This is a genomic window from Amycolatopsis sp. CFH S0740 (genome assembly GCF_004522315.1).
GTDB classification, from domain to species: Bacteria; Actinomycetota; Actinomycetes; order Mycobacteriales; family Pseudonocardiaceae; genus Amycolatopsis; species Amycolatopsis nivea.
Map to the genome: position 1 here is coordinate 386,454 of NZ_SDLS01000001.1, position 55,598 is coordinate 442,051.

The following is a 55,598-nucleotide window of genomic DNA, read 5'->3' on the forward strand; positions in this document are numbered from 1 at the left end:
CCGGACGATGTGGAGATCGGCGACATCACCGTCCGGCCCGCGGTGCAGAACTGAGGGCTCAGAGGCATGGCGGCTGGTAGCCGTCGATGAGGAGTTCGCGGAAGTCGAGCGAGTTGGGGGTTTTGCCGACGAAGACCAGGCCGCGGGCTTCGGTCAGCGCGGAGGCGAACGAGTACTGCGGCTGGCCGAGTTCGGGAAGCCAGGTCCAGGAATCGGGGTCGAACGGGAAGAACTTGCGGACCAGCTGGCCGCCGGTCGAGGGGATGCGGGTGAGCCATTTGTCGCCGCCGCTCCAGTGGGAGGCGGGACGCAGCTGGACGTAGAAGTCGTCGTCGGCGCTGTAAGTCAGCCAGAATCCGGTGGAATGGCTGAGGTCGGCCTGCGCGTCGAACTGGTTGCCCAGCCAGACCACGGCGACGTGCCATTCGTTGTTCTGGAAGACGATTTTCGCCGCGTAGCCGTCGCCTTCGGGGACGAGAAGGCTTCCGGTGGGCGGGACGGTCGTGCCTTCGCCGCTGGCCAGCCATTTCTGGAGGCGGTTGATCGAGGGGGTGTTGCATTCGTCGTGCACGTGGCCGCCGCGGTGCGCGGTGTGCGCCGTGTGCGAGGCTGGCGCGCCGGGTGTGGCCTGTGCGGCGTGGGCGGCTGGTGCGGAGAGCGGGGCCAGCAGCAGTACGGAAATCGCGGCGAGGACTGTGGTTCCGGCCTTGGTCCGGCGAAGTGCGGGCATGGCCGGGAAGCTACCAGCGGGATTTCCGGCCGGTCAGGGCCGATAGTCGGCTTCTGGGCAAATGGTATGGACCTTTGCGGGAAAGGACCAGACCACTGCTGTGTGGCGGTGTTTGCGAGCGGTCAGCATGCTGCGGCCGGTGGCTGGGGCTCGGCTGCCGAATTGCGGCCGGGCTCCCATCGGCTGCCGGTAGCTGGCATCTGGTTGCCGAGTAGCGGCTGGGGCCCTTGGGCTGCCAGTAGCTCGCGCCGGGCCGCCGAATAACAGCTGGGCACCCTTCGGCTACCGCTGGCAGGCACCCAGCCGCCGAACGGCGGTTGGGTGCCCGTCGGCTGCCGCTGACTGGGGCTCGATTGCCGAAGGGTGGCCGGGCACCCATCGGCTGCCGGTAGCTGGCACCTGGCTGCCGAGTAGCGGCCGAGGCTCTTAGTCCGCCGGTGGCTGGCGCACGGCTGCCGAATCGCGGCTGGGCACCCTTCGGCTACCGATGGCTGGCACCCAGCTGTCGAACGGCGGTCGGCGCCCCTCTGGGTGCCCCTCGGGCGGCGTGGCTGCCGCCCGAGGTGTGCGTGGGGGTTCCGGCGTCAACGGTCGGTGTGCAGCTGAGCATCCTTCGGTTCGCCGCGGGCGAGCGGCACGGACGGCAACGTCGGTGAGGGCGACGGCATGCGCGGGCCGGGCTGGCCGGAATGCTCGGCTCTTGGGCATTCCGGCCAAGCTCCGGTTACGGGGGAGCAGTCGCCGAGATTGCGGGCTGCCGCGTCGCCTATCTCGCTGGCCAGCGGGCACGCGGGAGGTCAGAAGGGCGGCTCCTCAGTCACTCCGACCCCGGCGGACACTGGCGCAGCGCCCCAGGCATCCCCGCCTGGTCCGCCCGTCTCGTTGTTGTTCCGGCTGACCTTGGTGACTTTGGCGGTCGCATACCGCAGCGAAGGGCCGATCTCGTCCACTTGCAGTTCGACTACGGTGCGTTTCTCGCCTTCCTTTGTTTCGAAGGATCGCTGAACCAAACGTCCGGTGACTACGACCCTTGCTCCTCGGACGAGGCTTTCCGCGACATTTTCCGCTGCTTGCCGCCATATGCTGCACCTCAGGAACAGGGCCTCGCCGTCCTTCCATTCGCCGGATTGTCGGTCGAGGGTGCGCGGGGTCGACGCGACCGTGAAATTCGCGACTGCTGCTCCGGACGGGGTGAAGCGCAGTTCCGGGTCTGAGGTCAGGTTTCCGACCACTGTGATGACGGTTTCTCCAGCCATGATCACACTCCTTGGTTTCGGGTCGCCAAGTCCATGGCGACGGGTCTGAGGATCGGTTCCCGTCCATCGTTTGCCGGGAACAACCGTTCAGTGCTGAATAAATGCGTGTCTCGCGCGCGTCTTCCTTGGTCTTGACGGGGTAAGGCAGCACTGCAGGGCGAAGCTGCGGAAACGGGCTGGGCGAAGGGTGGCTCCGGTCATGGTGACGGCTCCTCAGGTCGGTGCGGACCCGGACCTGGGCACCGCTTCGGGAACTAGGAGACCATCCGGGTACGACAGTTTTCGGGGCTTCTCGATCACTCCATCGGGTGGGACTCTCGGCGGCAGGGAGAGGACCGGAGGGTTCCCACCGTTCGGCTGTTGTTCCGAGGGGGGCGGCCGGGCAGCATGAGCGGCATGGTCGGTGGGAAGTGGGGACGGGCGGCGGCGGTGGTCGCGGTCGTGGGGATTTCGGTGGTGGGGCAGGGGATCGCGCCTGCGGGAGCCGGGGCGAAGTCCGGTGCGGCGGTGCAGAACAGCGCGCAGCCGCCGGGGGATTGCTGTGGTGGGCCGTCATCGTGGACAACTGGGGACAAAACGGCCCTCGGGACGGCGGCGGGGACGGCCAGTCCGTTGTGGTTCACCGTCGCGGGAGGGGTCACGTCGGAGGTGTTCTATCCGCGTGCGGACGTGGCCAACATGCAGGATATGCAGTACGTGGTCACGGACGGGAAGTCCTTTGTGGACCTCGAACGCGACGCGACGGAGCATGTCGTTTCGATGCCGGACGAGAAGGCGCTCGAGTACACAGTCACGAACACCGCGAAGAGCGGGCGTTATCGCATCACCACGACGTACGTCACCGACGCTGGGCGGCCGACTCTTCTTACCCGCACGCGGTTTCAGTCGCTTGACGGTGGTCAGTATCAGGTCTACCTGCTCGCGAATCCCTCCATGGCGGGCGGTGCGGCGAATGACACGGCGGCGTGGGACGGCACTGGGCTGACGGCTAGCGGGACAGAGGAGTTGTTCGGGGCTACGACGACGGTGGCGTCGGCGTTGCGGGCATCGACCGGATTCATCGCGCACGACAACGGATATTCCGGCGCCGCGAGTGATTGCCTGGTAGACTTGCGGGCACATCGAACTCTTGCGAATCACTTCGATTCCACTGATCACGGCAATGTAGTCCAATGTGGACAGATCCCGGTCGGGCAGGACACGACGTTCTCGGTCGCGCTCGGCTACGGGAGCGACGCCCAGGGCGCGGCGGCGGCCGCGGACGGGTCGCTGGCGAGTGGATTCGGCAATCTGGAACAGGCGTATCGGCGCGGGTGGGAGGAGTATGTCGGCAGCCTGAAGGCGGCGCCGGGCAGTGTGGCGGGCGACGAGCGGCAGCGCAGGGCGTATTACGTCGCGCTGATGGCGTTGCACGCGGCGGAGGACAAGGCGCATCGCGGCGCGAGCGTCGCGGGGCTGGCCACGCCGTGGGGCGACGTCGTGAACGGCGACGTGCTCAACGACGGGTACCACCGCGTGTGGGGCCGGGACCTGTACCAGCAGGCGACCGGGCTGCTCGTGGCGGGCGACGCGGCGCAGGCGAAGCGGATGGCGCAGTTCCTGTGGTCCTCGCAGTGGATTTCCGCGCCCACCCAGGGCGACGGGACGACGTACCCGGCCGGCGCGTTTCCGCGGTACAGCCCGGTGAGCGGGGTCCAGGGGGCCACGCCGCAGCAGCTCGGCTGTTGCGAGCAGCTCGACCAGGATTCCGACGCGATCGTCCTCGCCTGGATGACCGGGCTCACCGACGCGGCCACGTACGCGCGGGTCAAGGTCACGGCGGAGCACATCCGCACGAGCGGGCCCGCGACGACCGAGCGGTGGGAGGAGCAGTACGGGCGGTCGCCGTCGTCGATCGCGGCGGAGGTGGCCGGGCTCGTGACGGCCGGGGCGATCGCGCGGGCGAACGGCGACACCGCGGCGGCGCAGCAGTGGGAGTCCACTGCGGACTCGTGGCGCGCGCAGCTCGACGGCTGGACGCGCACGACCGCCGGGTACTGGGGCGGCCACACGTATTACGAGCGGATCGACAAGGGAACCGACCCGAACGACACCGGGCAGATCTGTTTCGACGAAGGCTGCTTCTACGAGCACGACGTGGTCGACTTCGGGTTCCTCGACCTCGTCCGGCTCGGGCTTCGCGGACCGGCCGATCCCGAGGTCGCCGAGTCGCTGGCCCCGACGGCGGCGGCCCGCGACGGCAACGCGCCGATGCAGGTCACGACCCCGAACGGCGACATCTACTTCCACCGCTACCCGCACGACAACTACGGCGAGAGCACCACGGCGTGCACCGGCTGGCCGGCGAACGGGCCGCAGCGGTTCGGGCGGCTCTGGCCGGTCCTGTCCGGCGAGCGCGGCGAGTACGAGCTGGCCAACGGGCGTTCGGCGGCGGTGTACCTCAAGTCGATGGCGGACGCGGCCAACGACGGGTACTTCATTCCCGAGCAGGTGTGGGATCGCGCCGACGTCGCGTGCTTCGGGCTGGGCCGGCCGACCGGGAGCGCGGCGCCGTTGATGTGGGCGGAAGGCCAGTACCTCCGGCTCGCGCAGAACATCGACGCGGGGAAGAACCTGGAGACTCCGGAGGTGGTCCGGCAACGCTACGGCGGCTGACCCGGCCGTTCGCGACGACGGCGGCGACCAGGGCCAAGCCGAGGCCCACGCCGGTCAGCACGGTGAACGGTTCGCCGAACAACACCGTGCCCCACACCGACGTGACCGGCGCGATCAGGAACATCAGGCTGTTCACCGCGGTCATGCCAATCCGCCCGACGAGCAGCCAGTACAACCCGTACCCGCCGAAGGTCGCCAGCACGATCAACCACGCGAGGGCGAACCAGAAGTGTCCGGACGCGGGCGGCACCGCGTTCCCGGTCGCCAGCGCGAGGACGGTGAACACGACCGCCGAAGTGGCGCAATGGACGGCCAGCGCGCGCAACGGGGGAGCAGGAACGCGAGCTCGGCGTTCGAGCACGGTGGAGGCGACTAGCCCGAGCATCCCGGCGAACGGGATCAGGTACGCCCAGGCCGGGGCGTGCGAAGCGGCGTCCGACCAGCTGACCAGGACCACCCCGACGAGACCCAGTGCGAGCCCGATCCATTGCCGTCCGGTCGCCGCGACGCCGAGAAGCGGACCGGCGAGCGCGGCGGCCACGAGCGGTTGCACGCCGTCGATGAGCGCGGTGGTGCCGGTGCTGACGCCTTCGCCGATCGCCCAGTAGACGGTGAGCAGATAACCCGACTGGGACAGCAAGCCGATCAGGACATGCCTGCCCAGTTCGCGCATCGAACCGGGGCGCAGAAAAGGTGTCAGCAGCAGCGCCAGCGGCAGGAACCGCCACATCAGCACGGTCGGCACGGACGCGTCGGCCGCGCCGAGCTTCGCGCCGATGAACCCGGACGACCAGCACGCCACGAACAGGACCGCCGCTCCGACTATACCGATCTGTTTACCCATGCCGCCGGACTATACAGATCGGTATACACTGGGGCCATGGCCATCGACTGGACCCCGAAAGCGCAGGCGGTGCTGACCGCCGCGTCGGAGCTGTTCTACGAACGCGGCATCCACGCGGTCGGCGTCGACGTCATCGCGGCGAAGGCGGGCGTCACGAAGAAGACGCTCTACGACCGGTTCGGCTCGAAGGACCGGCTGGTCGTGGAGTACTTGTCCGCCCGGGACGCGCGCTGGCGGGAGTTCCTGGGCGAGTGGCTGGAGAAGGCCGGAACAACGCCGCGGGACCGGCTGGTGGCGGTGTTCGACGCGTCCGAGGCGTGGGCGAAGAAATACGGCGGCAAAGGCTGCAGCATGATCAACGCGCACGCGGAGATCAGCGATCCGGCGCATCCGGCGTACGCGGTGATGACCGAGAGCAAACGGTGGCTGCTGGGCGTCCTCGTCGAAGTGGCCGAATCGGCGCGTGTTCCGGAGCCGCGCAAGGTGGCCGAGCAGATCATGCTGCTGCACGAAGGCGCGATCGTGATGGCGGGCATGCAGGTCGGCGAGAACGTCTTCGCGCGCGCCGCGGAAACGGCGGTGGTGCTGCTGGGCTGAGCCGTCAGCGCGTCGATCGGATCTTCTCGTAATGCCGTGCGGCGCGCGCTCGGTTGCCGCAGGCGACGGAGCACCATTCGCGGCGCGGATGCGTCTTCATGAAGTAGAGCACGCAACCCGGCGCGTAACAGGCGCGCAGCTTGGCGGCATCCGGTCCGCCGAGCAGCGCGATCGATTCTCGTGCCACGCGGGCTAATCCGGTGACGACCGGCGAAGTGCCGCGCGAGGAGCTTTCCTGCAGTTTCCCGGACGTGAAGGTCAATTGGGGGACTGGCAAGTGGGTCACGAGTTCGTTGAGGTCGCCGAGTGCGGTGTCCAGGTCGACGGTGGGGGACTGCCGGTCGTCGGCGGTCACCTGCGCGGCGAGGCGGCGGACGGCATCGCGCAGCCGGCGAGCCAGCGCGAGTTCGGAGGCGGACGACTGCCGCGAACCTCGATCGAGGCCGACATCGTCGAGCCACGCGTCGAGGTCTTCGCGGGTGCGGAGGTCGTCGTGGAGCCCGCTCGTGTCGGCCCAGACGGTCGCCATCAGGCGGACCGGCACGACCTCGTCCGGCAGCATGCCCATGGCCGAGAACGTATCACGGATGGAATGGGTTGCATCCGTGAGAAGCGGCTGCTAGAACTTCTCACGGAACCTCACGGCGCAACCCGTGAGAAAGAGAGGGTGCGATGAGCCACGCGATCCGGCAGGCGTTCCACTCCGGCGAGCTCGCCGTCCAGCGGGAGGCGGGAGTCGAACGCCAGGCCGCGCGGCTGTCCCGGATGGCTGAACCGGCCGGGATTTCCGCGGGAATGGCGGGGTTTCTGGCCGAGCGGACGTTCCTGGTCCTGACCGGACGCGCCGTGGACGGACGGTTGTGGACGTCGCCGGTCACCGGCCCGCCCGGGTTCTTGGAAACCAGGTCGGCGACCACGCTCGCGATCCACCGCGCGCTGCCGGAGGGCGATCCGTTGCACGGGCTTCCGGCGGGGCAGTTGCTCGGCATGACCAGCGTCGAGTTCGCGACCCGCCGCCGGGTCCGGATCAACGGCACTCTCTCGACCGCCGCGAAAGACCACCTGATCGTGGAGGTCGAGCAGGCGTACGGCAATTGCCCGCAGTACATCCAGCAGCGGGTCCTCACGCACGACGTCGAGCCGGCGCCGGCGGCGGAACGCGCCGAGCTGAGTGCTGACGACACCCGGCTGATCCAGGAAGCGGACACGTTCTTCCTCGGCACCGTCCACCCCGTGCACGGCGCGGACGCGTCCCATCGCGGCGGCGCGCCCGGATTCGTCCGCGTCGAGGGAAATGCCGTGCGGTGGCCCGATTATCCGGGAAACAACCTCTTCAACAGTCTCGGCAACATCGCCGCGAACCCGGAAGCCGCGCTGCTCTTCTTCGACTTCGCCACCGGCCGCATCCTCCAGGTCTCCGGCGCCGCCGAGATCGAATGGGGCGAAGCGGGCCGCTCGGGCGACGACGGCTACACCGGCCGGATCGTCCGGTTCGCGGTGCAGCGCGTGGTTGGCGGCCGTCCGGTCGCCCGACAGGTCGCGCACGCGCCGTACCCGCGCAATCCTCAGCTCATCAAGTGAAAGGACCCCTGTCATGACCGAATCGCGGCCCCCGTTCCCGCCGTTCGACCTCGCTGCCGCCCTGCAGAAAGTCCAGGCCGCCGAGGACGCGTGGAACACGCGGGACCCGGAGAAGGTCTCGCTCGCGTACACGCCGGATTCCGTGTGGCGCAACCGCGACGCGCACGTGGTCGGCCGTGCCGCGATCGTCGAGTTCCTGACCGCGAAGTGGGAGCGCGAGCGGGATTACGCGCTGCGCAAGGGACTGTGGGGCTTCCGCGAGAACCGCATCGCGGTCCGGTTCCAGTACGAGAGCCGCGACGCGGACGGGCAATGGTGGCGCAGCTACGGCAACGAGTTGTGGGAGTTCGCCGAGAACGGCCTCATGAGCAGGCGCGAGGCGTCGATCAACGACCGGCGGATCGAGGAGTCCGAGCGGCGGATCTTCGGGCCGCGGCCGGAAGCCGAGCGCGGGGTCGACTTCCCGTTGTGGTGAAGGAAAAGAACCCGGCCGTCCTTCCGGTGGGTATCGGAAGGACGGCCGGGCCGGTGCCGCGTTCGCGGGGATGGGGGAACGCGGGCTCCGCTCAGGCGCCGGTGCGCGCCTGCCGTTTGCGGGACACGAGCCGCCAGCCGACCGCGAGCACCACGACGATCGCCGGGATCGAGTAGAACGCGATCTTCTCGGCTCCGTCGGAGAATCCCATCAGCACCACGACCAGCACGAGGAATCCGAGCGTGGCCCAGCCGGTGTAGGGCGCGCCGGGCATGCGGTAGCTCGGCCGCTCCAGTTCGCCGCGCAACGCCGCCTGGCGCATCCGCATCTGGGAGAACACCAGGGTCGCCCAGGTCGCGACGACGCCGAGGGAGGCGATCGCGGTGGCGATGTCGAACGCCTTCGAGGGCACGATGTAGTTCAGCACCACGCCGAGCACGTAGGCCACCGACGTGAAGAGAATCCCGCCGTAGGGCACGTGCCGGGAGTTCATCTTGCCGACGAACTTCGGCGCTTCGCCCTCGTCGGCGAGCGCGCGGAGGATGCGGCCGGTGGAGTACAGGCCCGAGTTGCACGAGGAGAGCGCGGCGGTGAGGACGACGGCGTTCATCACGTCGCCGATGCCGCCGATGCCCAGGCGCGAGAACACCGTGACGAACGGGCTTTCGCCGCCGTTGTAGAACGGCCACGGCATCAGCATCGCCAGCAGCAGCACCGAACCGACGTAGAAGACGCCGATCCGCCACACGACGCCGTTGATCGCCTTGGGCAGCACCTTGCGCGCGTCCTTGGTCTCGCCGGCCGCGATGCCGACGACCTCGATCGCGGAGTAGGCGAACACGACCGCCTGCAGCGTCATCAGCGCGATGCCGACGCCCGCCGGGAAGAACCCGCCGTGGTCGGTGAGGTTGTGCACGCCGGCGGTGGTGCCGCCGATGTTCGCGCCGGTGAACACGAGCCCGAGCGCGGTCACCAGGAACACGATGATCGCGAGGACCTTGACGACGGAGAACCAGAACTCCAGTTCCCCGAACAGCTTCACGCTCAGCAGGTTGACCGCCATGAGCACGCCGAGCGCGACGAGCGCGGTGATCCACTGCGGGACGTCCGGCAGCCACTTGTGCACGTAGATCGCGACCGCGGTGATCTCCGCGATCCCGGTCATCGCCCAGTTCAGCCAGTACATCCAGCCGGAGACGAACCCGGCCCACGGGCCGATGAACTCGCGGGCGTAGGTCACGAAACTGCCGGAGCTGGGCCGGTGCATGACGAGTTCGCCGAGCGCCCGCATCACGAAGTAGGCCGCGATGCCGCACAGCGCGTAGGAAAGGACCAGCGACGGTCCCGCTTCGTGGAGCCGCCCGCCCGCGCCGAGGAAGAGCCCGACCCCGATCGCCCCGCCGATCGCGATCATCTGCACCTGGCGGTTGCCCAGTGCTTTCGTGTAGTTGTCGCCCTCTTTGGCGACCACTGTGGATTCCATGGTTGCGTGACGCTAGCGGTAGCGGACCGCGTGACGCAGCACACCTAGGCTGGACTTAAGGTGTGCTCCAGATCACCGTGGAGGAACCGGGCAAACCGGGCAGGACCCGTTTGACTTCCGGAAATCCCGCTGGAGCTGCGCGGATGTCCACGGTGGACGGTCCGGCGGGAGACTTTCGGGTAACCCGGGGCGTCCTCGAGGGTATTCGGGCCGGAAAGCGCGCGGCAGTCGCTCGAACGGGCGACGACGGGGCGCGGCGGCTGCTCCACAGTGGACAGAAGCCCCGGTTGCTCCTGGGCCCGGGAGCCCCGAGACCGGCCTCACATGCGACGACGCGGCGGCGCCGGGCCGCTTCACGGCGGAGATACGCCGGAACACTAAACTCCGCGCCGTGCCGACCCCAGATTCCGACGCCGCCGCAAGCGGGCAAGCCGGCCATCGTTGGCTCATCATCGGGCTCGGGCTCGTCTGCGCGCTGACCGCGGTGCTGTTCACCGTCGCACCGGTGAACACTGAGACAACGACATACCGCTGGGACGGCGCGCAGGACACCGCGCTGCCGTTGTACCCGTACCACCCGGCCAGACTCGACGCGACTGTCCGATGCGCCGAGCCGAACGGGCTGCTGTTCGCGACCACTCCGCCGAAAGGCAAGCAGGGCGCGGAGCCTCTCGCGGGCGGGCTGGAGATCCGGGCGGTCGACGGCACGGTCCGAGCAGAACTCGGTGGCACAGAACTGTTTCACCGCCCCGCCGGTGCCGATTGCCAGTTGACGGTGCACGCGGACGGCGAAGGCACCACTGTCGGCACCGCCAAGACGACGGGCCGTCCGAACGTCGCCGGGCTGTACACCGAGCACCCCGGCGCGGTGTCCGCGCAGATCGAACCCGACACCCGGTGGGTCAGCACGCCAAGCGCGGCGAAGATCGCGCTCGGCGTGGTGTCGCTGCTCGCGCTGCTCGGCATGATCGTGCTGCTGATCCGGCGCGACCGGAGCGCCGCCCGCCGGGTCCGGCTGCTTCCCCGGCGGGCGTGGGTGCCGCGGCCGGCGGACCTCGTCGTGACCGGCGTGCTCGGAGTCTGGTCCGTCGTCGGCGCGCTCACCGTGGACGACGGATACATCTCGACGATGCTGCGCGCTCGCGAGACGAGCGGGTTCACCGGCAATTACTTCCGCTGGTTCAACGCGCCGGAAGCGCCGTGGGGCTGGTACTACGAGCTGTACGCGCTTCTCGGCCGCGTCACGCCGGCCATGGTGTGGATGCGGCTGCCGTCGGTGCTGCTGGGGCTGGCGTCCTGGTTCCTGATCGATCGCGTGGTGCTGCCGCGGCTGGTGAACCGGCCGACGAGGTGGACCCGCTGGGCGACCGCGGCCCTTTTCCTGGCCTGGTACGTGGCCTTCGACGTCGGGCTGCGGCCGGAGCCGTGGATCGTGTTCGGCTCGCTGGCGGTGTTCGCGCTGGTCGAGCGCGCCGTGGCGACCAGTGCGGTGACACCGGTCGCGATCGGGCTGGTGGTCGCCGGCGCCACCGCGACGACGAACCCGCTCGGGATCGCGGCGTTCCTGCCGTTCATCGCCGGGGTGCGTCCTCTTTTCCGCTTGGTGCGCAGGCGCGGCGACCTGCGCGTGCTCGGCGCGGTCGCGGTGGTGGTCGGCGCCGGTGCCAGCGCGCTCCTGACCGCGTTCTACGACCAGCCGCTGACCGCCGTGCTGGAGTCGACCGCTGTCCGGCAGAAGATCGGGCCGGATCTGCCGTGGCAGAGCGAAATCAACCGGTACGTCACGTTGCTCGATCCGTCGGTGGTCGAGGGTGCGCTGAACCGCCGGGTGCCGGTGCTGCTGATGCTTCTGGCGATGGCCCTGCTGGCTGTGCTGCTGATCTGGCGCCGCGCCCCGGGACTGGCTGTCGGGCCTGCCCGCCGCATGGCTGTCATCAGTGTCCTGTGCCTGGTCGTGCTCGCGTTCACGCCGACGAAGTGGACGCACCATTTCGGTGCGCTGGCCGGATTCGGCACGGTGATGATCGCGATGCTGGTGCACACCGTCGCACGCGGAGCGCTGTCCTCGGTGTGGGCACGGGCGACGGCGCTGGGCCTGGTCGCGGTGACGACCTGGCTGGCCTGGTCCGCGCCGAACTGGTGGTGGATGCAGTCCGACTACGACGTCCGGTGGGGCGACACCGTCCCCACTGTGAAGGGAGTGCGGCTGGCGGATCTGGCCCTCTGGGCTGGGCTGGCGGTCGCGCTCGCCGGTGTGGTCGCCGGTGCTTGGCAGACCGCGAAACGCCGGGACGGAGCGAGCCGGGCACCGCGCTGGCTGCCGAGGTCGAGCTGGGTGATCGTCGCGGTGGCGGCCGCGACGGTGGCGGTCGAAGTGGTCGGGCAGGCGCAAGCGGTGAAGGTGCGCTGGGGCACCTACTCCGTCGGCCGGTCGAATCTGGCTTCGCTGGGCCTCGCCGCCAGTGCCGGCAAGGCCGGGAACTCGTGCGGCGTCGAGGATTGGCTGGACGTCGAGCCGGACATCGGCGCGGGCGTGCTCAAAGCGTCCTCTCCGGCCTCGGCGGAAGGGTTCGCGACGAACACCGGGTTCCCGCCGGACACCGCGCCGCCGGCCCCGTTCGGCAGCGACCCGGAGCACCCGGCATGGAGTTCGCACGGGTCGCCCTCGCGCACTGGCACGCTCGTCAGCGGGTGGTACGACCTGCCTGCCGACGTCGGGTCGCCGGATTCGCCGCCAGTGGTGATTTCCCGCGCCGCGCACGGGAAAGCGCAGGTTTCGGTGGAGTTCGCGAAGGCGGACGGGACCGTGCTGGCGACGATGAAGGCCAAAGAGGACAACAGCGGGAAGTGGCTCGACGCGCGCTTCGATCCCCGCTGGCAGGCCCCGGGGGCGCAACGGGTCCGGGTCGTCGCGCGGGACGAGGACCCGAGTGCGGCGGGCTGGGTCGCGGTCACCGCGCCCCGGATTCCGCGCCTGACGCCGCTGACGAACGTCATCCCCGTCGGCGAGCCGGTGACATTGGACTGGACCAACGCGTTCGTCCTGCCGTGCCGCACCCCGGCCTCGCTGGCGGACGGCATCGTGCAGCCGGTCCGCTACCGGTTCGCGCCCGGCCAGGACGCGCAGTCGCTGGTCGGCGTTTCCTACGCCGCGGACGCCGGGGGCCCGTACGTGCCGTTGTACGCCGACGCCAAGGCGACCGAAGTGCCGACGTACCTTCGCGGCGACAAAGTGCGGGAGCCGGTCGCGGTGTTCCGGTACGACTACCCGGTACCGATGCGGGGACTGTCCGTCGAACACGGCACCCGCTCGACATCCGGGCTGGCGAAGCAGACTGCCGTGCTCGACGCGACGCGCGGCGGAAGCGGGTAGACCCGCGGCCTGAAGACGGCCGGAGCACCGCGATTCCGGAGCCGGGGACGGGCGGGACGCGGGCGCCCGCGGGCCCGCCCCGCCGTCGATCGACTTCTGCCGGGCCGGTCCCGGGATCGCGGGGTCGGTGTCGTATTCTCGGCGGCGGCGGGAAGGCAGCACGTCGAAATCGAAGGCATATCGGAAGTTCCGTCTTCGATGCGCGACCGGCGGCCCCAGTCTTCAGTACAGATGCAGTTCCCAGTGGAATCCAACGAGTTCTTCACGAGATTGGGTGGTCTTCGCCGTGAGTCTGCTTTTGTACCCGCTGGCGGGGCTGGCCGTTCTCGCCGTGCCGGGGCTTCTGGTGCAACTCGCCGCCGGCGTCCGGGACAAACTGTGGCTCGCCGCGCTGACCGCGCCGGTCAGCATCGGCGTCTACGGCCTGGCCGGGCTGGCGTCCGGCATTCCCGGGCTGTCCTTCGGGATTCCGCTCGCGCTCGCGGTGACCCTGCTGCTGTCCGCGATCGTCTTCGGCATCGCGTGGCTGCGCCGCGGCCGCACCGAGCCCGCGCCGGTCGAGGAGCCGGACACCTCGCTGCTGCCCGCGCTGACCGGCCGGTGGCTGCTGGCGGCCAAGCTGGGCGCCGCGGTGCTGGTGCTGGGCGGCATCGCGCTCGCCTTGCAGCAATGGCACGGCGGCCTCGGCTCCTGGGACACGTACCCGCAGGAACACGACACGATCATCCACATGGTGCTGGTGGCCTACATCAGCGACACCGGCCGGGCCGCGCCGTGGGACCTCCTGCCGATCGACGTGCTCACCGGGCAGCCGGTGTCGTTCTACCCGTCCGGGCTGCCGCTGCCCGCGGCGCTCTCGGGCCAGCTGACCGGCGGGCCGATCACCGGCTTCAACGTGATGAACGCCCTGATCACCGGGCCGGTGTTCGTGCTCGGCTCGGCGGCGCTCGCGGCCGCGGCGTTCCGCAGGCTGCGCGCCGGATCGGGCTGGACCGCCCTCGCCGGCGGGGTCGCCGCGCTGGTCGCGGCCGGGCTCTACCGGCCGGGCGTGCAGCTCCTGCACGACGGCGGGATCGCGCCGAACGCGGCCGCGATGAGCATGGCTCCCGGCGTGATCGCGGCGCTGATCTCGGTGGGCGGGCTCCGCGGATGGGGACCGGGCTCGCGCTGGCTGCGGGCGTTCGTGCTGGGCCTCGGGGTGGCCGGGGTGTTCTCGGTCCACCCGAGCGTGGCCGCCACCGTCGGCCTCAGCGTCGTGGTGTTCTGGATCGTCGAGGCGTTCACGAAGCGGGGCCGGGAAATCCTGCGCGGGCAGTGGCCGGTCCTGCTGGCGGCGGGACTGGTGGCCGCGCTCGCCTCGGCGACCACGCTGCTGGGCTCGGCGAGCCAGGCCACGCGCACCGGGACCTGGTCGCCGGACATCCCGCCGGGCCGGTTCGGCGATGCGCTGTCGACCAACCTCAAGCTCACCTACGGCGGCTATTTCGATCCGCACGGCATCTTCTCCCAGCTCAGCGCGGGTGTGCTCGCGCTGGCCGGGGTGCTGGTCGTCGTGGTGCTCCGCCGCGCGTGGGGCGTCGCCGCGATGTGGCTGGCCTGGCTGGCGATCGTCGTCGATTTCAAGGTGCACCCGTGGTCGGGCATCGGCTCGATGGTCGGATCGCCGTTCTACAAATCGTATGTGCGCATTCAGTCGCACATTTCCCTGTTCATTCCGGTGCTGGCGGCTATCGCGGTCGTATTCGTGGCGGTCGGAATCATTCGCTTGGCGGGGATGCCGAAGAACGCGGCGGCGTTCAGTCGCGTCCGCCGGTTCGCCGGTCCGGTTTCCGCCGCGTTGCTCGCGGTCATGATGGCCGGATATGTCGTCTACGCCGCGGTGCCCTACGAACACCGCAACGCCGAGGTGATCGCGAGCCGCTACGCGAAGCCGGAGTTCACCCGGGTCAACGACGACGACAAGCGGGCGGCGAAGTTCGTCGAGGAGCACATCAAGCCCGGCGAACGGCTGATGAACAGCGCCAACGACGGCTCGACCTACGCCTACGTCGAGGACCGGGTGCCGGTGGTCAACGTGGTCACGCTCGGCTCGGCCCTCGAGCCGGTGACCTACGAGCTGCTGCGTTCGTTCCGCGACTATCCGACCGACCCGAACATCCGGAAAACCGTGTTGTCGCTCAACATCGGCTACGTCTACGTGGACAGCACAGCGCCGACCATGGGCGCGGGACCCGGTTCGCCGAACAGCTGGTACACCGCGCCGACGTTCGAGCTGGCTCCGGGCCTGCAGAACCTGGACGGCCTTCCCGGCCTCTCGGTGGCGTTCCGGTCGGGCACGGTCACGGTGTACAAACTGGATCGCTCCGTGCTGGCTGCGTTGCCGAATTGACCGATCCGGCGGCGAACTGCCGGTTGCGCGGCGGGCAGGCGTTTCACCCTCGTGCCGTTCGGCCGCTGACGCGCAGGGCCGTTTCCGGATACGGTCAGTGGCATGGCTAAGGGCGAGGCCGTCGAGCTCGAGGTGGGGGACCGGACGGTCCGGGTGTCCAACCCGGACCGGGTCTACTTCCCGGCGCGCGGCGAGACGAAGCTCGATCTCGTCCGCTACTACCTGTCGGTCGGCGACGGGATCGTGCGCGCGCTGCGGGAACGGCCGTGCATGCTGCACCGGTTCCCGTCCGGGGTGGCCGGCGAGAAGGTGCACCAGAAGCGGGTGCCGAACGGTGCGCCGCCGTGGCTGGAGACGGTGCGGGTGCAGTTCCCGCGGTACCACCGGCACGCCGACGAGCTGTGCGTGACCGAGCTGGCGCACGTCGCGTGGGCGGTGCAGATGTCCACTGTGGAGTTCCATCCGTGGAATTCCCGCCGCGCGGACACCGAGCGGCCCGACGAATGGCGGATCGACCTCGACCCGATGCCGGACTGCGGATTCGACACGGTCCGCCGGGTCGCGCACGTCGCCGAGGAGATCCTCGCCGAACTGGACATCCGCGGCTGGCCCAAGACGTCCGGCGGCAGCGGGATGCACATCTACGTGCGGATCGAACCGCGCTGGGGGTTCGCCGACGTCCGCCGGGCCGCGCTGGCGTTCGCGCGCGAGGTCGAGCGGCGGGCTCCGGACGAGGTCACCACCACCTGGTGGCGCAAGGACCGCGACCCGAAGAAGCTGTTCGTGGACTACAACCAGAACGCCCGGGACCACACGATCGCCAGCGCCTATTCGGTGCGCGGGGTGCCCGAGGCGCTGGTGTCGACGCCGATTCGCTGGGACGAGGTCGACGACGTCGACCCGCACGACTGCACGATCGCGACCGTGCCCGCGCGGTTCGCCGAACTCGGCGACCTGCACGCGGGGATCGACGACGTGGCGTACTCGCTCGAGCCGTTGCTGGAGTGGGCCGACCGGGACGGGTTGGAGGCAGAGGACTCCTGAGCGAAGTCAATCGGGCGCCTGGCGTCATGGGGGAGCCTCCGCCTCGTCTCCCCGGGGACGGAGCGGAGGAGAGCACGATGGACGGTGCTGAGCAGAACGATCCGCTTGCCGTGCTTTACCGGCTGCACCACCAGCTGCGCGTGCTGTCGCCGGTGCTCACTGTCGCGCCCGGACGGCCGGAAACGAACGCCATGCTCGACGGGCTCGCCGAGACGGTTTCCGAGGCGGCTGGCCTGCTCGCGACGGCGGAACCGGGCGCGCTGGCCGCGTTGCGGCAGGGGTTCGAGCATGCCCGGGCCGGGCGGGGGAATGAGGCGACGTCGGAGCTGATCACGGCGTACGGGCGGTTGTCGGTGTTGTTGCGGAAGGACGCGCCGCGGCGGGACGCGGCGGATGAGCCGACGGTGCGGTGGCGTTCGAGGTTTTGACCCGGGTGGCGTGAGGCGTGTCTGGTTGGCGGGTGAGAGTCGGCTGAGCTCGGGGGAATGAGGCGACGTCGGGGCTGATCACGGCATGCTGCGGATGAGCCGACGGTGCGGTGGCGTTCGAGGTTTTGACCCGGGTGCCGTGAGGCGTGCCAGGATGGCGGGCGTAAGCCGGCTGAGCCCGGGCGGTGCGGCAGCGGGAGGAACCACGTGGCCGAGCAGATCCTCGTCACCGGCGGAAGCGGACAACTGGGCCGGGTGGTCGTGGAACGGCTCCGGGCCGCGGAGGTTCCGGTGCGGGCGTTGAGCCGGCGGCGGCGGTCCGGCGAAGGGGTCCAGTGGACGGCCGGCGACCTGCGCACCGGGCGGGGGATCGACGTCGCGGTCGCCGGGGTCGGCACGGTGATTCACTGCGCGACGGACTACCGCCGGGAAGTCGAGACGGTCCGCACGCTCGTCGAAGCCGCGCGGTGGAGCGGGCAGACGCCGCATCTGGTGTACGTCTCGATCGTCGGCGTCGACCAGATCCCGCTCGGCTACTACCAGGCGAAACTCGCCGCCGAGAAGCTGATCGCGGGTTCCGGGATGCCGCACACGATCCTGCGGGCGACGCAGTTCCACTCGCTGGTGCGGACGATCCTCGCCGGCGCCGCGCGGCTGCCGGTGGTACCGGTGCCGAAGTTCCGCTTCCAGCCGGTCGACGTACGCGACGTTGCGGCCCGGCTGCTGGAATTGGCGCAGGGCGAGCCGCGGGGGCGGGTCGCGGACTTCGGCGGGCCGGAGGTGCGGACGACGGCCGATCTGGCGCGTGCCCTGCTCGCCGCGTCCGGGAAGGACAAACGGCTCGTTCCGGTGCCGGCGCCGGGACGGGTCGCCCGGGGTTACGCGGACGGCGCGAACCTGGTGCCGGAGCACGCGGACGGCGTGGTCACCTTCGAGCAGTATCTGGCGGAGCAGGGCAAGCCGACCGCGTTCCGGTACCGCTAGGCGGCTCGGCGGCGGACGGTGCGCTCCAGGATGCCGAGGGTCGCCTTCAGGGCGGATTCGGGGACGACCGGGAAGGTCAGGCGCTCCTTCCACTCCTCGCTGAGTTCGGACCAGTCGTAGTAGGACGTGACGCGGGTGCCGTCCTCGGCGGGTTCCAGCCGGTAGCCGTAGATGTGCCGGACGTGCGGGCGGAGGCTGCCTTCGACGGTCCAGGCGATCTCCTGGTCCGGGACCAGTTTCGTGATGACGACCTCGACGTCGTACTTGCCCAGCGGACGGTCGCCGAGCGCTTCGCGGTCCATGTGGACGACGAACCGGTCGCCGGCCTGGGTCACCGGTTCGCCTTCGGCGTCCATGAGCATTCCGGACGCGTCGATGTCGACGTGGCCCTGCGGATCGGTGAGGACCGCGAAGACGGCGCTGGCGGGGGCGGGGATGAGCCGGGAGACCTCGAGACGTTCGTTCATATCATCGACCATAGCAGAAATAATCGATGATTATGCCAAGGGTGGGGTCAGCTCTGGACGAAGAAGTGCCAGCCGACCCACCACCACGCCAGCACGAGCGCGATCCGGGTGGACCGTTTGCGCATCAGCGCGGCGAGGACGCGGGTCAGCGGCGGGATTTTCTTCGGGAACAGGTGGCTGCCCAGCCACAGCAGCAGGGCGGCGGCCACGATCGCGCCGAAGCCGATTTCGGTGATCAGCCTGCTGCTCATGCCGTCCTCCTCGCGGTGGCGGCGGCGCGCAGCATCGCCAGCCCGGCGGCGACCCAGACGCCGATCGCGAGCGCCTGCACGACCCGGTTGTCGAGCATCGGGTCGACGAGGTCGCTCATCGTGGGATGCGTGAGGGAGAGCCCGCCCGCGGCCTGTTCGTAGACGAAGGAAACGAGCTCCCAGAGGCACCAGGAGATCGCCAGCGCGACCCACAGCCAGCCGCGGCGCGGGACCGGTTGCGCGGGGAGCGAGGGGTCCCGCCACTCCACGACGAGTGCGCCGATGCCGATCGCGGTGACGGCCAGGAACATCGGCACGGTGTGGCGGCCGAAGGCCAGGGCGACGAGGGCGGCGGCGGCGATCAGCGAGGCGCCGGGCAGGCGGGTGGCGGGGAGCAGGGCGTCGGCGGGGGTGCTGTGGCGTTCGGTGAAGAGCAGCAGGATCGCGGCGGCGAAGAAGATCACGCCGTCGGCGGGGGCGCCGCGGATCCAGTGGGCGAAGGAGGCGATGAGGAGGGCTGCGATCGGGAGATCGACGGCCAGGCGGGGTGCCGGGTAGTCCGCCGCGTGCCGTTCGGGAGAGCTCAAGCGACCCACCCCATTCCGTGCCGGTTCTGCTTGAGAGACAACGCGAAAGTGGGTCCGCGGCTTCCCGGTCGGGGGATTTTTTCGAGCGGCTGAGTCAGATCCGCCGGGCCTCCGCATGGCTGACCGGGGGTTCGGCGGGAATGTCGTGCAGGACAGTCGCGAGGATCTCCGCTCCGCGCACCACCCGCGGGCCCGGGCGGTTGAAATAGGACGGGCCGTCGAGGAGCCAGACCCGGTCGTTCCGGACCGCGGGCAGGTCGGTCCAGCCGGGCAGCGAGGTGAGGACGTCCAGCTCCGACTCGGTCCGGTCCGGGGAGAAGCCGCAAGGGAGGACGAGCAGGACGTCCGGACGGGCGGCGACCACGGCGTCCCACGGCATCGGTTTCGTGTGCTCGCCCGGTTCCGCGAGCAGCGGGGTGCCGCCTGCCGCGGAGATTTGTTCGGGCACCCAATGACCGGCTGGCCAGAGCGGGTCGAGCCACTCCAGCGCGACCACGCGCGGCCGGGGAAGTCCTGCGACGTGGCGGCGGATTGTGGCGAGTCGTGAGCGGAGTTCGGCGACGCGGGCGGCGGCCACCTCCGGGACGCCCAGGGCGTCGCCGAGGGTGGTCAGGCAGTCGAGGACCTCGTCCAGGGTGCGCGGTTCCAGGCTGAGCACGCGCGGTCCGGCGTCGAGCATCCGCACTGCCGCGGCGACGCGGGTGTAGGACACCGCGCAGACCTCGCACAGGTCTTGCGTGAGCACGAGGTCGGGCGCGAGGGCGGCCAATTGGCTGACGTCGACCGAGTAGAGCGACGAACCCTGGTGGCTCGCGCCGACGGCGGTGGAGATTTCGCGGCTGGTCAGCGTGTCGGAGTCGAGGTCCGCGGCGGTCACCACCGGCACCGACGCGACCTCGGCGGGCCAGTCGCATTCGTGCGTGCGGCCGACGAGGTCGCCCGCCTTGCCGAGCGTGGCGACGAGGTCGGTGGCGGCGGGCAGCAGGGAGACGATCCGCATCTCCCCACGGTAGGTCAGGCGGCCTCGTGCAGCGCCGCCAGAAGCGACGACGCCCGGTGGTCGACGTCCTCGGCCTGGAGTTCGTTCGTCACGAACGAGAACGACAGACCCCGGGCCGGCCACGCGCCGTGGCGGCCGCCGCCGGCTCCGGAGTGGCCGAAAGCGGCGGGGTCGGCGTCGGCGGGGCCGTAGGTGCCGATCGGGTCGGCCAGCTCGAAGCCGAGGCCGAAGCGCAGCGGGCGGTCGTTGATCGCGTCGATCCCCTCGGACCAGGTGCGGGCGGCCCGGGCGAGGACGTCGGCGGGGACGAGTCCGCCCGAGCGCAGCAGGTCGTAGAGGCGGGCCATCGCGGTCGCGGTGCCGACCGCGCCGCCCGCCGCCAGCGTCGCGCCGCGGTACTCCGGCGAGTTCATCGAGTCGCCCGAATCGAGCAGGCCGCGGTACATCCGTTCGACGATCCGGCGGCGTTCCTCGTCCTGGAGGAAGGTGCTGATCCGGTACCCGGGCGCGCGCCGAAGTGTGGCGACCGGGACGCTCGGCGGGGTGCCGAGCCGCAGGTCGAGGCCGTGCGGCTCGGCGAGGAGGTCGCGGACGAGGACACCCAGGTCCGCTCCGGTGACGCGCCGGGCCAGTTCGGTGGCGAGGTAGCCGTAGGTGAGCGCGTGGTACGCGACCTTCGTCCCGGGAGTCCACAATGGACGCTGGCTGGCGAGGGCTTCGGCGTTCGCCGCGTTGTCCAGCATCGGCAGGTCCGGCTCGACGTAGGGCAGACCGACGGTGTGCGAGAGGACCTGCGAGACCGGCACGTCCTCCTTGCCTGCCGCGGCGAACTCCGGCCAGTAGCGGGCGACGCGTTCGTCCGGGTCGAGCTTCCCCTGCGCGGTCAGCATCGCCAGGACGGTCGCGACCACGCCTTTGGTGCCGCTGAACAACACGGCGCGGGTGTCCTCGGTCCACGGCACGCCGTCCGCGGCCGAGCCGCCCCACAGTTCCACCACCGGGGCACCGTCGCGGAACACGCTGAACGCGGCTCCGCCAGTGGTCGCCTCGATGAGGTCGCCGAACGCTTCCCGCACGCCCTCGTACCCGGGTTTTACCGCACCGTTGACAGTCATTCGGCTCCTCACAGCCTCGGCGTCGTAGCGAGAAGTTCGCTGGTGTACTCGTGCGACGGGGAGTTCAGCACCGTCTCGACGGTGCCTTCCTCGACGATCTCGCCGCCGCGCAGGACCGCGATCCGGTCCGCCACCTCCGGGGCCAGGGCGATGTTGTGCGTCACGAACAGCATCGCCATGCCGAGTTCCCGGCGCAGTTCGCCGAGCAGTTCGACGATGGTGGCCTGCACGGAGACGTCCAGCGCGGACGTGACCTCGTCGCACACCAGGACGTCCGGCGTGGTCACCAGCGCGCGGGCGATCGCGGCGCGCTGCCGTTCGCCGCCGCTGAGCTGGTCCGGCAACCGGTTCGCGAGGTCTTGTCGCAAACGGACCCGATCCAGCGTCTCGGCGACGCGTTTCCGGCGCTCGGTGCGGGAGAGAGACGTCAAGCGCACCAACGGAACCTCGATCGACTGCGCGATCGTCTTGCGCGGGTTCAGCGACGAGAACGGGCTTTGGAAGACGTACTGGATCCGCCGCAGTTCGTCGGTGCTGCGCTGCCGGGCCGCCGGAGCCAGCGGAGTGCCTTCGAGCGCGACGGTGCCGGTGAAACCGCGATTGAGCCCGGCGATGCACTGCGACAGCGTCGTTTTCCCGGAACCGGACTCGCCGAGCAGCATCACGCTTTCCCCGCGCGTCACGGCGAGGTCGATGCCGCGCAACACCTTCTGCTGCCCGTAGGACACCTGGATGTCGCGCGCGGCCAGCACCGCGTCGTCCGGCGGGGGAGCGGTGGCGGGCTCCGCATCGAGGTCGGGCACCGCAGCGAGAAGCCGCTTCGTGTACGCGTGCTTCGGCCGTCGCAAGACGTCGTCAGCGACGCCGCATTCGACGAGATCTCCTTGGTACATCACGGCGACCCGGTCCGCGAGCTGCGCCACGACGGCGAGATCGTGCGTGATGTAGAGCGCCGCGACGCCGTGCTCGGACGTCAGCTGCCGGACCGTTTCCAGCACCAGCGCCTGCGTCTTCACATCCAGGCCGGTGGTGGGCTCGTCCAGCACCACGACGCTCGGGCGGCACGCGAACGCCATCGCGATGCCGACCCGCTGCTGCTGCCCGCCGGACAGCTGATGCGGGTATCGCCGCTGGTAGGCCTCGTCGGACGGCAACCCGACCTCGGCGAGCACCTCGGCCACGCGCTCGTCGACGGACCCGGCGTAGCCGTGCGTTTCCAGCACCTCGGCGATCTGCCGGCCGACGCGCAGCGCCGGGTTGAGCGACAGCGCCGGGTCCTGCGGGATGTACGCGACCGCGCTGCCCCGCAACTGGCGGCGCGCGGCGTCGTCGAGCGTCAGGACGTCGACCGGTTCGCCGTCGCGCGGGTGCAGCAGCACCTGGCCGCCGCCGGCCATCAGCCCGCGGCGGAAATGGCCGAGCGCGGCCAATCCGGCGGTCGTCTTGCCGGAGCCGGATTCCCCGACGAGCGCGAGGACCTCGCCGGGCGCGATCTCGTAGGACACCGAATGCAGCACCGGCCGGCCCGCCGTCGTGCGCACGGCCAGTCCGGTCACTTCCAGAGCGGTCGTCATGCTCGTGCCTCCCGGGTCCGCCCGGCCGCGGCCGAGGCGAGCGAGTCGGCGACGAGGTTCGTGCCGACGGCCAGCACCGCGATCGCGGCGACCGGGAGCAGCACGCCCCACGGCTGCACGACGAGCGCGATCCGGTTCTCGTTGATCATCAGGCCCCAGTCCGCGGCGGGCGGCTGGATGCCGAGCCCGAGGAACGACAGCGAGGCGATGTAGCCGATCGAATAGGTCAGCCGCAGGCCCAGCTCCACCATCAGCGGGCCGGTGATGTTCGGCAGGATCTCGCGCAGCAGGATCCGGCTGCGCGGGACGGCGTACATCTCGGCGGCGCGGATGTAGTCGTGGTTGCGCACCGAAACCGTCGCCTGCCGGGCGACCCGCGCGGTCCGCGGCGCGTGCGTCAACCCGATGACCAGCACGAGCAGCCAGCCTTTCGGGCCGATCACCGCGATCGCCAGCAGCGCGATGACCAGCTGCGGGAACGACAGCAGCACGTCGTTGCCGCGCATCAGCAGGCTGTCCAGCCAGCCGCCGCCGTACCCGGCGATCATGCCGAGCAGCGCGCCGAGCACGATGCCGAGCGCCGTGGCGAGGACCGCGTACAGCAGCAGAGTGGTGCCGCCCGCTAGGAAGCGGGTCAGCACGTCGCGCCCGAGACCGTCGGTGCCCATCAGACCGTCCGGTTTGAACGGTTTCCCGGCGAAGTCCGTGGTGGTGTGCCCGGTGATGACCGGCCCGAGCCACGGTCCGAGCAGCGCCACCAGAATGACGACTCCGGCCAGTACGGTGCCGACCTTGGCCTGCGGGAACGCCCAAGCGGTGCGGATCAGCCCGGCCGCGCGCGGCGGCGTCTCCGGAACCGCGGGCACCACCTGTTCTTCTTCGACCGCGGTCATCGCACTGCCTCCGTCCGGAGCTTGGGATCGGCGAGGATGCCGATCACGTCGGCCAGCAGGTTCACCACGATGTAGACCGTCGCGATCAACAGCGTCACCGCCTGGACGACGGCGACGTCGCGCTTGCCGACCGCGTCGATCAGCGCCTGGCCGATGCCGGGGTAGCGGAAGAGGAATTCGACCACCACGACGCCGCCGGCCAGCCACGCGAGCTGGATCGCGACGACCTGCGCGACCGGCCCGACCGCGTGCGGCAGGGCGTGCCGCAGCAACACCGTCCGCTCGCGCATTCCCTTGAGCCGCGCCATTTCCACGTAACCGGAATCGAGCACTTCGCTCATCGTCGCGCGCATCATCCGCGTGATGTACGGCGTCACGACGAGCACGAGCGTGAGCACCGGCAACACGAGCTGACTCGGTTGCGCCCATACCGCTTCGCCTGGTGGCGTGAGGGTGACGGAAGGCAGGACGCGGAACACCGTCGTCGCGAACAGGACGATGAGCGCCACGCCGATCACGAACTCCGGCAGCGCGGCGATCACCAGGCTGATGCCGGACACGACCTGGTCGCTGGCGCGGCCGCGGCGCATCGCGGTCCAGGTGCCGAACGCGAGCCCGAGCGGGGTGGCGATCACCGCGGCGAGCACGAGCAGCACGAGCGAGGCCGACACCCGGTCCGCCAGCAGCGTCGTGACCGGGCCCTGGGTCGAGGTCGACGTGCCGAGGTCGCCGGTGAACAGGCCGCCCAGCCACGAGAGATAGCGCTGCCAGACCGGTTCGTCGAGGTGCAGCTGGTGCTGCAGCGCGGCGATCCGCTCCGGGGTCGCCTGCTGGCCGAGGATGGCCCGCGCCGGGTCGCCCGGCAGCAGCAGCGTCGCGACGAACACGAGCAGGGTGACCAGCCACAGCACCACGAGGCTCACGAGCAGCCGTTTGAGGATCAGCCGGGTCATGCCGCGCCTCCTTCCGCCGTGCCGAGCCAGACCTGGCGGAACTGGTAGCCCGACAGCGAGATCCCGGTCCGGTCCGGCACGAATCCGGCCACATAGGACTGGTAGGCGTCGACCTGGTCGACGAACCCCCACACGATCAGCCCGCCGCGTTCGTACTCGATCCGCTGCGCCCGGTGCAGCAGCTCCGTGCGCGCCTTCGGGTCCACCGTGGCGCTCGCCCGCGTGACGAGATCGGTGAATTCCGGGTCGTTCCAATGGGTTTCGTTGTACGGCGCTTTCGGCAGTGCGCCGGACGCGACCTGCGGCAGGTAGTTGCGCGTGTACCAGAAGTCCTGCGCGAAATCCCAGGACAGGTAGTTCTCGCCGTAGAACGTGGTGGTGTCGATCTTCCGGATCCGCACGTTCACGCCGGCCGCCTTGGCCTGCTGCTGGAACACCTGCGCGGCCTCGACCGCGCCGGCCTGGATCGGCGCGGTGACCAGTTCGATGTCGAGATTCGGCTTGCCCGCCTCGGCGAGCAGCCGTTTCGCCTCGGCGATGTTCTGCTTCCGCTGCGGCAGCTGCCGGTTGTACGCCGGGTCGAAGGGCGCGTACAGGTCGTTGCCGACCCGGCCCTGCCCGCTGAGCACTTGGTTGATCATCTGCTCACGGTCGACCACCAGGCGCAGCGCCTGGCGCACCCGGACGTCGTCGAACGGCGGCCGGTCGACGCGCATGGTGAACGGCAGCCAGGTCCCGGTTTCCGAGCGCAGCACCTGGATCCGCGGATCGCTGCGGAGCACGTCCACGAGCGCGACCGGGACCTGGTCGATCGCGTCCACCTGGGACGAGAGGAGGGCGTTGATCCGGGCGTCGTCGTCGGCGAAGTTGATGAGCGAGAGCCGGTCCAGGTACGGCTGGCCCGGCCGCCAGTAATGCTCGTTGCGCACGAAGGTGCTCTGCAGCCCGGCGGTGAACGTGTCGGCTTTGAACGGGCCGGTGCCGATCGGGCGTTTGACGTCGAAATCGGCCGGGACGATGCCGAGGCTGTACTGCCCGAGCAGGTCGTCGAAGCCGGAATTCGGGGACGTGAGGCGGAATTCGACGGTCCGGTCGCCGGTGGCGACGACCTCGCCGAGCATGGTCAGCCCGGCCGCGCCGCTCTTCGGGTCCTTCGGGTCGGTGATCCGGCGGAAGGTCGCGACGACGTCGGCCGGGGTCACCGGGCGGCCGTCGTGGAAGCGGATGCCCGACCGCAGCACGGCGGTCCAGGTGCGCGCGTCCGGCGAGGGCTTCAGCGATTCGGCGACCAGCATCTGGAGCCGGTAGTCGTGATCGCGCAGCAGGAGCGGTTCGTAGAGGTTGAGCACCCGGGCGATGTCCGGGTTCGTGGCGGGGATGTGCGGGTCGAGGGTGTCCGACGCGCCTCCGCCGGTGACTCCGACGCGGAGGGTGCCGCCTCGTTTGGGCGGTCCGGAGGGCACTGCCGCGGCGACGGTGGAGCCGCAGGCGGCCAGCAGGGGTGCGGTGCCGGCGAGCGCGGCGCCGGCGAGCGCGGTCGTGAGGAATCGGCGACGGGAAACGTTGGTCGGTTTACATCGGGCTTCCATGGGTGACTTTCGAGCGGGTGCCGTGCGCGGCGACGCCGGTGAGAACCGGCGTCGCCGCGCACGACACGGTGGGGGAGGGGATCAGGCGATGGCGCGTCCCGCGTAGTCCGGGACCGGGGCGAGATGCGTGTCGAGCGCGGTGGCGATTTCGGCGGGGAACGGCGTCGCGCGGCCCCCGGAAACGTGCAGGCACAACAGCTCTTCGGTCGCGACGAGTTCGCCGCCGACCCGCATTTCGTGGCACAGCCGCACCTTTTTCGCGCCGACTGACAGCACGGAGGTGCTCACCTCGAGTTCGGCGTCCGCGCCGACTTCGCGCAGATACCGGACGTGCGCCTCCACGGTGTACAGCGACGCCCCGGTTCTCTCGCGGTAGCCGGGGCCGAGGCCGACGATGTCCATCAGCGCGGTGGTCGCGTCGCCGAAGACGAGCACGTAATAGGGCTCGGAGAGGTGGCCGTTGTAGTCGATCCACTCTGGACGGACCCGGTCGCGGTACTCAGCCACGACGGGCCTGCCCGACTGCGCGCTGGATCGCGATGACGGCCCGGTCGCGTTCGGCGATCAGGTCGGCGATGGTCCGCCCGTCCGCCTCGTCGTCGCAGCCGGCGACCACGGCGTCGCGCAGGTCCTTGGTGAGTTCGGGCGCTTCGAGTCGGGTCCACGGCGACTTCAGCGACGGTCCGAAGTGGTCCAGCATGTGCGCCATGCCGCCCTCGCCGCCCGCCAGGTGGAAGGTCAGCATCGGGCCCTGGATCGGCCAGCGCAGGCCCGGTCCGTCGGTGATCGCGAGGTCGATCTGCTCGACCGTCGCCTCGCCGTTCGCGACCATGTGCAGAGCCTCGCGCCACAGCGCTTCCTGGAGCCGGTTCGCGATGAAGCCGGGCACCTCGCGGTCCATCGTGATCACGGACTTGCCGACGCGCCGGTAGAACTCGGCGGCCTGCTCGACCGCCCACGGCGCGCTGAGCTTCCCGCCCGCGACCTCGACCAGCGGGATCAGGTACGGCGGGTTGAACGGATGCCCGACCACCAGCCGTTCCGGCGTCTTCGCGGCGACCTGCATTTCGGTCATGCCGTAGCCGGAGGTGGAGGAGGCGATCACGACGTCCGGCGCGGTGACGGCGTCGATGTCGGCGAGCAGTTTCTGTTTCAGCGCAAGGTCTTCCGGTGCGCTTTCCTGCACGAAGCCCACGCCGTCGACGGCTTCCGCGAGCGTCGTGGTGACGGTGAGGCGGTCACGGCTCGCGCCTGGCTTGAGGCCCAGTTCGGTGAGCGCGGGCCACGCGGCGTTGACGAGCCGTTCGAGCTTCTCCGCGGCGTCGGGTGCCGGGTCCCAGGCCCGGACGTCGAAGCCCTGCGCGAGGAAATGCGCGACCCAGCCGCCGCCGATGACCCCGGCTCCGATGCACGCGACAGTGTCCACAGTGGTCTCAGGCATGCACGCGCTCCTTCAGCCCCAGGATTTCGCGCGCCCGGTCCGGGGTGGCGATGTCCGCGCCGAGCTTCTGCACGATGTCCACCGCGCGTTCGACGAGCTGGCCGTTGGTGGCCTTGACGCCCCGCGCCAGGTAGAGGTTGTCCTCCAGCCCGACCCGGACGTGCCCGCCGAGCAGCACCGACTGCGCGACCCACGGCATCTGGTCGCGGCCGATGGCGAACGACGCCCATTGCGCGCCTTCCGGCAGCAGGTGCACCATCGCCTGCAGCAGCCCGGGGTCCGGCGGCGCGCCGTACGGGATGCCCATGCAGAGCTGGAAGAGCGGCGGCGGGTCGATGAGGCCTTCTTCGACCATTTTCGTGGCGAACCAGAGGTTGCCGGTGTCGAAGATCTCCAGTTCGGGCTTCACACCCAGCTCCTGGATGCGCTTCGCGCCGGTGCGCAGCATGTCCGGAGTGGACACATAAAGCTGGTTGCCCTCGCCGAAGTTCAGCGAACCGCAGTCGAGCGTGCAGATGTCCGGCAGCAGTTCCTCGACGTGCGGGAGCCGGTCGTGCGCGTTGACCAGGTCGGTGCCGTCGACCGGCTTGAGCGGGTCCTCGGCGTCGATGACCAGATCGCCGCCCATGCCCGCGGTGAGGTTGACGACGACGTCCACTCCGGACTCTTTGACCAGCCGGACCGCCTCGCGGTACAGCGCGACATCCCGCGACGGCGCCCCGGTTTCGGGTTCGCGCACGTGGATGTGCACCACGGCCGCGCCGGCGTTGGCGGCCTCGATGGCGCTCTCGGCGATCTGCGCCGGGCTGACCGGGACGTGCGGGCTCCGGCGGGTGGTGTCCCCCGCGCCGGTGAGCGCGCAGGTGACGATGACCTCGTGGTTCATCAGGCTCCTTGGACGATCGAGCGGTCGATGAAGTCGTTCAGGTGCGCGCGCATCGCGCCCACCGTGCTGCCGGGACGCCCGGTCAGCACCTGGATGCCGAGGCCGTCGATCAGCGCGGTGAGCTGGGCGGTGGCGGCCTCGGGGTCGGCCAGGCGGAACACGCCCTGCTCCTGGCCGGTGCGGATGGTCATGAGAATGGTCTGGTACCAGCGGTCGTAGGAGTCGGTGTAGAGCGAACGCAGCCGCGGGTCGAGCGCGACCTCGTTCCAGACCTGCAGCCACACCGACCATTCGGCGCGCAGCAGGCCCTCGGTCGGCAGCTGCAGCTCGACGAGCTTGAGCAGCCGGTCGTGCGCGCCGGGCACCGCGTGCAGCTCGGCGACCTGCCGGTCGAAGGCGAGCTTCACGTTGCGCCGCAACGCTTCGTCGAGGACTTCGGTTTTGGTGGGGAAGTGGTAGTGGATGGCCGCGGTGCTGGTGCCGCATGCTTGCGCGATGTCGGCGATGCGGACGCGGTGGTAGCCGCGTTCGGCGATGAGCTGCCAGGCGGTTTCCAGGATCCGCCGCCTTGGTTCGGAGTGCGCCGGGTCGTCGGGCTCGCTCGCGGTTCCCGCCGCCGGGGCTGGGACGGCGGTGACGGTTTTGGCGTCGTCGCTGCCGTTGAGCAGCCAGTTCACGGTGACGCCGGAGTATTCGGCGACGCGGACGAGTTCGTGCGGGGAGAAGCGGCGGGCGCCGTTGAGGGCCTTGGAGAGCTTGGTCTGGTCCAGGCCGATGGCGGCGGCGAACTCGCGCTGGGGGACGGGCATGGACTGGATCAGCTGGCGGACCCGTTCTCTCAGCTGGTCTGTTTCGTCCATGGGCCGTGACGGTAATGGGGGGTTGCGAAAATCGCAACTCTTGGGGGGTTGTTGGTGTAGCGGTTCTCAGACCCTGTTGTGTGCCAAGGAGTTGCGATCTTGGGTTGACTGGCGGATCAGTCGGTTCGGCTCGTCGCCTGGCGGCGACATTGCCTGCCTTGGTTGCGTGGGGCACCCCGAAGCTTGATTGTGCTGACGGTTCGGGGGTGCTTGTCAAGGCGGGAAAGATGCCTTGACAAGCACCCCCGAACCGCAGGGAGGCTTCGTATCGGGGTGCGGGGGGAGGGGCTGGGTGCCTCGCTCGTTGGGTGCACCGGTTGCGGTTTGCGTGGGGTGGGGGCATCCCGGTCGGCGGCGGTGGCCGTCGGAGGGTCGTGAGGGGAACCCTGAGGGAATCAGGCGCTGTGAGGGTGGCCCTCACGTACGTCGTGGGGCGCCGCGCCCGGGGAGGGAGTCCAGTCGGCGGGACGGGGGCGTCTTCGCGTGGCGGATGATAGGAATGGCCGGTGACCCAACCGAACTTGATCGACGCCGCCGCGGACGAGGCTGTCACGCTCACCAGCGAGCTGATCCGCATCGACACCACCAATACCGGCGACCCCGAAACCCTCGTGGGCGAGCGGGTCGCGGCCGAGTACGTCGCGGAGAAGCTGACTGACGCCGGGTACGAGATCACCTACGTCGAGTCCGGCGGCAAGGACCGGCACAACGTCGTCGTGCGGCTGCCGGGGGCCGACCCCAGCCGCGGGGCGTTGCTGATTCACGGGCATCTCGACGTCGTCCCCGCGGACCCGGCCGAGTGGTCGGTGCATCCGTTCTCCGGTGCGGTCCAGGACGGGTACGTGTGGGGGCGCGGCGCGGTCGACATGAAGGACATGGTCGGCATGACGCTGGCCCTCGCGCGGCACTACAAGATCAACAATATCGTGCCCCCTCGCGACCTCGTGTTCCTGTTCGTCGCGGACGAGGAGGCGGGCGGCAAGTACGGGGCGCAGTGGCTGGTGGAGAACCGGCCCGAGCTGTTCGAGGGCGTCACCGAGGCGATCAGCGAGGTCGGCGGGTTCTCGATCACGTTGAAGGACAACGTCCGCGCGTACGTGATCGAGACGGCCGAGAAGGGCATCCGCTGGATGAAGCTGCGCGTGCGCGGCACGGCGGGCCACGGGTCGATGATTCATCGCGACAACGCGGTCACCAAGCTGTCCGAAGCCGTCGCGAAGCTGGGGCAGCACCAGTTTCCGTTGGTGCTGACCGATTCCGTGCGCGAGTTCCTCGCCGGGGTCACCGAGATCACCGGATGGGACTTCCCCGAGGACGACATCGAGGGCGCGGTCGCCAAGCTGGGCAACATCTCCCGGATGATCGGCGCGACCCTGCGCGACACCGCGAACCCGACGATGCTCACCGCGGGCTACAAGTCGAACGTGATTCCTTCGGTGGCCGAGGCGGCGGTCGACTGCCGGATCCTGCCGGGCCGGCTCGAGGCGTTCGACCGGGAGCTGGACGAGCTGCTCGGGCCGGACATCGAGAAGGAGTGGATGGAGCTGCCGCCGGTCGAGACGACGTTCGACGGCGCGCTCGTCGACGCGATGACCGCCGCGGTGCTCGCCGAGGACCCGGGCGCGCGGACCCTGCCGTACATGCTCTCCGGCGGCACCGACGCGAAGTCCTTCCAGCAGCTCGGCATCCGCAACTTCGGCTTCGCGCCGCTGAAACTGCCCGCCGACCTGGACTTCTCCGGGCTCTTCCACGGCGTGGACGAACGCGTCCCGGTCGACGCGCTGAAGTTCGGCGTCCGCGTGCTGGACCGGTTCCTCCGCTCCTCCTGATGTCCGGGTTCCGGCTCGCCGACGGCACGCCCCTGCACCTCGTGCGCAGGGGCGATCCGGCGGCGGCCGTGACCGTCGTGCTGCTGCACGGCTACGCGCTCGACCAGCGCAGCTGGGGCCGGATCGCCCCGGTGCTGCCGGACGCGGTCGAGCATCCGCTCGCGGTGGTCAGCTACGACCACCGCGGGCACGGCGAATCCGGCCGGGCCGCGCGCGGCACCGCGACGATGGGCCGGCTCGCCGACGACCTCGCCGAGGTGATCGAGCAAGCCGTCCCGCACGGGCGGGTTGTGCTCGTCGGCCACGACATGGGCGGGCTCGCGGTCATGTCGCTGACCCAGCGGCATCCGGAGCTGTTCGCCGAGCGTGCCGGCGGGCTGGTGCTGCTGTCGACGTCGTCCGGGCGGCTGGCCACCGAGGCGTCGGCCGCCTGGCCCAACGCGCTCGGCAAGCTCGCGCAGGACCTCGAAATGGTGCTCGGCGCGAAGCTGTACGGCGTGTTCCGCGAGCACACCAGCCGCGCGGTGAGCGCCGGGCTGCGCTGGTGGCTGTTCGGCGACGATCCCGACCCGGACCTGGTCGAGCTGACCGTGAAGATGATCCGCGGCAACTGGCCGCACACGGTCGCGCAGTTCCGGCCCGCGCTCGACGCCTACGCACGCGAAGCGGCGTTGTCGTTGGCCGGCGACCTGCCGGTGACGGCGATCGTGGGGGAGCGGGACCGGATCGTCGCGCCCGCCGACGTCGAGCAGTTCGTGCGCGGGCTGGCCCAGGGGTACGCCGTGGTGTTGCCCGGCGTCGGGCACGTCGTGCCGCTGGAGGCCGCGGCGCAGGTGGTGCCGCGGATCGCCTCGGTGGTGCACGAGGTCTACCGACAACAAAACCTGTCTTGACAACCTGACTCTTCAGCCGCGACGATGGACCGCATGTTTCCCGTTGCGGTGATCGAGGACGCGGCCGCGGCCGAGGTGTCGCTGGACCCGGTCCGGGCGCGGCTGCTGGCCGAACTGGCGCAGCCCGCCTCGGCGACGATGCTGGCCGCCCGCGTCGACCTGCCGAGGCAGAAGGTCAACTACCACCTGCGCGCGCTGGAAAAGCACGGTCTCGTGGAACTGGTCGAGGAGCGGCGCAAGGGCAACGTCACGGAACGGATGATGCGGGCGACCGCGGCGTCGTACGTCATCTCGCCGTCCGCGCTCGCGGCCGTGCAGCCCGATCCGGCGCAGTCGCCGGACCGGCTCTCCGCGCGCTGGCTGCTGGCGGTCGCCGGACGGCTCGTGCGCGACGTCGGGATCCTGATCACCGGTGCGGCGAAAGCGAAGAAACGCGTCGCCACCTTCGCGCTCGACGGCGAGGTCCGGTTCGCTTCGGCAGCCGACCGGGCGGCGTTCGCGGAGGAGCTGGCGACGGCGGTGACCACGCTGGTCGGGAAGTACCACGACGAGAAAGCCGAGAACGGCCGCGCGCACCGGGTGGTGCTGGCGGTGCACCCGAGCGTGCCGATGGGGGAGGAAACCGAGCATGGGTAAGGAATTCCGGGAGATCGACGTCGCCGAGGTCCCGGCCGAACCGGAACAGGTCTGGGCGGCGATCGCGACCGGCCCGGGCATCGACTCGTGGTTCATGGGCCGCAACGAGGTCGAAGGCGGGGTCGGCGGCGCGGTGCGCGGGGCGTTCGCGGCCTACGAACCGACGCACGCGATCACCGCCTGGGACCCGCCGAACCGGCTGGCCTACGGCGGCGAGCCGGATCCGGACGGACGGCGGATCGCTTACGAATTCCTCGTCGAGGGCCGGGAGGGCGGCAGTTCGGTGATCCGGTGTGTCACGAGCGGCTTCCTGCCGGGCGACGACTGGGCCGACGAGTTCGAGGCCATGCAGGCGGGCGGCGCGCTGTTCTTCCGCAACCTGGTGGAGTTCGTGCAGCACTTCCCGGGCCGGACAGCGAAACCGGTCACCGCCTTCGGGACGACGGCTGTCGGGGACTGGCCCGCATTGTGGGCTGCGCTGGCGAAGGAAGTGGGCGTCGGGCAGCTGACTGTCGGCGCGAAAGTCCGGCTGGCCGGTTCGGGTGGCGTGGTGTACGCGGTGAACGAGCAGACCGTCGGGATTCGTACCGCAGAAGGTCTTTTCTGCTTCATGCAAGGCTTCCGCGGACCGCTGGTGGCGACGCACCACATCGTCGCGCCGGACGTCGACGTGGCGGCGGAGGAAGCCAAGTGGACGGAGTGGATGGCCGCGCTCGGCTGAGCCTTGTCGAAAACCGGGGCGGCCCGTTCGTCATCCGGTCGAGAGCGTTTTCCGACCAGGAGGAGAAACCGTGCAGTACGCGATGCTGATCTGCGGCGACGACCGCGAATGGGCCGCCTTGTCCCCGGCGGACGAGGAAGACCAGATGAAGCAGATCTATGCGTGGTTCGAGCGCTGGCAGCCGTCCGGCAAGGTCGGGAACGGCGTCGAACTGCAGCCGCGGGAGACGGCGAGGACGATCCGGGCCGGGGCGAACGGGAAACCGGTGGTCACCGACGGGCCGTACGTGGAGCTGAAGGAGATCGTCGGCTCGGTGATTGTGCTGGAGTGTGCCGGCATCGACGAGGCGGTCGAGGTCGCGGCGAGCTGGCCGCTGGGACCGGGCGTGAGCGCGGTGGAGGTTCGGCCGGTGATGAGCCGCGAAGAAGAGTGAGCCTCACTCGCCCGCGTAGCTGCTGAAGGTCCAGACCTGGCCTTCGGGGTCGGCGCACGAGTACTCGCGCACCCCGGCCGGGGAATCGTGCACCGGGTTGAGGATTCGCGCGCCGGCGGCCTCGGCCCGGGCCTGGTGGTCGTCGAGCGTGCTGTCCGGCACCCAGACGCACAACGCGTGGCTGGTGCCGCCCAGCGCGAGCGGGCTGTGCATGCCGTACTGGTCGCCCTCGTGGTCCCGGCTGAGGAAGATCAGGCTCGCGCCCGCGCGGACCTGGGCATGCTGGACGCCGTTCCCTGCCTCGACCACGAAATGCGACTCGAATCCGAAGGCCTCGACGAGGAATGCGATCGCGGCTTCCGGATCGGCGTAGGTGAGGTTGGGGTACACGGTCTGCAGCGGAGTGTCGACCATGTGCGTCAGACTAGCCTGCCAAATCGGCTGCGCGCCGCGCCATCAGCTCGCGCTCGGCCGGGTTCGAGGCCAGTTCCAGCGCCCGCTTCGCCGACGTCAGCGCCTCGTCCGGCCGGTCGAGCGCGGCGAGCAGATCGGCGCGGGCAGCGTGCCACAGGTGGTAGCTGGACAGCTGGGCTTCGAGCGCGTCGACCTCGCCGAGCGCCGGAGCCGGGCCGATGGCGTATCGCGTGGCGACCGCCCGGTTCAGCAGGACGACGGGCGACGGGTCCAGTGCGTAAAGCCGGTCGTACATCGCTCGGGTGCCCACCCAGTCGGTCTCCGCGAAACTCCTTGCGACAGCGTGCATCGCGGCGATGCCAGCCCGGGTTTGATAAGGCCCGGGCCGGCCAAGCCGCACCGCCTCGCGCAACCGCAGCACCGCACGCTGAATCGCCGAACCGTCCCACAGCCGTCGATCCTGCTGCTCCAGCACCACAATCCGCCCCTGTGCGTCGAACCGCGCCGCGACGCGCGCGTGCTGCAGCTCCAGCAACGCGGCCAGCCCGGCGGCTTCCGGTTCGCGAGGCAGCGAGTCGGCGAGCTGCCGGGCCAGTTCGACGCCCTCGCGCGCCAATTCCTGCCGCTGCGCCGAATCTCCGCTGGAGAGATAACCCTCGTTGAACACCAAATAGATCACTGCGAGTACCGCGGGCAGCCGGTCGGCGTACTCGTGCGGCCGCGGTGGTTCGAATCCGATGCCGCGTTCCCGCAACAGCCGTTTGGCTCGCGAAAGCCGTTGCGCCATCGTCGGCACCGGCACCAGAAACGCGGCGGCGATCTCGGCGGTGGTCAGCCCGCCCACGGCGTACAGCGTCAGCGCGACCTGGGCCGGTTCCGGCAAATCCGGGTGGCAACAAGCGAAAATCATCGCCAGCCGGTCGTCGACGCGCGGCTCCGGAGGCGGTTCCGCCGCTGCCCGGACGGCCTTCTCCTGGCCGACCGCGTCCCGGCGAAGCCGGTCGATCGCCTTGCGCCACCCGGTAGTGACGAGCCATCCGGTGGGACTGGACGGCACCCCTTCGCCGGGCCAGCGCTTGAGTGCCTCGGCGATCGCTTCCGACAGCGCTTCCTCAGCGCGATCGAAGTCGCCGAGCCGACGGCTGAGCGCACCCAGCATGCTGGCGGCGTCGGTGCGCCAGAGGCGCTCGGTCAGCTCGGCGACGTCGTTCACGAGGGTTCAGGCGCGGACGTACCGCAGCAGGGCGACGCCGCTCTCGAAGGTCCGGCTGTCCGCCATCCGGTAGTTGTCCACGGAGAACCCGGCGTCGAACAGCGGTGCGCCGGAGCCGATGACCACCGGGTACAGCTTCAGGTGCAACTCGTCCACTTCGTCGCGCAGCGCTCCGGCCAGCGCGCCTCCGCCGACGAGCCAGATGTCCTTGCCGTCTTCCTTCTTCAGCTCGCGGATCTTCTCCGCCGGGTCGGTGTTGACCACCTGCACGGCCGGGCCGGGCGCCTCGGTCATCGTGCGGGAGAAGACGTAGTGCCGCAGGTGCGTGTACGCGTCCGGAACGCCGAGGTCGACGCCCATCTGATAGGAAACCCGGCCTTCGACCACCGTGTCGAAATGCCGGTGCGGGACGTCCTCGATGCCGAGCACGGACCGGAGGTGCGTCGGCGCCATTTCCGGATACTCGTGCAGCAGCGGCTCGGCGTGGTCGCCCTCGAACTGGAAGACCGAGCCGGTCGGGTCCTCCCGGGTCGGAGCCGCGATGAAGCCGTCGAGCGTGGACGCGACCAGATAGACCAACTTGCGCATAACGGACAGTCAAGCAGGTCAGGTCGCGAGCCCCGTCGAGTGGTCGGCCGCGGTGCGCTTGCGCCGCAACCAGATGCGGCGCGTCCCGTCGGCGTACAGCCGGACCGTGCGCAGTTCCCAGCCCGCGAACTCCGCGTGGATGGAGAGCTGGATCATCGCCGCGCGCCGGGACACCGCCGGGGGGAGGCGCAGGCGGCGATACTCCCAATCCCCTTCGACCACCGCCTCGTCGACTGTCGTCATGGCTGGATCACCTGGGTCCCTTCTCCGGCGGCCGAGCCGACGAACACGCGGCCGCTCTGGTCGTCGACGCCCACCGTGTCCGGCTGGCGCACGGTCGGGAATCGGTACTTCTCGACGGGCTCTCCGCCGCGGACGTCGTAGCCGACGACCTCGTTGCGGGCGGTCAGGGTGACCCACGCCAGGCTGCGCTTCGCGTCGTAGGCGAGGCCGTACGCGCCACCGGGCACCGGGTAGCGCTGGCGGAGGATCAGGGGGTTGGTCGAGAACGCGAGCAGCGCGCCCGCGCGGGCGTCGGTGACCAGGACGCGGCCGTAGGAGTCGGCGACCGCGTTGGCCGCGCCGTCGCCCGCGCGCAGGCCTTCGTCCATGGTCCCGGCCTGCACGTCCACGCTGAACACAGCGGTGCGCAGCCGGTCGAGGACGACGACGCCGTTGCCGGTGTCGACCACGTCGTCGGCGCTGTAGAGCTGACCGGTGATGGTCTTCGCGACCGAGCCGTTCGCCAGCACCTCGACGGCCTTGCGGTCGCGGACCGCGACGAGCGTGTCCGGCCCGTCGGCGACCCCGGCGGCCGGCTGCCCGGCGACCTTCTCGGCGGTCACCTGCCCGCTCGACAGCGCGACGCGGGCGAGCACGCCCTTGCCCGGGATCCCCGCGAGCGCCTGGCCCCCGGACACGCTGAGCGATTCCGCCGGACCGGGCAGCGCGACGGTCTTCTTCGGCGCGCCGAGCGAGGCGAGATCGTAAAGCCGCAGCTCAGCGGGCTGCTTGAGGGCGACGACGAGGGTGTGGCTCTGCTGGTCGGCCGCGATCGCGGACACCACCGGCATCGGCAGCACCTGCCCGGCGGGCGGCCCTGCGCGGGCGGGGGAGACGGCGGGTTTCGCGGCCGTCGGATTGGCCACGACCTGCAGGTTGTCCTTCGGCTGCTCCGAGGACGAGCAGGCGGACAGCGCGAGCGCACCGGCCAGCGGGATCGCGATCCGCGACGCGGCGGTGAGCCGACGCACCTTGAAACCTCCACCAAAGCTCCGGCGAACGGGTCCCTCCAGCATCCTCCAGGAACGCCGACGCGTCACGCCCGTGTCACCGACCCGACACCTGCGGCTCACCGGGTGCCCCGTTCCGGATAGCCGAATTCGATGTCGCTGACGTCGTCCAGCGCGCTCCGGATCGCAGGCGGGAGCGTGAGCTCCTCGGCGGCCAGCGACCCGGTGAGCTGGCCGGTGTCGCGCGCGCCGACGACCGGCGCGGCCACTCCGGGCCGGTCCCGGACCCAGGCCAGCGCCACCGCGAGGGGCGACGTGCCGAGCCCTTCGGCGGCGGTCACGACCGCCTGCACGATCCGCGCAGCGCGTTCGGTGCGGTGGTGCTCGACGTATCCGGCGTACTCGGCGGACGCGCCGCGCGAGTCGGCGGGCGTGCCGGTGCGGTACTTCCCGGTGAGGACGCCGCGGCCGAGCGGAGCCCACGGCAGCACGCCGATCCCGTGGTGCGTCGCGGCCGGGACGACTTCGCGCTCGATGCCGCGTTCCAGCAGCGAGTACTCGAACTGCCCGGACACGAGCGGCACCGCGGCGAGCGAGGCGGCGGTGGCGAGCTGCCAGCCCGCGTAGTTGGAGACGCCGACGTAGCGGACCTTGCCGCTCGTCACCGCGTAATCGAGCGCGGAGAGCGTTTCCTCGATCGGCACGCAGGAATCCCACGCGTGCAGCTGCCACAGGTCGATGTGGTCGGTGCGCAGCCGCTGCAGCGACCCTTCGAGCGCGGACAGCAGCGCGCCGCGCGAAGCGCCGCCGCCGAACGGGCCGTCGGTGCGGCGGGCGACAGTCTTGGTGGCCAGCACGACGTCCTCGCGCGGCACCAGGTCCGACAGCAGTTCGCCGAGCATCCGCTCGGCCTCGCCGCCGGCGTAGAGGTCGGCGGTGTCCACGAGCGTGCCGCCCGCGTCCACGAACGCGACCAGCTGGCTGGCCGCCTCGTCCGGATCGGTGTCGCCGCCCCACGTCATGGTGCCGAGGGCCATCCGCGATATCCGCAGTCCCGACCGGCCGAGCTGTCGCTTTTCCACGACCGCCGAGCCTAGTGGGCGCGCCCGCCCGCACCCGACCAAGGTGACCTCGTGTCGCACCGGCATTCCGCTTCCCGGGACGGAGGACGGCGTTGCCGGCGCGGGCTTCACGGACCGGCCTCGAGTCCCCGCCCGCGCACCGGCGCCCTCGCGGGAGTCCTCAGGAACCACCCGATAGGTTCCCGACCGTGCGAATCGGACTGCGCCCCGTGCGGGCGGGCGAACCGGCGGGAGCGGCCTGATGGGATGGTTCGAGGCCCTGGTCCTGGGGCTGGTGCAGGGGCTCACCGAGTTCCTGCCGATCTCCTCGAGCGCGCACGTGCGGATCGTCGCCGCGCTGGCGGGCTGGGGCGATCCGGGCGCGGCGTTCACCGCGGTCACCCAGATCGGCACCGAGCTCGCGGTGATCCTCTACTTCGGGCCGAAGATCGGCCGGATCCTGCGCGCCTGGTTCTTCTCGCTCTACCGCCCGGACTGGCGGCGCGACCCGGACGCTCGGCTGGGCTGGCTGATCATCGTCGGGTCGCTGCCGATCGTCGTGCTCGGCCTGCTGCTGCAGGACGAGATCGACCGGGCGTTCCGCGACCTGCGGATCACCGCGACGACGCTCATCGTGTTCGGCCTGATCCTGCTGTTCGCCGACCGGACCGCGAAGCAGCAGCGGACGCTGGACCACCTGAACGTGCCGCACGGCCTGGCGTACGGCTTCGCGCAGGCGCTCGCGCTGATCCCGGGCGTCTCGCGCTCCGGCGGCACGACGAGCGCCGGCCTGCTGATGGGCTACACCCGCTCGGAAGCCGCGGAGTACTCGTTCCTGCTCGCGGTGCCCGCGGTGTTCGGCTCGGGGCTGTACAAGCTGACCGACATCGGCAAGAACGGCGAGAACGCGCAGTGGGGGCCGACGATCCTGGCCACGCTGGTCGCCTTCGGCGTCGGCTACCTGGTGATCGCGTGGCTGATGGCCTACATCAAGAAGCGCAGCTTCGTGCCCTTCGTGATCTACCGCGTCGTGCTCGGCGTGGTGCTGTTCGGGCTGGTCTTCGGCGGCGTGCTCGACCCGAACGCGGGACCCGCGGGCGGCTGAACCGGAGGATCACCGGTTAGGGTGGCGTCGTGAGTACGGTCATCTTGCTGCGGCACGGGAAGTCCACGGCCAACGGCTCGGGCGTCCTCGCCGGGCGCACGCCGAAGGTCGGGCTGGACGACACCGGCCGGGCGCAGGCTGATGCCCTCGTCGAGCGTTTCGCCGGGGTGCCGGTCGCCGAACTGGTCGTGTCGCCGATGCTGCGCTGCAAGCAGACCGTCGCGCCGCTGGCCGCCGCGCAGGGCCTGACGAAGGTCGTCGAGCCGCAGCTGTCCGAAGTGGACTACGGCGAGTGGACCGGCCGGGAACTCAAGAACCTCGTCAAGGAACCGTTGTGGCGCGTGGTGCAGGCGCACCCGTCGGCGGCGGTGTTCCCGGGCGGGGAGGGGCTCGCCGAGATGCAGGCGCGCGCGGTGGCCGCGATCCGCGCGCACGACGCCCGGATCACCGCCGAGCACGGCGACCACGCGGTGTGGGTGGTGTGCAGCCACGGCGACGTGATCAAGTCGATCCTGGCCGACGCGCTCGGCCAGCACCTCGACGCGTTCCAGCGGATCGTCGTGGACCCGGCCGCGGTGTCGGTCGTGCGCTACACCGAAACGCGGCCGTTCGTGCTCCGGGTGAACGAGCACGGCGGCGACCTGGCCGGGATCGTGCCGCCGCCGCCGAAGAAGAAGCGCGGCCGCGGCAAGAAGGCTTCGAGCGACGCCGTCGTGGGCGGAAGCACGGGCCGCTGACGATCGACAGTCCTTCCGTCGGATGCCGGACCCCGTAGGGTGGGCGGCACCACGTGGAGAACCCTGTGGAGAACCAGGAGCGCAAACCCGAATGATTTCCCCGGACAACCCGTTCGCCGTCCCCAGCGATCTGCCCTACGAGCTGCCGCCGTTCGACCGGATCGCCGACGAGCACTACCGGCCCGCCTTCGAGGCCGGGCTCGCCGAGCACGCGGCCGACGTGGAGCGGATCGCCGACGACCCGGCCGAGCCGACCTTCGAGAACACGATCGCGGCGCTGGAGCGAGCGGGCGCGCTGCTGACCCGGGTGTCCGGCACGTTCTTCAACATCTCGAGCTCGAACGCGACCGAAGAGGTCCAGGAGATCCAGGCCGAGCTGGCTCCGAAGCTGGCCGCGCACGAGGACGCGATCCACCTGAACCCGCGGCTGTTCGCCCGCATCGACGCGCTGTACCAGAAGCGTGCGGAGCTGGGCTTGAACGCGGAGGAGCTGCGGCTGCTGGAGCGCCGGTACACCGACTTCAGCCGCGCGGGCGCCGGGCTGCCCGAGGAGGACCAGGCGAAGCTGCGCGCGCTGAACGAGCAGCTTTCGACGCTGCAGACCCGTTTTTCGCAGAACCTGCTGCGGGACACCAACGATCTCGCGGTCGTGCTCGACGACGCCGCGGAGCTGGCCGGGCTCGGCGAAAGCGCGATCGCGGCGGCGGCGCAGACGGCGGCCGAACGCGGTCTCGAGGGCAAGTACGTGCTGACCCTGACGCTGCCCACCGCGCAGGCGGCCGTGGCGTCGCTGGAAAACCGCGCGGTGCGCGAGCGCGTCTTCACCGCTTCGGTGTCGCGGGGCAATCGCGGCAACGAGTACGACAACAACGCCATCGTCGAGGAGATCACCCGGCTGCGGGCCGAGCGGGCCGCGCTGCTGGGCTACCCGAACCACGCGGCGTACGTGATCGCGGACGAGACGGCCAAGACCGTCGAGGCGGCGGGCGGGCTGCTGGAGCGGCTCGCGCCGGTGGCGGTCGCGAACGCGCGCACCGAAGCCGCGGAACTGCAGAAGCTGCTGGAAGCCGACGTGCCGGGCGCGACGCTGCAGCCGTGGGACTGGGCGTTCTACGCGTCGAAGGTGGAGCGCGAGCGGTTCCAGCTGGACACCGCGGCGCTGCGGCCGTACTTCGAGCTGGACCGGGTGCTGCACGACGGCGTGTTCGTGGCCGCGAACCGGTTGTACGGCCTGACTTTCACCGAGCGGAACGACCTGCCGAAGTACCACCCGCAGGTGCGGATCTTCGAGGTCTTCGACGCCGACGGCAGCGGGCTCGGCCTGTTCCTGATGGACTACTACACCCGCGACTCCAAGCGCGGCGGCGCGTGGATGAACAACTTCGTGGACCAGTCGCGGCTGCTCGGGCGGCGCACGGTCGTGGTCAACGTGCTGAACGTGACCAAGCCCCGCGAGGGGGAGCCGACCCTGCTCTCGCTCGACGAGGTGCGCACCGCGTTCCACGAGTTCGGGCACGCGCTGCACTCGCTGCTGTCCGGCGTCGAGTTCCCGACGTTCACCGGCACCAACGTGCCGCGCGACTTCGTCGAGTACCCGTCGCAGGTCAACGAGATGTGGATGCTGTGGCCGGAAATCCTGGCCAACTACGCCAAGCACCACGAGACGGGGGAGCCGCTTCCCGCCGGGCAGGTCGAACTGCTGGAGGCCGCGCAGCAGTACGGCGAAGGCTTCCGCACGACCGAGTACCTCGCCGCGGCGCTGCTCGACCTCGCGTGGCACAAGCTCGGCCCGGACGACCGGGTGGAGGACGTGCAGCGGTTCGAGGCCGCGGCGCTGGAAAAGGCGGGCGTGGCACTGGAAAGCGTGCCGCCGCGCTACCGGACGACGTACTTCAACCACGTGTTCTCCGGCGGCTACAGCGCCGGGTACTACTCCTACATCTGGAGCGAGGTGCTCGACGCGGACACCGTCGAGTGGTTCACCGAGAACGGCGGCCTCAAACGGGAGAACGGCGACCACTTCCGGTCGACCCTGCTGGGCCTCGGCGGCAGCGTCGACCCGATGGAGGCCTTCGCGACCTTCCGCGGCCGCGCACCGGAGATCGAGCCGCTGCTGAAGCGCCGAGGGCTGGCGGGCGCGTAAGCTGGGTGTATAACGACCTATACGGCGGGGCTGGGGAGACCGGCCCCGCCGTTGGCGTTTCGGGGGAGAGGTTCAGCCGACGGCGATGTTCGGCAACCACAGCGCGAGCAGCACGGCGAATGTGACGACACCCGCGCCGATGGCGATCGGCGAGGAGTGCCGGATCGGCCAGGTGCGCGGCCCGACTCCCACGAGGAATGCGATTCCCCCGGCGATCAGCGCCGGGGGAAAGACGGCATCTGCCCAGGTGTCGGCGTGCGTCGCGCCGCTCAGGGTGATCATCGTGACCAGGACGGCCATCGCCACGCCGAAAGCGGACGCGACGGTCCCGGCGATGATCCGCGGCCGGTTCGTCGGCTGCCCCGGCGGCCCAGGCACCGGATCGACCGGCTGCTGAACGGTCTCCACCCGGGTTTCGCGCCGCGGCGAGGCCGCTTCCGCCGCCAGTTCCCGGGCTTCGGCGAAGGACGGGCGGCGGGCGGGGTCTTTCTCCAGCAGGCGGGTGATCAGCTCGGCCAGCGGACCCGCGCGCCGGGGCGGCGGGGGCTGGTGGAACAGGATCGCGGCCATCGTCGCCTTGGCGGTGTCCCGGGCGAACGGGGAGACACCCTCGACGGCGTGGTACAGCGTCGCACCCAGGGAGAACAGGTCGCTGACGGCGCCGTTGCCGCGGTCTTCGAGCCGTTCCGGGGCGGTGTATTCGACCGAGCCGATGAACATCCCGGTCGAGGTCAGCTGGGTGTCGGCGTCGTGGGCGGCGATCCCGAAATCGGTGAGCAGCACCTCGCCGCGTTCGGTCAGCAGCACGTTGGCGGGCTTGACGTCGCGGTGCGCGATGTCCGCGTCGTGGGCGGCGGCGAGCGCCTCGATCAGCGCCGCCGCGACGGGGGCCGCTTGTGCGGGGGAGAGCGACCCGGCGGCGATGCGGTCGGCCAGCGACTGGCCCTCGACCAGGCGCATCACGATCCACGGCACCCCGTCCTCGGCCACGACGTCGTGGACGGCCACGATGTGCGGGTGGTCGCGGAGCCGGGCGGCGTGCCGGGCCTCGCGCTCGGCCCGCTTGAGGCGGCCGGCCCGCTCCGCCTCGCTCGACGACGGCGGCAGCCGCAGCTCCTTCACCGCGACGGCCACGCCGAGGGTTTCGTCCCTGGCCCGCCACACCCGGCCGAAACCGCCGGACCCGAGTTCGCTGATCAGGCGGTAACGGCCGCCGATCACCGCGTCCGGTCGCCCCTCGGCCATGCCCACCGTCCTTCTCCTTGCGCCGTTCGCGGCCACGCCAGCGTAGAGAAGGCAGGCGCGTTCCGGGGGCGAACGGCCGTTTCTCGGCAGCCGAGCGCGCTGACCTGCGCCGAAGCTGAACCCGGCTCATCGCGCAACCGGCTCTTCGTCGGATCGGCGCAATCCGGGAGCCGACTGTCAGTGGATCCGACGAAGCCGCGGAGGGGGTGCATGACCACACAATGCGGCGTCGCCGAATCAAGGAGGATCCGACGGTGAGCATTCCGAGTTCCGCCCCGGTCGTGAAGCGGACCGAACGGACCACGTTGGCGCTGCTGGTCGGCGTCTTCATCATCGACTACATCGACCGCGTCATGATCGCGGTCGCGCTGCCGCTGATCGGCGCGGAGTTCGGGCTGTCCAAGACCACGCAGGGGCTGGTCGTGTCCGCGTTCGCGATCGCGTATCTGGTCGGGCAGATGCCGGGCGGGCTGCTCGCGGACCGCGTGGGTGCGCGGCCCTTGCTGGTGATCTCGCTGGTGGCCTGGTCGGTGTTCACCGCCGCCACCGGGTTCGCTCCCGGGCTGGTCGTGCTGCTGGTGCTGCGCGCGGCGTTCGGGTTCGCGCAGGCGTTGTTCCCCGGGGCGGCGTTCAAGGCGCTGGCCGAACGCACGACGCAGGAAGGCCGCAGCCGCGGCGCGGGACTGCTGCTCGCGTCCAACTCGGTCGGTGCCGGGCTCGGGCCGCTGCTGGTCGCGCCGCTCGTGGTCGCCGCGGGCTGGCGGCACACGTTCTGGATCGTCGCGGTGGCCGGGCTGATCGTCGGCCTGGCGCTGTGGCGGCTGCTGCCTCCGCCGCTGCCGCGCGAGCTGACCGAACCCGAGGCGCGCGTCGCCCCGGTGAAGGTGCCGGTGTCGCAGGTGCTGCGGAACCGGCTGGTGATCCGCTGCGCGGCGATGTTCGCCTGCTTCAACATGCTCGCCTACGGCATGATCACCTGGGTTCCGTCGTACCTGGTCGAGACCAAGGGGCTTTCGCTGGTCGCCGCGGGGATCTCGGCGGCGATCCCGCAGCTGGTGAGCGCGGCGGCGGTGCTGATCGGCGGCTGGCTGATGAGCCGGTACTTCGACCGCCGGCCGCGCTGGCTCGTGGTGCCCGCGCTCGTCGCCGCGGCCGGGGTGCTCGTCGCGATGCTGCTGTCGGATTCGGCGACCGGGTTCACCGTGCTGCAGACCGTCGCGATGTTCATCAGCGGCCTCGCCTCGATCGGCATCGTCGGGCTGCCGCTGCGGGTGCTGCCGCGCGACCTGGTCGGCGCGGGGATGGGCCTGGTCAACACCGGCGGCCAGCTCGCCGGCGTGCTCGCGCCGCTGGTGATGGGCTGGCTCGCGGACCGGTTCGGGTTCGCCGCGGCGTTCGGCTTCCTGGCGGTGTCGACGCTGGCCGCGGCGGCGATTTCGCTGACCACCCGCTCGACCCAGCTCTCGCTCGGCGCGCCGGTCCCGGCGAAGGAGCAGGTGGGCTGAGGCGGGTCTCGTGAATGCTCATGCCGGTGAGAACCGGCATGAGCACTCACGAGCGCTGGCCGGGCTGCGGGCGCACCGGACCACTGACCTCGGGTGGCGCCCGACGATCCGACCCGGCCGTTCGGCCGCATTAGTGGTCTAGACCTTGACGGGTGACTGGTCCAGTCCAATTCTGAGAAGGTTCCGGCCGTGCGCCGCCGCCGCACGGCCCCTTTTTCGGCACTGGAGCCCGCATGCGACGAAGAAGTCACTTGTCACGATTGTCCGCTGTCCTGGCCGCCGCGGCGGCTCCGCTCGGAGTGCTGGTCGCCACCGCGGCGCCCGCGCACGCCGCGACCCCGTTGCCGAACCACGTGTTCGCGCCCTACTTCGAGTCCTGGAACGGCCAGAGCCCGGCCGCGATGGCCCAGGAAGCGGGCGTCAAGCACCTGACGATGGCGTTCCTGCAGACCGCGTCCTCGGGTTCGTGCACCGTCCTCTGGAACGGCGACGCCAGCATGCCGGTGTCGGACTCGACGTTCGGCGCGGACTTCCGCACCATCCGCTCGCGCGGCGGGGACGTCATCCCGTCGTTCGGCGGCTACACCGCGGACCACAACGCCACCGAGATCGCCGACAGCTGCACGAACGTCGACCAGATCGCGGCCGCGTACGAATCGCTGATCACCACCTACGACGTGCCGCGCCTGGACATGGACATCGAGGACAACTCGCTGACCAACTCCGCGGGCATCGACCGCCGGAACAAGGCGATCAAGAAGGTCCAGGACTGGGCCGCGGCCAACGGGCGCCAGCTCCAGATCTCCTACACGCTGCCGACCACCACGAGCGGTCTCACCAGCGCGCTGGACGTGCTGCGGAACGCGGTGTCCAACGGGGCCAAGGTCGACGTGGTCAACCTGATGACTTTCGACTACTACGACAACGCCACGCACAACATGGCGCAGGACACCCAGACGGCGGCGGCCGGGTTGGTCTCGCAGCTGGCGTCGCTGTATCCGGGCAAGACGCAGGAACAGCTGTGGGGGATGGTCGGCATCACCGAGATGCCGGGCATCGACGACTTCGGCGCCGCGGAAACGTTCACCACGGCCGACGCGGTCACCGTCTACAACTGGGCGGTGTCCAAGGGCATCGACATGCTGTCGTTCTGGGCGCTGCAGCGCGACAACGGCACCTGCCCCGGCACCGGCGCACAGGACACCTGCTCCGGCATCCCGCAGGACAAGTGGTACTTCAGCCACACGTTCGCCCCCTTCACCGGCGGAACTCCGGTGCCGGGCAACGACTTCTCGGTGACGGCGAGCCCAGCCTCGGCTTCGGTCGACCCGGGCGGTTCGGCCACCGGCAAGGTGGCCACCGCGGTGACTTCCGGTACAGCGCAACAGGTTTCGCTTTCGGTGAGCGGCGCGCCCGGCGGCGTGACCGCGTCGGTCAGCCCGACGACAGTCAAGGCGGGGGAGAGCGCGAACCTGTCGATCACCACGACCGCCGCGACTCAGCCGGGCGTCTACCCGCTGACGATCACGGGCTCGGTCGCGGGCGGCGGCAGCCACACCGCGACGTACACGTTGACGGTCAACGGAACCAGCCCGACCGGCAGCGTCGTCAACGGCAACTTCGAAACGGGAGCGCTCAGCCCGTGGAGCGGCGGGACGGTCGTGTCCTCGCCGGTGCACTCCGGCAGCCACGCACTGCAGGTGTCGCCGACGGCGTCGACCACCGGGGAAGCGACGCAGAACCTGACGCTCGCGCCGAACCACGCGTACACCCTGACCGCGTGGGTCCAGGGCGGCTACGCCTACGCCGGCGTCCGCGGGGGAGCGACGGCCAGCTCGTGGACCGCCAACTCCAGCTGGACCAAGCTGACCATCCCGTTCACGACCGGCTCGTCCGGCGCGGTGACGTTGTACGTCCACGGCTGGTACGGCCAGAGCGCGATCTACGCGGACGACATCTCCGTCGCCTGATTAGTGTATAACGACCTATACGGCCGGGCGCTGAGCGAAAAAATCCGCTCAGCGCCCGGCTTGCGTTTCAAGAAAAAAACGCTCAGGAAAGGGCCGAGATCAATCCGCGGTACAGCCGGTACATCGGCTTCGGGGTGTAGTCGTCGGTGAGGACGCCGAAGTTGTCGAACGGGCTGGGGGAGCCGGTGACGTCGTCGCGCAGGGCGAACATCTCGTAGCTGGCGACGTTTTCCGTGACCCGATCGTGGTTGACCGCCAGGATTTCCGTGGTCAGCGCGCGGGCCTGGTCGGCTGGCGTGCGCTGGGCGGTGTGGGTCGCCCAGCCGTTCTCCGACACGCGGATCGGCACGTCGCGGCCGAGGCCGGCGATGGGCATCTCCTGGGTGCGGACGGTGTGCAGGGTCTGGTGGACGAACCCGGCCAGGTCGGGCACCGGCGGGATGCCCGGCAGCCCGGCGTCCGGGTAGAGGTCGACGCCGACGAAGCCGACCGAGCGGCTGAACTCCGCTCCGCCCAGATGGGCGAGGTGCTGCCAGAACTGCGTGAACGGCTGGGTGTAGGCGACCTCGTCGAACCCGATCTGCAGCCGGTCGAACCCATCCCGGTCCGCGGCCTTCTTGCCGGTGATGACGCCCTGGACGAGCGCGGTGTCGCCGTTCGGCTGGGGCACCACGTTCTGCTCGAGGGTGACCGAGATGGTGTCGGCGATCGGACCGTAGCGGTGCACCGTCTTGTCCACACAGGACTGCCATTCCGGCATGCTCTCGCCGGAGTAGCTGAGCACGACGTCGAGGCGGCGGCCCGGGGCGAGGTACTGCATTTCGTCGTCGGGGAAGGCGCTGCCGCAGCCGAGGTAATCGCGGAGCAGGAACGGCCGGTGCCCGGATTGCAGCTGTGCCAACGCTTTCCGCACCTCGGCCGGATTGTCGGGTTTGCCGGTGGTGGACCCGCCGCCCGCGTAACCGCCCGGGTAGATGCCGAAGGTCAGCGGCATCGGCGCGGCGTCGGCGACGGCCGGGACGAGCATGGCGAGTCCGGCGGTGAGAGCGGCGGCTGCGAGCCGGAGTTTCTTCATGGCGCTGAGTATTGGGGTTCTCCGCGCGCGAACCCGATGACGGATGTCATCTTCCGGCCGGGACACTCGTCAGCAGTGTGGGGAAAGGGTCCAGGGGCGGGCGGATTTGTTCGGCGGGTGACGCGCCGGGGCCGAGCAGGACCGGTTCGTCGCTGCCGAGTGCGGCGTCGAAGACAGCGGGATCCCATCTGCCCCACGCGATCGACACCGCGGGCAGCCTGTGCGCGCGCCGGTGGGTGGCGAGGGCGTCGAGGAACCGGTTAGCGGCGGCGTAGCTCGCGCCGGATTCGCCGAAGGTTCCGGCTAGGGACGAGAAGAGCACGAACGCCGACAGCGGCAGGTGTTTGGTCGCTTCGTGGAGGACCCAGGCGGAATCGGCTTTGGCGCGCAGGACCGGGTCGGGGCATTCGGGGGTTCGCACGGCCGCGAAGGGGTCGTCGAAGACCGCGGCGCAGTGGATGACGGCGGTCAGCGGCGGATTGCAGGACGCGATGAGGCTTTCGACCTGACCCGGGTCGGCGGCGTCGATGGCGGCGATGCGGACGTCCGCGTCGAGATCGGTCGGGCGGCGTTCGGCGGCGGGGCCGCTGCGGCTCGCCAGGACGAGGCGCCGGACGCCGTGCTCGGCGACGAGGTGCTCGGCCAGCAAGGTGCCGATCCGGCCGGTGCCGCCGGTGACGAGGACGGTGCCGGACGGGTCGATCGGCCGGGCGGCGGAAGGCGTGGCGGGTGTGACCCGGAAGACGTGCGGGACGCCGTCGCGGATGGCGAGCCGGGGTTCGGTGCTGCCGCCGACGAGGTCGAGGATCTGGGCGGCGGGGGTCGGCCGGTCGACGTCGACGGCGGTGACCTTGACGGCGTTGAGGAGGCCCCAGGCGGCGGCGCTCACGAGATCGGGATCCGGTCCGGTGGCGTTGGTCGTGACGACGAGCCGATCCTCGCGGGGGCGCAGGGCGTCCAGCGTGAGGGAGTGGATGTCGTTGCTCGCGGGGATTTCGAGGATTTCCGCTTCGCCGGGCCGCGCTGGGACGGGGACCCAGCGGGGGCGATACAGCAGGGTTTCGGCGGGCAGGTCTACTCGTCGCGCGCCGCTCCCGGCGAAGACCTCGGTCCAGGCGACGGGGATGCCCGCGGTGTGCAGCCGGGCGAGTTCGGCGAACAACTCGCGGACGGAGGGTGGCGTGAGGTCCAGGACAAGGCTGGTGTCGTCCCAGGGCCTTCTGGTTACGCGGGCGACGGCTTCCGGGCGGAGACTCCAGGAGTCCAGCAGACAGCACAGTGCGGCCTGGAAAGCGAAGAGCCAGTCCTGGTAATCGCCCAACATCGTGTCGAAGGTGTCGGCGAAGAGCGGAAACCGTTGCGAGAACTCGGTTTCTCGGCCCGGGGCGAGTTTGCTGCCGCGGGAGACGAAAGTCAGCCGGGGACGCTCCAGCACGGGCTCGCCGGGCGTCTGGCCGCTCGCGACCGCTTCGAGAGCGGTGCGGTCGCCGGCTGGAATGTGGACGCGGAGCGCGCGCGGGGTCCGGGTCGCGAGGGAGTAGGCGAGGTCGAGGTCGGATTCCGTGCTGTCGAGGAGGCCCGCGGCGAGGGCGCGCAGGGCAACGCCGTCGCTCGCGCTGAGCAGCCAGGGCGGCGTGGGGAAGTCCGTGCGGGCAACGGGTTCGGGCATGGGAGTCTCTTCCGGAAGGACCTGCGCGGATCGGGGAGTGCGGAAAGCGGGCCGTTGGCGGGCGCTCGCTGCGGACTGGTCTGTCGCTCGTCGTCGAGAATCAGGAATGAGCCGGAATCGGCTGCGATTTCCGCGGCGGCGACACCGGGCCCGGTGCGCGCGGTCCGCCCGGAAAACGGCGGCCGGACCGCGTCGGCTCTGTGTCCTGGCACTCCTCGACATATACCGCGCTCAGGCCGGGCCGGGCGGCAGGCTTCCCGTTTGGTCCCCGTTCCGTGCACTCGGTACCTCCGCCGCTGCTCGGCGGGCAACGATTTCCGCGACCCTCGCGCACGTTTCGTCCGGGTCGAGGTGTTCGGTGTCCAGCACTGTGCACTGTGGACGGAGCGGAAGATACTCCGCGACGTGGTCGTGGATGCGGTCGAGCGCGCCCGGACCGCCCAGCTCGGCCATCGCTTCGGTGGCCGCGTGCGCGCCGCGCGCGGCGAACCGGGCCTTCGCCTGCGGCCGGGGCGCGGCGAGCACGATCTCGACGTACTCGCCGCCGGCCGCGCGGGCCGCCTCCTCGAACCGCTCGGCCTGCTCGACGCGGGCCACCAGCTGCGGCATGACGACGTCGTGCCCGGCCCGCAGATGCGTTTCCGCCATGGCGAGCGCGAGCCGGCGCGCGGCGGGAAGCGTGTCCCGGAACGCGGTCCGCCAGCCGCCGATCATCATGGCCACCTGGTCGGCGTCGAGATCGAGCACTCCCGGGTGGAGGTCGGCGTAGCGCCGCGCGACGGTGGATTTCCCGATGCCGGACGGGCCGTTGAGGTGGATCAGCCGGGCCATCCACCCGACCCTAGCGGTCGAGCGGCTGCCAGCGGCCGTCGCGGACGTGCCCGAAGACGACGTCGGCGAAATGGTTTCCGAAGCCGATCGTGCCGGGCTCGGCCAGTTCCGCGACGAGCTTCCGACGGTGGCTCGCGGCCTCGACCGGATCGTGGTCGTAGACGCAGGACCAGTCCGGGTTTTTGATCTGGATCGGCGAATGGACGGCGTCGCCGAAAGCGATCAGCCGTTGCCCGCCGTCGGTGATGACGTACTCGGCGTGTCCCGGCGTGTGCCCGGCGGCGAAGCGCACCTGGACGCCGGGAAACACTTCCTGTCCGTCCGAGATCGTCCGGACCTGCGGTGCCATCGCGTCGCTCTCGCGCTGTGCCCACTCTGGTTCCGTAACCAGATATTCGGCGTACGCGAACGCGGGTCGCAGCGCCCAGCCGATGTGGTCGGAGTGCAAGTGCGTGAGCGCCACTGCCTCGACGTCTTCCGGTTTGCGCCCGAGCGCGGCCAGGTTGTCGAGCAGGGCGCCGCCGTACAGCACGCCGTTCGGCGCGCCTGGCTCAGCAGGCACCGTTTGCGGCCCGAAACCGGCGTCGATCAGCAGCGCCCGGCCATCGCGTTCCACCAGCAGTCCGCCGATGCTCGCGACGAGGTAGCCGTCGTCGTCCAGGTACTCCGGGTGCGCGGACCAGGTCTCGGCGGTGCTGTCGGGCAGCCATAGCCGCGGGTTCCCTTGCACCGCCCCGTCCGGCACGTAGGACACCTTCGTCTCGCCCAAGTGGATTGTGCGGCTCTGCGCGGGCCTGCGCAGTCGGTCGTCGAGCACGGTCTTGTTCCCTTCCCTCGGTCTTCTCCGACCATAAGCATCAAGCTAGAAACATTCAAGCTCTAATTATTCTGGCTTGATGGAGTTGCTAGGATGGGCTCATGACGGAATCCCGGGCGGTCGCCGAACGCGAGCTGTGCGGTCTGGTGAACGGGCTGGCGCAGCAGATCGCCGACCACGTCCGCGAGCGCGCGGTGACGCTGGGGCTGACCGCCCCGCAGGCCACCGCGCTGCGCGAGCTGACCGGCCCGATGACGATGCGCGAACTGGCCGAGCGGATGAGCTGCGAACCGTCGAACGCCACGTTCGTCGTGGACAAGCTGGAAAAACAGGGGCTGATCGAGCGGCGCGCGCATCCGACCGACCGGCGCGCCAGGCATCTCGTCCTCACCGAGGACGGCACGGCGCTGCGCGAGCGGCTGCTCGAACTGCTCACCCGGGATTCGCCGCTGGCCGGGCTCAGTCCGCAGGAGCAGCGGGTGCTGCAGGGTCTGCTGGAGCAGGCGATCGTGCCGGGCGCAGGCCGTCGAGGATGATGCGGAGGTTCCGCCGCCACTGGTCGTCGCCCGGGACGAGGCCGATCGTGTGGTCCGGCGGGATCGCGGTGGCGAGCGCGAACGGGACGTCCCGCCAGTCGACGTCGGCGCGGAGGGTGCCGGCCTGTTGCGCCCGCTCGACCAGCTGTCGCACCGCCCGCTGCAGCCGGGTGATCCGTTCCTCCAGGTCGAGGCGTTCGCCGCGGCCGGAGAGGGCGTCGTGCAGTCCGCAGCTGGCCGCGCGGAGTTGGATGTAGGTTTCGGCGAATTCGGCGAATCCCTGCCACGGATCGGGGGAGTCGAGCACGCACGCGGCGCGGTCGGTCATCTCGTCGATGGTGTCGGTGAGGATGGCGGCCAGGAGCGCGTCCAACGACGGCACGCGCCGGTACAGCGTGCCGAGGCCGACGCCTGCGCGCTGTGCGATGTCGCGGGTCGTGACCGCGAGTCCTAGCTCGTCGAGCGCTTCGCGGGTCGCTGCCACCAACCGCTCGACGTTGCGCTGTGCGTCGGCGCGCGGTCGGCCTTGGGCGAGCAGCGCTGCGACGGCGGAGTCCGGCATTCCCGCAGTCTAAACCAAGCGGGTCACTCTGTTCCGCTTCTGGTAGCTTGGCGGAAACGGAACAACGTGACCCGTTTAGTGGAGGTGGGGACTTGACCAAGCCGATCGGCGTCGGAATCCTCGGAGCGAACCCGGATCGGGGCTGGGCCGCGCGGGCGCACATTCCCGCCATCGCTGCGTCGCCCAGCTTCTCGCTTGCCGCCGTCGCCACCACGCGCACCAGCAGCGCGGAAGAGGCGCGCGCCCGGTTCGGTGCGCGGCATGCCTTTACTGACGCCCGGAGTCTCGCCGAGCACCCTGACGTCGACTTGGTTGTCGTGACGGTGAAGGTGCCCGCGCACGTTGAGTTGGTGACGGCTGCGCTCGAGGCAGGCAAGCACGTCTACTGCGAGTGGCCGTTGACGACGACCGCAGACGAAGCCGCCGCGCTGGCTGCGGCGGGGGAGCGGGCCGGAGTGCACACGGCGGTGGGCCTGCAAGCGCGGTTCTCGCCGACTGTCCGCCGGGCTCGCGAGATGCTCGGGGAGATCGGCGAGGTGATGTCCGCGACCGTCTACAGTTCGCGCGGCAAGGGAAACACTCACGACGTTCCCGGTTGGACGGCTTACACCTACGACCGCCGCAGCGGTGCCGGGCTGGTCGAAGTCCTCGGCGGGCACACGCTCGATCTGGTGCAGTACCTGCTCGGGCCGATCCGCGAGTTGACCGCCCGGACCGCGATCCGGAACGGCTCGCATCGCGTCGCCGAAACGGGGGAGCCGATCGACGTCACGGCACCGGATCACTTCCTCGCGCACGCCGAACTCGACGGCGGGGCAGTGGTGTCCGTCCACCTGCACGACGGGGAAGCGGCGATGCCCCGGACGCGGATCGAGATCGCGGGCACCGAAGGAAATCTCGCGCTGACATCCGCGCCGGAGACCGACCCGTGGGCCGCGCAGCTGCAGATCGGTGGGCTGGAACTGCGATTGTCCCGCCCCGGCAGTCCGGAATGGACGGTGGTTCCGGTGCGCGATCCCAGCGAGTTGCCAGTCCAGGCGGCGAACGTAGGCCGGGTCTACGACCACCTGGCCGAGGACCTCCGCGACGGGACGCACACGGTGCCCGACGTCGCCACCGCCCGCCGACTCCACGAACTCCTTTCAACTGTATAACGACCTATACGGCGGGCGATCGAAAAAACAGCCACAGCGCGAGACGCAAGTGCATCTCGCACGTCCAAAACCACCGCACAGGACGCGAAAACGAACGATGGCCGCCCTGAAAACCGGGGCGGCCATCGCGGAAAACGAACCTCAGATCAGGCCCAGCTTGCGGACCGCGTCGCGCTCCTCGGCCAGTTCGGCCACGGAGGCGTCGATGCGCGGGCGGGAGAACTCGTCGATCTCCAGGCCCTGCACGATCTCGTACTTGCCGTCCTTCGCGGTGACCGGGAAGGAGGAGATGAGGCCCTCCGGGACGCCGTAGGAGCCGTCGGAGACGACGCCGGCCGAGGTCCAGTCGCCCTCGGGGGTGCCGTTGACCCAGGTGTAGACGTGGTCGATCGCGGCCGACGCGGCGGAGGCGGCCGAGGAGAGGCCGCGGGCCTCGATGATCGCGGCGCCGCGCTTGGCGACGGTCGGGATGAAGGTGTCGGCGAGCCACGCCTCGTCGTTGACGGTCTCGGCGACGTTCTTGCCGTTGACCTCGGCGTGCTGCACCGACGGGTACTGGGTGGCCGAGTGGTTGCCCCAGATCGCGACCTTCTTCAGGTCGGTCACGGCCACGTTCAGCTTCTTGGCCAGCTGGGCCAGCGCGCGGTTGTGGTCGAGGCGGGTCATCGCGGTGAAGCGCTCGGCGGGCACGTCGGGGGCGTGCGACTGGGCGATGAGCGCGTTGGTGTTGGCCGGGTTGCCGACCACGAGCACCTTGATGTCGTCGGCCGCGCCCGCGTTGATCGCCTCGCCCTGGGGCTTGAAGATGCCGCCGTTGGCCTCGAGCAGGTCGCCGCGCTCCATGCCCTTGCTGCGCGGGCGGGCGCCGACCAGGAGGCCGATGTTCGCGCCGGAGAAGGCCTGCTTCGGGTCGTCGAAGATGTCGATGCCGGCGAGCAGCGGGAACGCGCCGTCGTCCAGTTCCATCGCGGTGCCCTCAGCCGCCTTGACCGCCTGGGGGATCTCCAGGAGCCGCAGCTTCACCGGGGTGTCGGCGCCGAGCAGCTGACCGGACGCGATGCGGAACAGCAGCGCGTAGCCGATCTGGCCGGCCGCACCGGTGACGGTGACGTTGACAGGGGCTTGGGTCATTGCGCTTCTCCAGCTTGAGACGACTTTGGCTAGTACCGAGGATGCTAGCCCTACCGGCGGGCGTCGTCCGGGTGCGTCCAGTCACGGTAGCCAGGATCACGTTCGCGTCCCGGACGATCCGCCTTAAGTCGTGGGGCGAAGGGCGTAACTCGAGATCACGATCGAGTTGCGGGCGCGCGCGGTCGCGGCGGGCGTGCGGGCGCCGAGGTTCGGGTCGGACGGCGACGGCCGGGGCGGTCCGCCGAATCGCCCCGGGAAGCGCGGGTCGGCGAGGTAGCGGGCGCGGCGCGTGAACTGTCCTGATTGCCCCGGTTTCCGCGGTCTTTTTCGCCGGATTGTCCGGACCTGCCGGGCCAGCAGGTGCTGTGTCGTTTATTTTTGAATCATTTTTGTTGATTCGTCAATTGTCCATAATAGCTTTTGTCAACGGCTTGTGAACACGTTGCTGTGCACAGCTAAGCAATGGCGTTGCTCCATTCAGTGGGACTAGCCGCACAGTTGTTGCGCTACCCTGTCGAAACCCCCACCCACCCGGAAGTAATGGGAAGGAACCCATGCTTGCCACGATGGCCGCTGCTCTTTTGGCGCTTTCTTCGACAATTGCCCCGCAGTCTTGGCCGCAGAATCCGCCGCCGGACAAAAT

General features: G+C 70.3%; 53 protein-coding genes and 1 pseudogene (2 of these 54 cut by a window edge). 23 read left to right on the forward strand and 31 right to left on the reverse strand.

All coding sequences use genetic code 11. The annotated features are described in order from the left end of the window. Nucleotides 1-54: the final stretch of an SDR family oxidoreductase gene (locus EIZ45_RS01885; RefSeq protein ID WP_134661542.1), read on the forward strand. Its footprint begins 687 nt before the window's first position; only the last 54 of its 741 coding nucleotides appear in the window; the start codon falls outside the window, past its left edge; it ends in the stop codon at nt 52-54. Between the two features lie 4 nt (nt 55-58). Here the strand turns inward: EIZ45_RS01885 and EIZ45_RS01890 are convergent, their stop codons facing one another. Both EIZ45_RS01890 and EIZ45_RS01895 read right to left on the reverse strand, forming a co-directional pair. After that, the gene (locus EIZ45_RS01890; protein ID WP_037805877.1) at nt 59-730 is read right to left on the reverse strand and encodes a hypothetical protein; all 672 of its coding nucleotides are present in this window, start codon (nt 728-730) and stop codon (nt 59-61) included. A gap of 797 nt (nt 731-1,527) precedes the next feature. Beyond that, nucleotides 1,528-1,986 carry a single-stranded DNA-binding protein gene (locus EIZ45_RS01895; RefSeq protein WP_134661541.1) on the reverse strand — a complete coding sequence of 153 codons (459 nt, stop codon included), beginning with the start codon at nt 1,984-1,986 and terminating at the stop codon, nt 1,528-1,530. Between the two features lie 396 nt (nt 1,987-2,382). Between EIZ45_RS01895 and EIZ45_RS01900 the strand changes: the two genes are divergently transcribed. Next, a complete protein-coding gene (locus tag EIZ45_RS01900; protein WP_167756316.1) occupies nt 2,383-4,641 on the forward strand; it encodes a glycoside hydrolase family 15 protein in 2,259 nt (752 codons plus the stop codon). Between the two features lie 22 nt (nt 4,642-4,663). On the opposite strand, the pseudogene EIZ45_RS46405 reads toward EIZ45_RS01900, so the two are convergent. Beyond that, a pseudogene (locus EIZ45_RS46405) lies at nt 4,664-5,485 on the reverse strand (DMT family transporter); the annotation flags it as partial. Between the two features lie 36 nt (nt 5,486-5,521). Between EIZ45_RS46405 and EIZ45_RS01910 the strand changes: the two are divergent. Further along, the gene (locus EIZ45_RS01910; protein WP_134661539.1) at nt 5,522-6,082 is read left to right on the forward strand and encodes a TetR/AcrR family transcriptional regulator; all 561 of its coding nucleotides are present in this window, start codon (nt 5,522-5,524) and stop codon (nt 6,080-6,082) included. Nucleotides 6,083-6,086: 4 nt separating this feature from the next. Here the strand turns inward: EIZ45_RS01910 and EIZ45_RS01915 are convergent, their stop codons facing one another. Further along, complete coding sequence (locus EIZ45_RS01915; protein WP_134661538.1) at nt 6,087-6,650, reverse strand: ABATE domain-containing protein; 564 nt, start codon at nt 6,648-6,650, stop codon at nt 6,087-6,089. Between the two features lie 104 nt (nt 6,651-6,754). Here EIZ45_RS01915 and EIZ45_RS01920 point away from each other — a divergent pair, with 104 nt between their 5' ends. Continuing rightward, nucleotides 6,755-7,663: a pyridoxamine 5'-phosphate oxidase family protein gene (locus EIZ45_RS01920; RefSeq protein ID WP_134661537.1), complete on the forward strand. Its 909-nt coding sequence runs from the start codon at nt 6,755-6,757 to the stop codon at nt 7,661-7,663. A 13-nt stretch (nt 7,664-7,676) separates the two neighbouring features. Then, on the forward strand, nt 7,677-8,138 hold the full coding sequence (locus EIZ45_RS01925; RefSeq protein ID WP_134661536.1) for a nuclear transport factor 2 family protein: 462 nt from the start codon (nt 7,677-7,679) through the stop codon (nt 8,136-8,138). A gap of 91 nt (nt 8,139-8,229) precedes the next feature. Here EIZ45_RS01925 and EIZ45_RS01930 read toward each other — a convergent pair whose 3' ends face one another. Next, on the reverse strand, nt 8,230-9,621 hold the full coding sequence (locus EIZ45_RS01930; protein WP_134661535.1) for an amino acid permease: 1,392 nt from the start codon (nt 9,619-9,621) through the stop codon (nt 8,230-8,232). A gap of 391 nt (nt 9,622-10,012) precedes the next feature. On the opposite strand from EIZ45_RS01930, the gene EIZ45_RS01935 reads away from it, so the two are divergent. The 5 genes from EIZ45_RS01935 (at nt 10,013) to EIZ45_RS01955 (ending at nt 17,839) form a co-directional block, all read left to right on the forward strand. After that, the gene (locus EIZ45_RS01935) at nt 10,013-12,994 is read left to right on the forward strand and encodes an arabinosyltransferase domain-containing protein (protein ID WP_134661534.1); all 2,982 of its coding nucleotides are present in this window, start codon (nt 10,013-10,015) and stop codon (nt 12,992-12,994) included. A 286-nt stretch (nt 12,995-13,280) separates the two neighbouring features. Then, the gene (locus tag EIZ45_RS01940) at nt 13,281-15,383 is read left to right on the forward strand and encodes a DUF6541 family protein (protein WP_134661533.1); all 2,103 of its coding nucleotides are present in this window, start codon (nt 13,281-13,283) and stop codon (nt 15,381-15,383) included. A 102-nt stretch (nt 15,384-15,485) separates the two neighbouring features. Continuing rightward, on the forward strand, nt 15,486-16,427 hold the full coding sequence (gene ligD, locus EIZ45_RS01945) for a non-homologous end-joining DNA ligase (RefSeq protein WP_134661532.1): 942 nt from the start codon (nt 15,486-15,488) through the stop codon (nt 16,425-16,427). A gap of 77 nt (nt 16,428-16,504) precedes the next feature. Further along, complete coding sequence (locus EIZ45_RS01950) at nt 16,505-16,855, forward strand: hypothetical protein (protein WP_238606003.1); 351 nt, start codon at nt 16,505-16,507, stop codon at nt 16,853-16,855. A gap of 207 nt (nt 16,856-17,062) precedes the next feature. Next, the gene (locus tag EIZ45_RS01955; protein ID WP_134661530.1) at nt 17,063-17,839 is read left to right on the forward strand and encodes an SDR family oxidoreductase; all 777 of its coding nucleotides are present in this window, start codon (nt 17,063-17,065) and stop codon (nt 17,837-17,839) included. Here the strand turns inward: EIZ45_RS01955 and EIZ45_RS01960 are convergent. The 13 genes from EIZ45_RS01960 to EIZ45_RS02020 all read right to left on the reverse strand — a co-directional run bounded on the left by EIZ45_RS01960 (nt 17,836) and on the right by EIZ45_RS02020 (nt 29,455). Then, nucleotides 17,836-18,306 carry an SRPBCC family protein gene (locus EIZ45_RS01960; protein ID WP_134661529.1) on the reverse strand — a complete coding sequence of 157 codons (471 nt, stop codon included), beginning with the start codon at nt 18,304-18,306 and terminating at the stop codon, nt 17,836-17,838. The genes EIZ45_RS01955 and EIZ45_RS01960 overlap by 4 nt on opposite strands. Before the next feature lie 47 nt (nt 18,307-18,353). After that, nucleotides 18,354-18,557, reverse strand: a complete 204-nt coding sequence (locus tag EIZ45_RS01965) for a DUF6186 family protein (protein WP_134661528.1) — start codon at nt 18,555-18,557, stop codon at nt 18,354-18,356. Continuing rightward, nucleotides 18,554-19,144 (reverse strand): hypothetical protein, encoded by a 591-nt coding sequence (locus tag EIZ45_RS01970; protein ID WP_134661527.1) that lies wholly within the window; start codon nt 19,142-19,144, stop codon nt 18,554-18,556. The genes EIZ45_RS01965 and EIZ45_RS01970 overlap by 4 nt, the downstream gene beginning before the upstream one ends. 94 nt (nt 19,145-19,238) lie before the next feature. After that, nucleotides 19,239-20,144 (reverse strand): cobalamin-binding protein, encoded by a 906-nt coding sequence (locus EIZ45_RS01975; protein ID WP_134661526.1) that lies wholly within the window; start codon nt 20,142-20,144, stop codon nt 19,239-19,241. 14 nt (nt 20,145-20,158) lie between these two features. After that, nucleotides 20,159-21,259 carry a serine hydrolase domain-containing protein gene (locus EIZ45_RS01980; RefSeq protein ID WP_134661525.1) on the reverse strand — a complete coding sequence of 367 codons (1,101 nt, stop codon included), beginning with the start codon at nt 21,257-21,259 and terminating at the stop codon, nt 20,159-20,161. Between the two features lie 8 nt (nt 21,260-21,267). Further along, nucleotides 21,268-22,833 (reverse strand): ABC transporter ATP-binding protein, encoded by a 1,566-nt coding sequence (locus EIZ45_RS01985; RefSeq protein ID WP_134661524.1) that lies wholly within the window; start codon nt 22,831-22,833, stop codon nt 21,268-21,270. Beyond that, nucleotides 22,830-23,726: an ABC transporter permease gene (locus tag EIZ45_RS01990; RefSeq protein ID WP_134661523.1), complete on the reverse strand. Its 897-nt coding sequence runs from the start codon at nt 23,724-23,726 to the stop codon at nt 22,830-22,832. The genes EIZ45_RS01985 and EIZ45_RS01990 overlap by 4 nt, the downstream gene beginning before the upstream one ends. Then, nucleotides 23,723-24,679, reverse strand: coding sequence for an ABC transporter permease (locus EIZ45_RS01995; RefSeq protein WP_134661522.1), 957 nt, complete (start codon nt 24,677-24,679; stop codon nt 23,723-23,725). The genes EIZ45_RS01990 and EIZ45_RS01995 overlap by 4 nt, the downstream gene beginning before the upstream one ends. Next, entirely contained in the window at nt 24,676-26,268 is a 1,593-nt protein-coding gene (locus EIZ45_RS02000; RefSeq protein WP_134661521.1) for an ABC transporter substrate-binding protein, read from the reverse strand. Before EIZ45_RS02000 ends, EIZ45_RS01995 begins: the two co-directional genes overlap by 4 nt. Nucleotides 26,269-26,349: 81 nt before the next feature. Further along, on the reverse strand, nt 26,350-26,775 hold the full coding sequence (locus tag EIZ45_RS02005; protein ID WP_037805900.1) for a thioesterase family protein: 426 nt from the start codon (nt 26,773-26,775) through the stop codon (nt 26,350-26,352). Further along, complete coding sequence (locus tag EIZ45_RS02010) at nt 26,768-27,709, reverse strand: 3-hydroxyacyl-CoA dehydrogenase NAD-binding domain-containing protein (RefSeq protein ID WP_134661520.1); 942 nt, start codon at nt 27,707-27,709, stop codon at nt 26,768-26,770. Before EIZ45_RS02010 ends, EIZ45_RS02005 begins: the two co-directional genes overlap by 8 nt. Continuing rightward, nucleotides 27,702-28,595: a 3-keto-5-aminohexanoate cleavage protein gene (locus tag EIZ45_RS02015; protein WP_043833189.1), complete on the reverse strand. Its 894-nt coding sequence runs from the start codon at nt 28,593-28,595 to the stop codon at nt 27,702-27,704. The genes EIZ45_RS02010 and EIZ45_RS02015 overlap by 8 nt, the downstream gene beginning before the upstream one ends. Further along, a complete protein-coding gene (locus EIZ45_RS02020) occupies nt 28,595-29,455 on the reverse strand; it encodes a TetR/AcrR family transcriptional regulator (protein WP_134661519.1) in 861 nt (286 codons plus the stop codon). The genes EIZ45_RS02015 and EIZ45_RS02020 overlap by 1 nt, the downstream gene beginning before the upstream one ends. A gap of 506 nt (nt 29,456-29,961) precedes the next feature. Between EIZ45_RS02020 and EIZ45_RS02025 the strand changes: the two genes are divergently transcribed. The 5 genes from EIZ45_RS02025 (at nt 29,962) to EIZ45_RS02045 (ending at nt 33,967) form a co-directional block, all read left to right on the forward strand. Further along, the gene (locus EIZ45_RS02025) at nt 29,962-31,284 is read left to right on the forward strand and encodes a M20/M25/M40 family metallo-hydrolase (RefSeq protein WP_043833193.1); all 1,323 of its coding nucleotides are present in this window, start codon (nt 29,962-29,964) and stop codon (nt 31,282-31,284) included. Then, on the forward strand, nt 31,284-32,177 hold the full coding sequence (locus EIZ45_RS02030) for an alpha/beta fold hydrolase (RefSeq protein ID WP_043833195.1): 894 nt from the start codon (nt 31,284-31,286) through the stop codon (nt 32,175-32,177). Before EIZ45_RS02025 ends, EIZ45_RS02030 begins: the two co-directional genes overlap by 1 nt. A 33-nt stretch (nt 32,178-32,210) precedes the next feature. Continuing rightward, on the forward strand, nt 32,211-32,813 hold the full coding sequence (locus tag EIZ45_RS02035) for a helix-turn-helix domain-containing protein (protein WP_134661518.1): 603 nt from the start codon (nt 32,211-32,213) through the stop codon (nt 32,811-32,813). Next, nucleotides 32,806-33,534 carry an SRPBCC family protein gene (locus tag EIZ45_RS02040; protein WP_134661517.1) on the forward strand — a complete coding sequence of 243 codons (729 nt, stop codon included), beginning with the start codon at nt 32,806-32,808 and terminating at the stop codon, nt 33,532-33,534. The genes EIZ45_RS02035 and EIZ45_RS02040 overlap by 8 nt, the downstream gene beginning before the upstream one ends. Nucleotides 33,535-33,604: 70 nt before the next feature. Further along, the gene (locus tag EIZ45_RS02045) at nt 33,605-33,967 is read left to right on the forward strand and encodes a YciI family protein (protein WP_134661516.1); all 363 of its coding nucleotides are present in this window, start codon (nt 33,605-33,607) and stop codon (nt 33,965-33,967) included. 3 nt (nt 33,968-33,970) lie between these two features. Here EIZ45_RS02045 and EIZ45_RS02050 read toward each other — a convergent pair whose 3' ends face one another. The 6 genes from EIZ45_RS02050 to EIZ45_RS02075 all read right to left on the reverse strand — a co-directional run bounded on the left by EIZ45_RS02050 (nt 33,971) and on the right by EIZ45_RS02075 (nt 38,496). After that, nucleotides 33,971-34,381 carry a VOC family protein gene (locus EIZ45_RS02050; RefSeq protein ID WP_134661515.1) on the reverse strand — a complete coding sequence of 137 codons (411 nt, stop codon included), beginning with the start codon at nt 34,379-34,381 and terminating at the stop codon, nt 33,971-33,973. A gap of 10 nt (nt 34,382-34,391) precedes the next feature. Beyond that, nucleotides 34,392-35,594 carry an RNA polymerase sigma factor gene (locus tag EIZ45_RS02055; protein ID WP_205669762.1) on the reverse strand — a complete coding sequence of 401 codons (1,203 nt, stop codon included), beginning with the start codon at nt 35,592-35,594 and terminating at the stop codon, nt 34,392-34,394. Between the two features lie 6 nt (nt 35,595-35,600). Beyond that, nucleotides 35,601-36,182: a dihydrofolate reductase family protein gene (locus EIZ45_RS02060; protein ID WP_043833205.1), complete on the reverse strand. Its 582-nt coding sequence runs from the start codon at nt 36,180-36,182 to the stop codon at nt 35,601-35,603. 18 nt (nt 36,183-36,200) lie between these two features. Continuing rightward, the gene (locus EIZ45_RS02065; protein ID WP_009078687.1) at nt 36,201-36,425 is read right to left on the reverse strand and encodes a DUF5703 family protein; all 225 of its coding nucleotides are present in this window, start codon (nt 36,423-36,425) and stop codon (nt 36,201-36,203) included. Beyond that, on the reverse strand, nt 36,422-37,435 hold the full coding sequence (locus EIZ45_RS02070) for a YncE family protein (RefSeq protein WP_134661514.1): 1,014 nt from the start codon (nt 37,433-37,435) through the stop codon (nt 36,422-36,424). Before EIZ45_RS02070 ends, EIZ45_RS02065 begins: the two co-directional genes overlap by 4 nt. Nucleotides 37,436-37,533: 98 nt before the next feature. Further along, nucleotides 37,534-38,496: an aldo/keto reductase gene (locus EIZ45_RS02075; protein WP_037805921.1), complete on the reverse strand. Its 963-nt coding sequence runs from the start codon at nt 38,494-38,496 to the stop codon at nt 37,534-37,536. Nucleotides 38,497-38,737: 241 nt separating this feature from the next. On the opposite strand from EIZ45_RS02075, the gene EIZ45_RS02080 reads away from it, so the two are divergent. From EIZ45_RS02080 to EIZ45_RS02090, 3 genes are all read left to right on the forward strand, one after another. Continuing rightward, on the forward strand, nt 38,738-39,580 hold the full coding sequence (locus tag EIZ45_RS02080) for an undecaprenyl-diphosphate phosphatase (protein WP_009078682.1): 843 nt from the start codon (nt 38,738-38,740) through the stop codon (nt 39,578-39,580). 29 nt (nt 39,581-39,609) lie between these two features. After that, complete coding sequence (locus tag EIZ45_RS02085) at nt 39,610-40,317, forward strand: histidine phosphatase family protein (protein WP_134661513.1); 708 nt, start codon at nt 39,610-39,612, stop codon at nt 40,315-40,317. Between the two features lie 91 nt (nt 40,318-40,408). Beyond that, the gene (locus EIZ45_RS02090; protein ID WP_043833210.1) at nt 40,409-42,460 is read left to right on the forward strand and encodes a M3 family metallopeptidase; all 2,052 of its coding nucleotides are present in this window, start codon (nt 40,409-40,411) and stop codon (nt 42,458-42,460) included. 72 nt (nt 42,461-42,532) lie between these two features. Here EIZ45_RS02090 and EIZ45_RS02095 read toward each other — a convergent pair whose 3' ends face one another. After that, entirely contained in the window at nt 42,533-43,705 is a 1,173-nt protein-coding gene (locus EIZ45_RS02095; protein WP_134661512.1) for a serine/threonine-protein kinase, read from the reverse strand. Between the two features lie 254 nt (nt 43,706-43,959). Here EIZ45_RS02095 and EIZ45_RS02100 point away from each other — a divergent pair, with 254 nt between their 5' ends. Both EIZ45_RS02100 and EIZ45_RS02105 read left to right on the forward strand, forming a co-directional pair. Beyond that, the gene (locus tag EIZ45_RS02100; protein WP_205669761.1) at nt 43,960-45,210 is read left to right on the forward strand and encodes an MFS transporter; all 1,251 of its coding nucleotides are present in this window, start codon (nt 43,960-43,962) and stop codon (nt 45,208-45,210) included. A gap of 251 nt (nt 45,211-45,461) precedes the next feature. Next, the gene (locus EIZ45_RS02105) at nt 45,462-47,180 is read left to right on the forward strand and encodes a glycosyl hydrolase family 18 protein (RefSeq protein WP_240690514.1); all 1,719 of its coding nucleotides are present in this window, start codon (nt 45,462-45,464) and stop codon (nt 47,178-47,180) included. Between the two features lie 82 nt (nt 47,181-47,262). Here the strand turns inward: EIZ45_RS02105 and EIZ45_RS02110 are convergent, their stop codons facing one another. The 4 genes from EIZ45_RS02110 to EIZ45_RS02125 form a co-directional block, all read right to left on the reverse strand. Further along, on the reverse strand, nt 47,263-48,255 hold the full coding sequence (locus EIZ45_RS02110) for a hypothetical protein (RefSeq protein WP_134661509.1): 993 nt from the start codon (nt 48,253-48,255) through the stop codon (nt 47,263-47,265). A gap of 46 nt (nt 48,256-48,301) precedes the next feature. After that, nucleotides 48,302-49,924 carry a beta-ketoacyl reductase gene (locus EIZ45_RS46410; RefSeq protein ID WP_205669760.1) on the reverse strand — a complete coding sequence of 541 codons (1,623 nt, stop codon included), beginning with the start codon at nt 49,922-49,924 and terminating at the stop codon, nt 48,302-48,304. 231 nt (nt 49,925-50,155) lie between these two features. After that, on the reverse strand, nt 50,156-50,755 hold the full coding sequence (locus tag EIZ45_RS02120; protein ID WP_134661508.1) for an AAA family ATPase: 600 nt from the start codon (nt 50,753-50,755) through the stop codon (nt 50,156-50,158). Nucleotides 50,756-50,765: 10 nt separating this feature from the next. Beyond that, on the reverse strand, nt 50,766-51,572 hold the full coding sequence (locus EIZ45_RS02125) for an MBL fold metallo-hydrolase (RefSeq protein WP_205669759.1): 807 nt from the start codon (nt 51,570-51,572) through the stop codon (nt 50,766-50,768). A 101-nt stretch (nt 51,573-51,673) separates the two neighbouring features. Between EIZ45_RS02125 and EIZ45_RS02130 the strand changes: the two genes are divergently transcribed. Then, nucleotides 51,674-52,108 (forward strand): MarR family winged helix-turn-helix transcriptional regulator, encoded by a 435-nt coding sequence (locus tag EIZ45_RS02130; RefSeq protein WP_037805929.1) that lies wholly within the window; start codon nt 51,674-51,676, stop codon nt 52,106-52,108. On the opposite strand, the gene EIZ45_RS02135 is transcribed toward EIZ45_RS02130, so the two are convergent. Beyond that, entirely contained in the window at nt 52,032-52,670 is a 639-nt protein-coding gene (locus tag EIZ45_RS02135; protein ID WP_134661507.1) for a TetR/AcrR family transcriptional regulator, read from the reverse strand. The genes EIZ45_RS02130 and EIZ45_RS02135 overlap by 77 nt on opposite strands. 92 nt (nt 52,671-52,762) lie before the next feature. On the opposite strand from EIZ45_RS02135, the gene EIZ45_RS02140 reads away from it, so the two are divergent. Continuing rightward, the gene (locus EIZ45_RS02140) at nt 52,763-53,824 is read left to right on the forward strand and encodes a Gfo/Idh/MocA family protein (protein ID WP_134661506.1); all 1,062 of its coding nucleotides are present in this window, start codon (nt 52,763-52,765) and stop codon (nt 53,822-53,824) included. A gap of 141 nt (nt 53,825-53,965) precedes the next feature. Here the strand turns inward: EIZ45_RS02140 and EIZ45_RS02145 are convergent, their stop codons facing one another. After that, nucleotides 53,966-54,955, reverse strand: coding sequence for a malate dehydrogenase (locus EIZ45_RS02145; protein ID WP_134661505.1), 990 nt, complete (start codon nt 54,953-54,955; stop codon nt 53,966-53,968). Between the two features lie 554 nt (nt 54,956-55,509). On the opposite strand from EIZ45_RS02145, the gene EIZ45_RS02150 reads away from it, so the two are divergent. After that, nucleotides 55,510-55,598, forward strand: partial view of a DUF4360 domain-containing protein gene (locus EIZ45_RS02150; RefSeq protein ID WP_134661504.1) — the 5' portion only. It continues 550 nt past the right edge of the window; 89 of the gene's 639 nt are visible here — the first part of the coding sequence; the start codon lies at nt 55,510-55,512; its stop codon lies beyond the right edge, outside the window.

What these genes read in the sequence shown, in the direction of transcription:
- EIZ45_RS02060 (WP_043833205.1), bottom strand. Translation starts at nt 36,182, where the DNA reads ATGCGCAAGTTGGTCTATCTGGTCGCGTCCACGCTCGACGGCTTCATC.
- EIZ45_RS01975 (WP_134661526.1), bottom strand. Translation starts at nt 20,144, where the DNA reads ATGCGGATCGTCTCCCTGCTGCCCGCCGCCACCGACCTCGTCGCCACG.
- EIZ45_RS01890 (WP_037805877.1), bottom strand. Translation starts at nt 730, where the DNA reads ATGCCCGCACTTCGCCGGACCAAGGCCGGAACCACAGTCCTCGCCGCG.
- EIZ45_RS01895 (WP_134661541.1), bottom strand. Translation starts at nt 1,986, where the DNA reads ATGGCTGGAGAAACCGTCATCACAGTGGTCGGAAACCTGACCTCAGAC.
- EIZ45_RS02010 (WP_134661520.1), bottom strand. Translation starts at nt 27,709, where the DNA reads ATGCCTGAGACCACTGTGGACACTGTCGCGTGCATCGGAGCCGGGGTC.
- EIZ45_RS01995 (WP_134661522.1), bottom strand. Translation starts at nt 24,679, where the DNA reads ATGACCCGGCTGATCCTCAAACGGCTGCTCGTGAGCCTCGTGGTGCTG.
- EIZ45_RS02120 (WP_134661508.1), bottom strand. Translation starts at nt 50,755, where the DNA reads ATGGCCCGGCTGATCCACCTCAACGGCCCGTCCGGCATCGGGAAATCC.
- EIZ45_RS02050 (WP_134661515.1), bottom strand. Translation starts at nt 34,381, where the DNA reads ATGGTCGACACTCCGCTGCAGACCGTGTACCCCAACCTCACCTACGCC.
- EIZ45_RS01900 (WP_167756316.1), top strand. Translation starts at nt 2,383, where the DNA reads ATGGTCGGTGGGAAGTGGGGACGGGCGGCGGCGGTGGTCGCGGTCGTG.
- EIZ45_RS01920 (WP_134661537.1), top strand. Translation starts at nt 6,755, where the DNA reads ATGAGCCACGCGATCCGGCAGGCGTTCCACTCCGGCGAGCTCGCCGTC.
- EIZ45_RS01930 (WP_134661535.1), bottom strand. Translation starts at nt 9,621, where the DNA reads ATGGAATCCACAGTGGTCGCCAAAGAGGGCGACAACTACACGAAAGCA.
- EIZ45_RS02095 (WP_134661512.1), bottom strand. Translation starts at nt 43,705, where the DNA reads ATGGCCGAGGGGCGACCGGACGCGGTGATCGGCGGCCGTTACCGCCTG.
- EIZ45_RS01990 (WP_134661523.1), bottom strand. Translation starts at nt 23,726, where the DNA reads ATGACCGCGGTCGAAGAAGAACAGGTGGTGCCCGCGGTTCCGGAGACG.
- EIZ45_RS02030 (WP_043833195.1), top strand. Translation starts at nt 31,284, where the DNA reads ATGTCCGGGTTCCGGCTCGCCGACGGCACGCCCCTGCACCTCGTGCGC.
- EIZ45_RS01925 (WP_134661536.1), top strand. Translation starts at nt 7,677, where the DNA reads ATGACCGAATCGCGGCCCCCGTTCCCGCCGTTCGACCTCGCTGCCGCC.
- ligD (WP_134661532.1), top strand. Translation starts at nt 15,486, where the DNA reads ATGGCTAAGGGCGAGGCCGTCGAGCTCGAGGTGGGGGACCGGACGGTC.
- EIZ45_RS02130 (WP_037805929.1), top strand. Translation starts at nt 51,674, where the DNA reads ATGACGGAATCCCGGGCGGTCGCCGAACGCGAGCTGTGCGGTCTGGTG.
- EIZ45_RS01985 (WP_134661524.1), bottom strand. Translation starts at nt 22,833, where the DNA reads ATGACGACCGCTCTGGAAGTGACCGGACTGGCCGTGCGCACGACGGCG.
- EIZ45_RS02015 (WP_043833189.1), bottom strand. Translation starts at nt 28,595, where the DNA reads ATGAACCACGAGGTCATCGTCACCTGCGCGCTCACCGGCGCGGGGGAC.
- EIZ45_RS01910 (WP_134661539.1), top strand. Translation starts at nt 5,522, where the DNA reads ATGGCCATCGACTGGACCCCGAAAGCGCAGGCGGTGCTGACCGCCGCG.
- EIZ45_RS02065 (WP_009078687.1), bottom strand. Translation starts at nt 36,425, where the DNA reads ATGACGACAGTCGACGAGGCGGTGGTCGAAGGGGATTGGGAGTATCGC.
- EIZ45_RS01965 (WP_134661528.1), bottom strand. Translation starts at nt 18,557, where the DNA reads ATGAGCAGCAGGCTGATCACCGAAATCGGCTTCGGCGCGATCGTGGCC.
- EIZ45_RS02145 (WP_134661505.1), bottom strand. Translation starts at nt 54,955, where the DNA reads ATGACCCAAGCCCCTGTCAACGTCACCGTCACCGGTGCGGCCGGCCAG.
- EIZ45_RS01950 (WP_238606003.1), top strand. Translation starts at nt 16,505, where the DNA reads ATGGACGGTGCTGAGCAGAACGATCCGCTTGCCGTGCTTTACCGGCTG.
- EIZ45_RS02080 (WP_009078682.1), top strand. Translation starts at nt 38,738, where the DNA reads ATGGGATGGTTCGAGGCCCTGGTCCTGGGGCTGGTGCAGGGGCTCACC.
- EIZ45_RS02000 (WP_134661521.1), bottom strand. Translation starts at nt 26,268, where the DNA reads ATGGAAGCCCGATGTAAACCGACCAACGTTTCCCGTCGCCGATTCCTC.
- EIZ45_RS01915 (WP_134661538.1), bottom strand. Translation starts at nt 6,650, where the DNA reads ATGGGCATGCTGCCGGACGAGGTCGTGCCGGTCCGCCTGATGGCGACC.
- EIZ45_RS01980 (WP_134661525.1), bottom strand. Translation starts at nt 21,259, where the DNA reads ATGACTGTCAACGGTGCGGTAAAACCCGGGTACGAGGGCGTGCGGGAA.
- EIZ45_RS02040 (WP_134661517.1), top strand. Translation starts at nt 32,806, where the DNA reads ATGGGTAAGGAATTCCGGGAGATCGACGTCGCCGAGGTCCCGGCCGAA.
- EIZ45_RS46410 (WP_205669760.1), bottom strand. Translation starts at nt 49,924, where the DNA reads ATGCCCGAACCCGTTGCCCGCACGGACTTCCCCACGCCGCCCTGGCTG.
- EIZ45_RS01960 (WP_134661529.1), bottom strand. Translation starts at nt 18,306, where the DNA reads ATGAACGAACGTCTCGAGGTCTCCCGGCTCATCCCCGCCCCCGCCAGC.
- EIZ45_RS02035 (WP_134661518.1), top strand. Translation starts at nt 32,211, where the DNA reads ATGTTTCCCGTTGCGGTGATCGAGGACGCGGCCGCGGCCGAGGTGTCG.
- EIZ45_RS02020 (WP_134661519.1), bottom strand. Translation starts at nt 29,455, where the DNA reads ATGGACGAAACAGACCAGCTGAGAGAACGGGTCCGCCAGCTGATCCAG.
- EIZ45_RS02090 (WP_043833210.1), top strand. Translation starts at nt 40,409, where the DNA reads ATGATTTCCCCGGACAACCCGTTCGCCGTCCCCAGCGATCTGCCCTAC.
- EIZ45_RS02110 (WP_134661509.1), bottom strand. Translation starts at nt 48,255, where the DNA reads ATGAAGAAACTCCGGCTCGCAGCCGCCGCTCTCACCGCCGGACTCGCC.
- EIZ45_RS02135 (WP_134661507.1), bottom strand. Translation starts at nt 52,670, where the DNA reads ATGCCGGACTCCGCCGTCGCAGCGCTGCTCGCCCAAGGCCGACCGCGC.